A 57,671-nucleotide genomic window follows, 5' to 3' on the forward strand; every position below is an offset into this window, starting at 1 on the left:
AAAGTCCTCGCTATGAGGACTGAGAAGAAAAATTTTCAATTCATGAGTCGTCTTTAGACGACTTTCGCTATTAGACAAACAGTTCGACAGTCCGACAGTCCGACAGGGGTTGAAACCCCTGTCTCAAAGCGAAAGTCCTCGCTATGAGGACTGAGAAGAAAAATTTTCAATTCATGAGTCGTCTTTAGACGACTTTCGCTATTAGACAGGGAATTCATTCCCTGGCGGACTAGCTGGATGGTGAGAGGAATGGCGGACTGACAGCTTTCTCCTGAAACAAGCCTAAAGAACAAATAATCATCGGTTCCCGTTTGTCTTCGTCTTCATTAACTATACACAAACGGTCATCCATCCGCAAACCCACGACTAATTCAGCTAATTGTCGATCGCCAATCCCGCTTTTTAACTGCCGATTTAACGTGTCAATTGCCGACTGGCGCAGGGGATAGCGGTAAATTTCATCGATTGCTTTTGACAATTCATCGGATGCAAATATTGTACCATTCATTTCCTTAAAGTAACTCTTCAAACGTTCGTATGTTCGGAACCGGGCCCCGGAAGGCCTGCCCAATTGTCCGCCCGCAGTTAACTCTTCTTCTGCTATCAACTCTGCACCTTTTGTGACTAATTCGTGATGCTGTTTGTCTCTGGGAATTGCTGGTGTCGCTTCCTCGCAGGCTGCAATTCTGAGGATGCCGAGTTGCGATTGACTAACGCTATTGCCATCGCGATCGACCCAAATTAATGAATCATTTCCCTCGGCGGTTTTCATGTACAATAAAACTCCTTCTGGTTGCAAGGGTGCGGGAGTATGATTGCGAGTTGAATAAACTACATTTGGCATTGACTCAATGGTTTTTTTCAAAATTGGGTTGTTGTCCGTGGCATTTTTCCAAATTTGAAAAGCTTCGGATGTTAAGTCAACTTCGGCATCTTCTTCGCCATCTAAAATTCCTGATTTTTCATTGTAAATATCGAGAATGACTTGAGGTGAGTCATCCTCAAAAAATGTTTCATCAGTTCCCACAACTTCGGCATTTTCTTGCAAGCGTCGGCGCAGTCTTTCGCGCAGGTTGATAATGCGATCGACTCCTTCGTCTGGCAAAAACGAATAGCACAAAATGCGATCGGCTTTTTGACCGATTCTGTCCACTCTTCCCGCCCGCTGAATTAACCGAATAATTGCCCAAGGTAAGTCATAATTAACGATAATCGCACTGTCTTGTAAGTTGTGACCTTCACTCAGGATATCGGTGGCAATTAAGATTCGCAATTCTCGTTCTGGGGAGATTTTGTCACGCTTACCGTTGCTAGTCGGACTAAACCGAAATGTGAGTTCGGTGGGGTCTTTTGATTTACCTGTCACCGATGCGGCGCCCGCAATATTTAGCTTAGTTAAATTATCAGTTATATAGCGGACTGTATCGGCAAACTGAGTAAAAATTAATACTTTCTCATGGGGGTGAGTTTCTGTGAGCAATTTCACCAAAGCAGCTAACTTTTCATCGGGTTGAGAATGCCATTTACCGCAAGTTTGCAAGACTTCTATCAGACAGCGGGCATCTTCTAGCAAATCCCGTCTTAACTTCTTGGTATCAAAAAAGTCTGATTTGAGCCATTTAAACCTGCGTTGATAGCGCGTTTTATATTCTTGATAAACTACTTCGGCCCGCTGTTTAAAACTCTTTTCGCTTGACAGCAATTCTGCTTCAATATCTAAATTTTCGCCCGCATCATCTTCGATTTCTTCGCTTTCAAAACTGCTAACCACCACAGAATCGGCATCTTCATCGCTGTTGCGGGTATCCAACAATTCTGCATCCTGGGTGCCGATCGGAATATCGAAGTTTTGGTCGATCGCATATAAGTAGATAAAATTCCGCAGGATGTGGCGCTCGATCGACTGAATAAAGGCACTACCGCTGCTTTCTAGCCGTTTAAACAGGTTTGTCCGCGAAAATCCCATTAATCGGCGACCCCCACGGAATAAGGCATTTAACTGCCGCTGTTCTGCTTCAGTCGGCTGTTGTTTGGGTTTTTTGGCGATGTAATTTCCCAGCCCGTAACGCGGCAGATTTAGGGCATTGATGACTTCGACAATTTCCTCAAAGTCAAGCTGGGAGTTGGTTGCGGAGGTTTCCGAGGAAAACTTAATGGTTTTTGGAAGGCGATCGGGAAAATAGGATCGCGTGCGATCTACAAATTCTAAATATTTGCGCTTCTTCTCTGCGTCAGTTTCCGCATAATTTTCTTTGATAAACGAGCGAGTGCGCCTCACCATGTAGTGCTTCATCAAATCTCGCCAATCATCAGGATGTTCGCTTTTTTCAAAAGCAGCCAAAGAGCGCACGGAACATTGATGCCGCTTAATAAATTCTAACTCTCCTTGACTGCCTCCGCCCAATTGATTGAGCAAAGCTTCGGGCCGCAATCCTAAATTTTGGTCTTCAGGAATAAACAGCCGCAACTGAGAAGATAAATCTAAATAGGTTTTGTTGTAGGGAGTTGCTGAAAGCAAAATACATTTACTTTCGTTGATTGCAATATATTCTTGAATCGCTCGATATCGCTTGCCTTCGCGGTTTCTGAGGTTGTGACTTTCATCAATTAACACAACTCGATAGCGGCGCAATTCTGGCAATTCTTGCTGTACCAGACTGATGGATAAGACTTTTGCCAGCAGGCGATATTTGTCTGCATACTCTTGCCACATTTTTACCAAGTTTTTGGGACAAATAATCAGGGTGTCAAAGAAACAGTCTTCTTGTAAAATTTTGGCGATCGCAGTTCCGACTAAAGTTTTACCCAACCCTACAACGTCGCCAATAATCACGCCTCCCCGTCTGGTAATGTGACGGGCGGCTAACTTAACGGCTTCTTCTTGAAATTTAAATAAACCCTTAAAATCGCGGGGAATCTGAAACTCAGCAATACCTGCGATCGCCTCGCGGGACAAATGATAGACTATGTTGAGATAGATGTGATAAGGTGGAATTAGTTCGGATCTCGCCCAACTGCGATCGATAATTTCTGCAAGTTCTTTAGAAATATCAACACAGCCGTATTCTTCCCAGCGATCGTCAAACCATTTTTGCAACTTATTACAAGCATCTGAATCTAAAATATCAATATTCAATTCCCCTTGTTTTGACAATCCCGATAAAGTCAGATTGCTGCTGCCCAAAAAACCGACGATCGGAGTGTTGGGATCGTGACGGTGAACGAGATAAAGCTTAGCGTGTAGGTGATAAGCTAAGAATAATTTAACAACAACTTTTCCAGTTTTAATCTGATAGCTTAACCTGCGTAATCCCTGCTCATCAATATCACTGGGAGCCCCTATCGTCAACTGGTGGCGGAATTCCTCAGCCATCCGTTTTTTGAGACGAATAATGGCATTATTGTCAATCCCCCCGTGATGGGAAATCAGGCTAAAACTAGCATTCAATTCATCGGCCGGCAAACTTTGCATTCCCACCAAAAGGCGACAGCAGGCTCCTTGGTTTCCCACATAAGCTTCGATTAAATCGCCAATTCTCCGCCATCCCCGAAGATTGAAATAGCCCACACAAAAATCTGCCCGATAGGAGAGTTTAATGGTGTCTCGCAATGCTGGTAGCAGCCGCAGTTCAATGTTGTCAAAAATGCGTGGCACTTGGTTTCCTCTGTGATGATTATTAGATCCCCGACTTCTTTAGGACTTACGAAAAAAACCCGGTTTCTTCCAAAAATTGTCGATTATTTCTACAAATATTCACGCAGAAACCGGGTTTTTTGCCCCCGCGCCCTTCCCAAATTGAGATGCACTCCAATTCACAATTCCGGTTCAATTCCAGCCGATCGCAATTGAGCGCGCAATTGCTCTAATTGGTCTTCGGCGCGATCGGCTCTTTCAGCCCCGGTTAACAACAGATTCCCTTGACTATCCCACCAGCGCAGCCAAGGTAACTCAACATTTTGATACCTTCCTTGCCAAATTCCCAATTCCACTCCTAACGGTGCGATCGGATAATGACCGCGATCGTTTGCAGCAACTAATTGATACCTATCTTCGATCAGGTGATAGACTTCAACGCTAGCCTTAGTTACTTCATAAATTCCGTAAAATGCCGGATGGATGACATTTTCATAAATCCAGAATTTACCCGGCTTAGTTTCCTGTTGACCCGATCGCAATAAAGGCGTTCTGTCCCGTTCTTCCGCACCATTCCCCGATACAAACTCTAACACAATTAACGGTGCTACAAATTCTTGCCACATCACATAAGAACGGCGCAATTGACCGTCAATAGTTGGCGGGACATTAGGCACATAAAACCAGTCTGGCGCTTCTGCACCCTTTTCTAACGGGTCAGTTAATCGCCAGTAAATGCCGCTATCTTGACCGATACAATAGTTACCGTCAGCGTGGATTCTCTGCAAAACGGGAGTAATTGAATCTGTTAACAGAATGCTTTGGGGATGTTCTTGAAAGTTTTTCACAAAAGTGCCGTCGGATTCTGGTAGTTGAGTATGATCCGGCCAGCCTGTGGGATTGTTTTCTACATCTAAGGTGAATTTCATAGTTTTATTGCGATTGCAGGCATTGTTGGAGCGAGATTGTGATTGTAGGCGAACTCGATACATCTAATACCAAATTCATAAAATAGCGCTACATATCTACCCCCCCCAACCCCCCCCTTATTAAGGGGGGGAGTAAAACTTTCTATGTAGCATAACTTTATGAAATTGGTATAACTCAGACCTCTATCTCCCAATCTTCCAGACGCAAACCCTCAACACGGCTGAACTCGCGGGTATTGTGAGTTACAAGAATTAGGTTGTTGGCGAGAGCAATAGAGGCAATCAAAAGGTCATTAGGGCCGATAGGTGTCCCAGATGCAGCTAATTGAGTGCGAATTTGACCGTAAATTAGGGCAGACTGGTCATCAAAAGGCAAACTTACAAACTCATTGAAAAAACGTTCTAGTCTAGCTAGATTGCTATCTTGACGAGAACTTTTAAAAGCACCCCAGTAAAGTTCTGCTTTAACTACAGAGCATATTGCTACATCACCTGACCGAATCATTGCTAGTCGGCGAGATACCGATGAGTTGCGGTCTGGATTTAACAAACGGATGCAAGTATTGGTGTCTAAAAGATAAATCACAGCAATTCTTCCCGGATTTCATATTCCAACTGATCGGGACGAACAAGCGGTTCTCCCTCCCAACTTCCTATTACCGTTTCAAAAAAACCGGGCGACCAGCCTAAATCTTCCGGTGTTTTAGCTTCAGTTGCCGGTGTTATGCGCTGGAAAACTACAATAACTTCTAAATCTGTATCTTTTATCCCAACCGGGACTTGCAAATGCAACATCCCGTCTGATCCGACGCGCGATCGCACTTTAATACTTTGCATAACTCTTGCCTCCTTAAGTTTGTAGTGAAATTCAATCTTGTCAGGAATTACTCATCTATGCCCAAGAAACCGGGTTTTTTACCGAATCTGTGGGTGAGTGCGAAAGATTTTCGTAAAAAAACCCGGTTTCTGACCACCCGTGCGTAATTCCTACTTGTAATAACCTCAATCTTCATCCCACTTATCTTTAACTTCTTTGCCTTTTATCTTGAGAAACTCAACTGACTGCAATACTTCTAATCCGGTCATTCAGGCTACCTCTATGTTAATGATAGCTATAACTTTTGCTCTCCATTCTAACTGATATCTTGCACCATTCTCAATTAGCTATTTATGAACAGGCTTTCCGGCCTGTTCCACAAGAACATTGAATTTTTGTGGAACAGGCCGGAAAGCCTGTTCTTGAGAATGGTGCAAGATATGAGTTCTAATCAATTTGCTCCTCGGTTGCTGCGCCAAACCGTATGGAAAAAAGGTCGATCGCACCCAGCCAACCCCAGCAACCTGAACCGCAGGTGAGGCAATCCCCCCGCAGCCCCCGCTTCTCGACGCGGTACAATAAATGCAATCATACTTAACGCTTATATTGAAAAAGTTACACACAACGCCACAGGAGACAACTGACGCATGGGTAAAGTAGTTGGCATTGACCTCGGAACAACAAACTCAGTAGTAGCCGTCATGGAAGGCGGCAAACCGGTTGTGATTGCCAATGCAGAAGGGATGCGGACAACTCCCTCGGTAGTCGCTTTCACAAAGGAAGGAGAACGCCTGGTGGGACAGATGGCCAGACGCCAGACTGTTCTCAATCCGCAAAACACCTTTTACGCCGTCAAGCGGTACATCGGACGCAAATATACCGAACTGACTCCAGAATCAAAGCGCGTCCCTTACACAACTCGCCGCGACGAAAACGGGAACATCAAAATCAAGTGTCCCCGCCTGAAAAAAGATTTTGCCCCAGAGGAAATTTCGGCGATGGTTTTGCGGAAACTGGCCGATGAAGCCAGCCGCTATCTGGGACAAGAGGTGACGGGGGCTGTAATTACTGTTCCCGCTTATTTCAACGACTCGCAGCGACAGGCGACGCGGGATGCTGGACGAATTGCCGGACTTGAAGTCAAACGGATTTTAAATGAGCCGACAGCGGCTTCTTTAGCTTACGGTTTGGAGAGGCGAGAAAGTCAAACTATTTTAGTGTTTGATTTGGGCGGCGGTACTTTTGATGTCTCTATCTTAGACGTGGGAGACGGAGTATTTGAAGTTAAAGCAACTAGCGGCGATACTCAATTAGGTGGCAATGATTTTGACTCCAAAATTGTTGATTGGTTGGCAGAACAATTCTTAGAAAAAGAAGGCATCGATCTGCGGAAAAATCGCCAAGCTTTGCAGCGCTTGATCGAAGCGGCAGAAAAAGCCAAGATTGAGCTGTCGGGAGTCGGTGTCACCGAGATTAATTTGCCGTTTATCGATGCGAACGAAGACGGGCCTTTGCATCTGGAAACGCGACTAACTCGTGGTCAATTTGAGGGGCTGTGCACAGATTTGGTGCAGCGGCTACGGCGTCCAGTCAAACAAGCTTTGGCTGATGCAAGTTTGAGTCCTTCTCGCATTGATGAAGTTGTGCTAGTCGGCGGTTCGACTCGCATTCCTTTGGTGCAGGAAGTTGTTCGCAACTTGATTGATAAAGAGCCGAATCAAAATGTCAATCCCGATGAAGTTGTGGCGGTGGGTGCGGCAATTCAGGCGGGTATTTTGGGTGGCGATGTCCGCGATGTGCTGCTGTTGGATGTGACGCCGCTGTCGCTGGGTTTGGAAACGATCGGCGGGGTGATGAAAAAACTGATTCCGAGGAATACTACTATTCCCGTCAGGCGATCGGACATTTTTTCGACTGCTGAAAACAACCAAACTGTGGTAGAAATTCACGTCATCCAAGGGGAACGGGAATTAGGCAGAGATAATAAGTCTTTGGGACGGTTTAAACTAACTGGAATTCCGCCGGCACCGCGAGGGATTCCGCAGGTGCAAGTAGCTTTTGATATTGATGCTAACGGGATGCTGTTGGTGACTGCTTTGGACAAAACTACCGGCAGGGAACAAAGCATTACTGTGCAAGGTGCTTCGACGCTGAGTCAGCAGGAAGTGAATCAAATGATTCGCGATGCGGAACAGTTTGCTCAAGCTGATAAGTTGCAGCGGGAAAGGGTAGAAAAACGCAATCGCGCTGAAGCTTTAGCTTATCAAGCCGAGCGGCAGTTGCGGGAAGTTGCGCTCGATCGCGGAATGCAGTTTGCTCAAAGAAGCCGCCAGCGAATTGAAACTTTAATTCGGGAATTGCGAGACAGTTTGGAACGCAATGATGAGCGGGGAGTTGACCAAGTTGGTTCGGATTTGCAGGATGCTCTTTACGATTTGAGCCGGGAAGTTTCGGCGTTTGCGATGGATGACGATGATGATGATTTCTTTGAGTCTGTGAAGCGGACTTTTACGGGCGACGGTACGAAGCGGCGCAGCGATGATAGCAGCTATTATACCAATGCTAAACCGTACAGGCGATCGACTGTCGATCCAATTCCCGATCGCCCCTACGATCGTATGGGCGATCGTATGGGCGATCGTATGGGCGATCGAATGGGCGATCGAATGGGCGATCGTAGAAGCAGTGCTAATCGCCCCACTCGCCCTTATCAAAATCAAAGCGACGATTGGGATGATGACGACGATTGGCTCTAATTAGTGGTTAGTCATTAGTCCCTAGTCATTAGTCCCTAGTTTGAAGCAGGGAAGCAGCATGACTAATGACTAATGACTAATAATTAATAACTCATGACTAATAACTAATGACTAATGACTAACTATGCAGAATTTTCGCAATTACTATCTAATTTTGGGAGTACCCAAAGATGCCACGGCTGATGAGATAAAAAAAGCCTATCGACGGCTAGCCAGACAGTTGCACCCTGACGTAAATCCAGGGGATAAATCTGCTGAAGATAAGTTTAAGGATATTAATGAAGCTTATGATATTCTTTCCGATATCGAGAAGCGCGCTCAATACGATCAGTTTAGTAAATTCTGGAAACAAAAGGGATTTCAAGGAAAGCAAGGGGTGCGACTTCCCAATTTCAAAACTTGGGGAAACACTAAAACTACCCGGAAAAAACCGACCGAAGATGTCGATTTTAGTGATTACTCGGATTTTAATAAATTTCTCGATCAAGTGCTCGGAAGACGCCGGGAAGTGAGGATGGCGACAGCGAATGATACACAGGGAGTAGCCTCCTCTGAACCGTGGAATACGGCTTCTAAGAAAACGAGTTATGTGGCTAATTCTCGCCCACCTAGAAGGGATTTTGACGATCGCGAAATGCGACGGGAAACAGTCGATCGCGAAATGCGACGAGAAACAGTCGATCGCGAAATGCGACGAGAAACAGTCGATCGCGAAATGCGGCGGGAAACAGTCGATCGCGAAATGCGACGAGAAACAGTCGATCGCGAAACGAGAAGGGACATTGAGGCCAGGCTAACTCTGCCTTTGGAAAGGGCTTATTCGGGCGGTACCGAGCGAATTCGTCTGGAAGATGGGCGAGCGATCGAGGTGACTCTGCCTCCTGCTATGGTATCAGGCCAGCGGATTCGCTTGCGAAATCAAGGTATGGGCGGCGGAGATTTATATTTGAAAATCACGGTTTCTCCCCATCCATTTTTTCGCTTGGAAATGTCGGATATTTGCTGCGAATTGCCACTGACTCCCAGCGAAGCGGTGTTGGGGGGAGATATTGAAGTACCGACGCTAGACGGCTTGGTAAAGATGAAATTGCCGCCGGGAGTAACCTCTGGAAAGCGGTTGCGGCTGGCTAACAAAGGCTATCCAACAGGAAATGGCGATCGGGGCGATCAGTTGGTAGAAATTCAGGTGTTAATTCCCAAAGAAATTAGTGAAGAGGAACGAGAATTGTACGAGAAGTTGCGACAGGTTGAGTCTTTTAAACCGCGTCAGGATTTATCGGTTTAATATAGAGTACGCAATGCGCCAGTTTAATTTTGTAGGGGCGCAATAATGCGCGCCTTACTACTAATCGTGTACGAAAAATTAGGAGATGCTTGGCTAAATTTTACGGACATATCAGATTTAGCCACTTGGCTGTAAATAGACGATATCAAATGCGTGGGTATAGCAATTATTCATCTCTCTCTTGTCTTCCTCTGTGGCCTCTGCGGCCTCTGCGGTTTAATAATTCCGAAACAACCGTAAACGATAGGATTTGTCGCCAGAATAGCAGATCGCACTTTCAGCCATCCTGGATCGCATAAGTAAAATTACTGTTGTGATTATTCCTGAACTAGCAGAGAATTAACAATAAGGTAATTTTCCCAAAATCAGGAGCAGTCTGCCGCCATGACTCAAATGCCCCCTCAATGCAACAATCTGCAAGAGCAAGTTGACTCCTTACTGCAACTGCTGCGTCAGGAATCTTCTTTGCGACAACAAGATATCACGGCGGTACAAGCTTCTCTGAAAAAGGCAATTTCTCCTGAGTTTGAAATTGTGTTTGCTGGCGCTTTCAGTGCGGGAAAATCCATGCTAATTAATGCTTTGCTGGAGCGAGAATTGCTCTACAGTGCTGAAGGACACGCGACAGGTACGGAATGTTATATCGCCTTTGCTGAGCCGGAAAAAGAGCGCGTTGTTCTCACTTTTTTGAGCGAGTTTGAGATTAGCCAGCAAGCTTCTGTGCTGTGCCATCAGTTAGGTTTAGCTACTGAACTTAATATTAATCAAACAGATGTAGTGTCGCTGTTGTCTCAGGGATGTAACATAATTATTGAAACGGAAGGCGGCGAAAATAAATCCGAGTTAGCCAAAAAAGCTAAGGCTTTGATGCTGCTGTTAGAAGGTTTTGAGGCAAATCGCGATCGCATCCAAACTCTCGAAAACGCTACCTACTCGATGGAACAGTTTAACTTTTCCAATCTCAAGGAAGCTGCTAGTTATGCCCGTCGCGGTAGTAACAGTGCTGTACTCAAGCGAGTTGAATATTACTGTTATCATCCGCTGCTGCAAGATGGCAATATTATTATCGATACGCCGGGAATTGATGCACCCGTGCAACGGGATGCAGAATTGACTTATGATAAGATTGAAAGCCCCGATACTTCGGCGGTTGTCTGCGTTTTGAAAGCAGCTTCGTCTGGGGAAATGACGACGGAAGAAACCGAGTTGATGGAAAAAACACGGGGAAATCCGGGAATTCGCGATCGACTGTTTTACATTTTCAACCGCATTGACGAAACTTGGTACAACACGCAACTGCGGCAGCGCTTAGAAAATCTGATTAATTCCGACTTTCGCGATACTGCGAGAGTTTATAAAACTAGCGGATTGTTGGGGTTTTACGGGAGTTTGATTCGAGGGACAACAGGGCGCGATCGCTTTGGTTTAAATACAATCTTTGCCACCAGTCAAGGGCGAGTTTCTGGAGATGATAAATTAGATTCAGAATTGCTCGGTAATAGTGAAGAGACTCCGCAATTTGTTAGTGAATTTAATCGCTACTGTGCGAATTCCGGCAAGCTATCTCCGAGCAAATTTCGCATTTCAGTTAATAGTTACGAAACACCAAATGAAAACTACGTGCGGATTCTTGCAGAGCAAGGACAACCATTAATTACTCAATTAATTCAAGATAGCGGTATCGAAAATTTTCGCACAGCCATCACCCGTTACCTCACAGAAGAAAAACGCCCGCAACTGTTCAAAAATCTCGCTGACGACTTAGAAGACTTGTGCATTCAACTGCGGAAACACTACCAAACAATTCAGCGGAATTTGGACAGCCAGCCCCGCGAAATTGAAGCGATGAAAGCACAAGAACTTTTGCGACTAAATCAAGAATTGCAGCAAGTCGGACAGGATTTTCGGGAACATATCGCCGAAGAAGTCAATGAAATGATTATGAACAGATGCGATATTTTCGATACAGACTTTCGGCAACTGCAATCTCGGATGATCCGCCGCTTGGATGAATTGTTAGACGGATTTTCTGTTGAGGCGGCTTACGGACGCACTTTACGCAATCATCCCCGCAATGCTACAGCACCTTTAATTGCTGTTTTAGTTGAAGCACTTTATTATTTAGCGAATCAGTTGGAAGATATTTTAGTAGAGGCTACTAAGTCACTGGTTGATAATTATTTCCAGTATTTGAAAGACAGCGTTCGCAAGTCTGAATACTATCGATTACTCTATCGGTTGTTGGGGAATGATGGGGGCATTGAACAGCAGTTAGAGGAGTTATCAAAGCGGGTTTCTGATGCTTTGGTAAATGCGGCTGGGGTGGAGTGCGATCGCTACGTGCGAGAAAGTCCCCGTTTTTACGACGAAGGCACATTTTCGATTTATCAATTCCGGGAAACATTGCAGCAAACTTCTCAAGGTTTCGACTGCGAAAACATGGTGGACGCCCAACCTGCAATTCGGCAATTATTGCGGCTAGATTTTGAGCCAAAAGTATCTAGAACTATTCGGCAAACTTTCCGCCAAACTGTCAACCAAACCCTGAAAGAGCATTTGTTGCCGCTGGCGCAAAAGCAAGCTGATGATATTTTGCAGAAATACAGTCAAGCCCGCGATTATTTGGAGCAAACTTTGGCACAGGAAGCGGAGGAAAAGATTGCTGGAAACCTGCGGCGGCAAGCTGAGAATGAAGAAAAGATCAAAGAGTACGATCGGGCGGTTTCTGGGATTAATAGTTGTTTGCAGGCGATGAAGCTGCACGAGCATTTGTTGCCTGTAATTGGGCAAAATGATAGCGTTGCGGTGGATGGTGAATGATTGCAATTTTGGTGCTCGGAATTACGGCGATTGGAAATCGCGGCTACACAGACAAAACCCGCCTTCGCGGGTTGAAAACATTCTTAGTCGGCGTCCTGCGGACATCGTTTGTATAGCCGCGAATTCTATTCGCCGCGATTCTTGCCAAAAATGAGGCGATACCCGATAATCGTTAATAGAGTCTTTTGAAAAAATAAACCATCAATATGCAAGAACATATTTTTCTAGAAAATTACGGAAATGATGATGTTTTTTCCTTTGAATCTAAGATATTTAAAGTAGGTAGGCTTAGAGCAGAAATGAGCCAGTCATTTTTGCCTCGGCTAGAATCTGCACTTCAGGAGTTATGTAAGACTCCAGGATTACAAATAAATACCAGTAAATATAATCCGCAGAGTAGATATAGCTTCCAACAACAATGGTTTCGTGACGGGATAGACTGTGAAGCCTTAAAAATAGGGGCTAAAGGTTGGCAAAAAGGTAAAGTTAAAATCAGAGTCATTGTAGAATTTTGCCCCGACGAACCAGAAGTCGAAGAAACACCAGAAAACAACGAATCAGAAACTAGCAAACCCGAATCCCCCCTCGATGATTTGCGTCGCCAACTTCTCAATCAAGAAAACTCACCCAGCTAGTCCATCAAACATCCCCGTTCATTCGCGTTCATCTGCGGTTAAAAATCATCATGTCTAAAACCCCCAGAATCCCCATTCCTCCAGAAGTCAGAAAATATGTATTCGATCGCAATAAATACCAATGCCAAAGCTGCGGCCAAACCAAACTAGAAACCCAACTGACGATCGATCATATCATCCCCCTAGCGCGCGGCGGCAGCAACGACATCAGCAACTTGCAAACCCTCTGCGGCACCTGCAACCAAAAGAAAACCGACAAACTAGACCCGCGCTTCAGGCGACACTTTGACCTTTGATTTTGATATTTAACAGTATAATAAAATCAGCATTATTCATCTCTCTCTTCTCTTCCTCTGCGTCCTCTGTGCCCTCTGCGGTTAAAAAATCCTACCATCTATAATACCGATAAGGATCATCCCCCTTCTCAAAATCCGTTCTGTAATCCCAGTGATAAAACTCGCGACTCGAACCGTTAAACACAGATTCATCCGCCTTAAAACTCGCCCCTAAATTAGCCAAAATCTGAGCATTTGCCCTGGTTTGCCGCCAGCGAGTAAAACGCAAATAAGTCTTAGTATCAGCATTCAAACTGTCAGGTTCAATCTGAGAAAAAATCGCCACACCCTTGCCAACTTTTACCCGACTTAACAAACCGTCAGCACCGACTTCTCCCCCAGACTTAATCAACCAAGTATCATAAAAAGAGCGCGATCGCAAATCTGAAGCACTAACCCCCTTCACCTCATCCCAACTCGGAACCGCCAGCGAACCCCCAAAATCCTGCGCTTGCTGCAAACCCACGCCCAAACCCGCAGCAGGCACTTGACGCGGCAAGAAAAACGCCTTCCCGCCAGCATTCAAATAACCGCGCAAAGCTGCATCTTTCAGATTCACTTCTCTCCCCACAATCACCAAACCAACATCATTAGAAAGCGAACTAGCGCGCTGATAAATTACCCCCAAACTGTCCAACTTTTGGGCATCCTCATCTCCCCCAATTAAAACCACTTGATCCGGCTTTCCAAGTACCGGAGAATTCATCCCGTAACTCACAATTTGTTGCACTAGCTGCGCCGCCCCAGCATCTACAGAATAATGATCTTCCAAATCCAACTCGTTTAAAATCAGCCGCCCTTTTCCGTAATCCAATTCCATCAGCGGCGAATAAGCTAAATCAAACTCAGATTCCAAAATTGGGCGCCAACCGCTGCGGTGCGGTTTCTCAATTGAAGCGCTGCTGACACCGCCACGATTTCCCCAACGCCAGCCGTACCAAGGTTTATTTGCCGGACTCAAATTAGGGCCAGTTTGGATCGTATCTGGATAAGCTTCAAGCAACGTGCTTTCCCCCACCCAATCCCGCAAATCTTCACTGTCTAAACCGCTAATTGCGGGATGGTTGCTGTCAACTGGATAAGCGCGGCGGCTGACGTGGGCAGCAACTCGGAAACCTGTATTTTCCAGCCATTCCCTGCGTTGAGGAAACACAATTGCTTTGCCGCCGTTTCGCACAAAACTTTCTAAACTTCCCGGCCAATTTTCCCCGCTAGAAAATGCTTCCCTACCGATAATTAATAGCGATGAAACTTGCGAACCATTCCACGGTACAAGCTGATAACCTAATTGTTTTAACATGGCCGATGTTTTGCCCGCTGGGTCGAAAATTGTCACCGCATCTTTGATGTTGGATTGTTTGGGAAAAACGCGGAAAGCAAATGTATCAGAATGCGATCGATCGCCCACCCGTGCCGTCAAGCGAATCTCGCCGTCAGCCTTGCTAGGAATGGTATTTGGCAATTTTACGTCAATTGGGAAAAATAGCGTTCCTGCCGCCTCAATCCGGCCTTTTTCCTCGCCTTTTTTTACTTCTTTTCCCCCCACCAAAACCTGCCAATTAAACGCAAATTCTTGCGGCGTCCGCCTATCGTTAATTAACACTACTTGCTTTGCCAGTTTTTCGCCCACAAACAAATTGTGATCTTTCGCAGTAAAAACCGGACTAGCACCAGCAATCCAAGCCAAAGTCGAGCTATTATTATTCATAATCGCCTCGCCCCCAGGATGAACAGTATAAGCTTCGGGCTGCAAATAATTCAAAAGATTATTCGAGACTTGCTTCAAATAAACTCCCCGGCGACCCGGTTGAAATCCCCCAATATCCACCTTTTTTCTGCCAGCTTCGGAAACTTCCCAACCATGTCCGTCATTCCAAGGAATCATCCCCCCAGACATTCCAAAAGTCCGCCAACTCCGCCAAGTATTTGTACTGAATAACTGCTGCAACTTTTGAAAAGCGGGTGCAAAATCCAACTCTTTTTTAATATGCCAGTTTTGATACTCCTGACCATTGATAAACTGCTCGCGAATTTTAGATTTATAAGCGGCAGTTTCCAACTCGTAAGCCTGCTTGCCAAAATAAATTGCCGCAAACTCAGTCATCCAAGGTTCGCTGACAATTGCCTGACCAAAACCTTTGCGGGCCCGCATCATCGTTGCGTGCAGAGGAGTCCCAAACTCGACTGCCATGTAGGGCCTTTCCCCGGTTTTGCTCCACTCAGAAATCCACTCTTCTCGTTCTTGCAAGGGAATCAGATTTAAATAAGAATTCAGCGCATAAACATCGCCGAAGTGTGCGCCTTGGTGTACCATCACAGGTCTGGTGGGGTCAGCGGATTTAATCGCAGCTATAGCGTCATTACCTAGGGGAGTGTTGACCCGCAAACGCTGGTTTTCCGAGGGACTGAGAGTTCCTTCTACTTTGCTTTTGCCGATGCGACGGGGATTTAAATCGTCAGCGTTGCCGAAAAAATTAGGACTTGTCGCCCACATTAATACTGATGGATGATTGCGGTAGCGGCGCATTTCAATCACCATTCGGTCTTTCCAGCGGTTTTTCCACAGGGGGTTCTTCCACTTGCCGTTCCAAGCGATAGGACTAATGTCTAAAGCGGGAGCCATAATGGGAAAACCTTTGAGGTCTGCTCTTTCGGAAAATAACTCTCGGAAGTGCCATCTACCCCGTTCGTCGTGATTCCAAGGCCACATTTCTGTTATGTTAAAACCTGCTTTTACGTAGCCATCAATTAGGCTATCAGCAACTTCTACTGTGCCGCCTTGCCAAGTATCGGAGTGCAAGTTTGGTCGCAGCCGAAATTCAGTTCCGTTTAAGAAAAATTTGCGCCCTTCTATCCAAAATTCGCGGAAGCCAAAAGGTTGGTCGTATTGCGTGTCAATGCCGCGGCCTTTTACTTCTAATTGTAGGGTGTAAAGGTTTGGTTGCCCGACATCCCAAAGACGGGGATTTGGCCAATTCCACTGAACTTGGACGGTTTGAATAGGTTTAGCTTGAACCTTGGCCGTGCCAGTAAATTTTTGTTCTATTTTGCCTTTTTCGTCCAGCATTTGCGCTATTATTTCTACTTGACCGCTTTGGGCAACGTCTTTGAGTTCAATATCTAATTTAACTTGCTTTTTTCGGGTGGAAGTTTGGACGAATACGTCCCTAATTAACGGGCCTGGGGGAAGGCTCAGAAGCCTTACCTCGCCGATGATTCCCCGCGATTCCAATTTGGATTTTTCTGTGTAGATTTCTGTGGGGCCCATGATGACGGCTTTTTCCTTTTCATCGGATACTGCCACGACTAAAATAGATAGGGTGTTTTGACCTGGTTTTGCTGCTTTGGTAATTTCAATAGTGCCGTAGGGCCAGGGGATTTGACCGCAGTTAATGCCGTTGGCAAAGATGACTGCATCGGTGCTGACTCTGGCTAAGTCGAGAAAAATTCGGCGGTTTGTCCAGTCGCCGGGAATGTCTATTTTTCTCTGATACCAAGCTTTTGATAGTTGTTTACTGTTGAAGTTTTCCCAATCTTTGCCGCTGCCGCGAGTGATGATTCCAGGTACGGATTGGTTGTTTTCTTTTTGCCAGTCTCCGGGTACTTGGATGGATCCCCAATTTGGCGAGACGGGGGGGTTTTGGGGGTTGCCAACTGCGGGGACAAATTGCCAATTTCCGTTGAGATAGATTTGGGATCGTTTGTTGTCGATCGCCCCGACGGCCGCGGTGGTAAGATTGGGGAAGCCGATCGACATCGGTGAGCTGCTGGCGAAGTTGGGATTTTGAAGCGCGTAACCGACGAATCCAAAGAGGGTGGCGGCTGCGAAAAATAATCCGATAATTTTGGCCAGCTTGTGATTCACTCGCTTATTGCTCCCAGAAATTAGATAATCTAATTTGTCTCTGGATCTATGATAGCAGTTGCTTCAGCAGCAATCCCGCAGCCAATCTGTCTCTGGGAAGATGGCACAGAGCCGACAAATGTGGTTTTGTATAGAAAAAATAAATACTTAGTTTTAACTAAGTTTTAACAAGGTTGTTTCATCGACATAAGCAATAGTGCTATCGGCTAAACACTAAACAACACTGGACAAGCCGTGCATTTGGTGAGAGATAGCCAGTCTCAGCAAATAGCTACGTTACTCCGGTCAAGACACCAAAAAGTGCTTTCCAGCTTTTTGCTCTGTCGTTCAACTTTAAACATCTGTATTTAGCTAAGGAAGTGAGTTGAGCCAAACAAGCCGGAGTAACTTTGACGAGGAAAAAATTACCTGAGCAATCAGAGTTTTAAATAAGATGTCCAACTTTGTCTTTGTTATTGACACCAACAAACGCCCCCTTAATCCTGTTCATCCAGGGTTAGCTCGTTTACTTCTTACCCAAAGAAAAGCTGCCGTTTTTCGTCACTTTCCTTTTACGATCATCTTAAAAACTGTATCAGCAGAAATAACTCAGCCTATCCAGTTAAAAATAGACCCGGGATCTAAAACTACTGGCCTAGCATTACTCTCGAATGATGCGGTTATCTGGGGTGCTGAATTAACCCATCGTGGGCAAGCGATCAAAGATTCATTGGAATCCCGCAGAGCCATTCGTCGTAATCGGCGGCATCGTAAAACTCGTTATCGTCAACCACGATTTCTCAATAGAACCCGTAAAAAAGGCTGGTTAGCTCCGACGCTAGATCATCGAGTGAAAACTACTCTAACTTGGGTGAATAGGCTCATAAAGTGGGCGCCTATTACGGGTATTTCTCAGGAGTTAGTACGGTTTGATACGCAAGCTTTGATGAACCCGGAAATCAGTGGTACAGAGTATCAAAGAGGCGAGTTAGCAGGGTTTGAAGTCAAGGAATATTTGTTAGCAAAATGGGGAAGGAAATGCGCTTACTGTGGAGTAGAAAATACTCGGTTAGAAATTGAGCATATTTTGGCGTCGAGCAAAGGGGGGACAAATCGGGTTAGCAACCTTACCTTGGCTTGCCATGATTGCAACCAGAAAAAAGGAAATGACCCAATTGAGAAATTCCTAAGTAAGAAACCTGATGTTCTCAGGCGGATTTTAGCCGCTTCAAAATTACCATTAAAAGATGCTGCTGCGGTTAACTCTACCCGATGGTCATTGTATCAAAGGCTTAAAGAAACTGGATTGCCAGTCTCCCTTGGGACTGGTGGCCGAACCAAATTCAATCGCGTCAAATTAGGTGTTCAAAAGCGTCACTACTTAGACGCTGCTTGTGTTGGCGTGGTGGAAAAGTTGTCGATAAAAATTACCAAGCCCTTACTGATAACTGCAAAAGGATGGGGAACTCGCCGAATGTGCACGACTAACAAATATGGGTTTCCCATCAGACATCGTACTAGACAGAAAGCTTTTTTTGGCTTTCAAACTGGCGATATAATTCGTGCTATTTTGCCTACTGGGAAATTTGCCGGAACTCATGTTGGGCGCTTAAGTGTTCGCGCAACGGGGGTGTTTGAAATGGTTACACAGGTGGGCAAGGTTAGCCCCGTTAGGGCTAAATATTGCCTTGGGGTTCATAGAGTCGATGGATACAGTTATGCCGCATAATCCACTTTTGTCCACTGAATAAGCGATTAGATTTGATCCGATCGCGCCATCGCTACAGGTCAACCAAAATGAGTCGGTTTCAGGTCTTGCCCTTACCCATTAAATCTTACAGTATTGCTACATTTAGTGCCGGCACGGCTTTACTGCTGACAACTCTGTTACTTTTTTTCTTCGAGGAAGTTCCTGCAATCTTACTTTTTGCCGCTGCGGTTATCGCTTGGTATGCTGGCTTAAAGTTCGCAGAACCAGAAATAGAAATTGAACGTAATATTATTTCCAAAGTAATTGACACGACGGCTTGCTTAATTGTAGTCCTAGACAACCAAGGACGGATTGTGCGCTTTAACCAAGCTTGCGAAAAAACAACAGGCTACTCGACAGCAGAAGTGCTCAATAAATGTGTTTGGGATGTGTTCTTGATCTCCGAAGAAGTAGAGCCAGTAAAAACAATTTTTAGACAATTAAAAGTTGAAAATTTTAACAGCGAGTATCAAAATTATTGGCGCACAAAGAATGGGGATAAGCGCTTAATTTCTTGGTGTAACACTGTAACTTTAGATGGCGATGGTTTGGTAGAATATGTGATAGGAACTGGCATCGATATTACTGACCGCCAAAAAGCGGAAATAGCCCTAGCATTATCCTACACTAACCTAGAAACTCGCGTCAAAGAACGCACAGCAGAACTGACAGTAGCTAAAGAAGCGCTGCAAGCTCAAGAAGAACGATTTCGCTGTTTAAGTTCCTGTTCGCCTGTCGGCATTTTTATGGCCGATTCCCAGGGGCGCTACACCTATGCAAACCCACGCTGTCAGGCTATTTGCGGCTTGAGTTTGACAGAACTTTTAGGAGACGGTTGGGAGAAGTGCATTCACCCGGAAGACAGCGATCGCGTATTGAGCCGATGGCTGGATTATACTCGGCAAGGTGGGGAATATGCGATCGAGTATCGCCTGCAAACACCAGAGGGGATTGTGCGCTGGATTAACGTTTGTTCCTCGCCGATGTTTTCCGACTCCGGCGAACTCATCGGATACGTGGGTACGGTGAGAGATGTCACGGAAAGACAACAAGCGCAAGCAGCTTTGGCAAATAGCGAACAGCAACTGAGAACACTGCTAGAAAATACGCCAGATATAATTATCCGCACTGACAAAGAGCTGCGTTATATTTATGTCAATCAAGCCGTTGAAAGAAGCCAAGGAAAACCAATTTCATTCTTCCTTGGTAAAACCAGTCAAGAAATAGGAATACCGCCGGAACAGTGCCAGATGTGGGATGAAACCCTGCACAAAGTGTTAGAAACAGGTCAAGAAGAAATTGTAGAATTTCAGGCTTTCTCAATCAACGGCATCCGAAGTTATCAATCCCGCGTAGTTCCAGAATTTGACAAAAATGGCGTACCAGAATCAGCCTTAATTGTCGCCCGCGATATCACAGAAATAAAACTTGCGGAAACTCAAAGATTGCAGTTAACAATTGAGCAAACAGCAAGGGAAAAAGCGGAAATAGAACAGCAGCGGTCGGCATTTTTAGCAGAAGTCAGCAAAATGCTGGCTGATGCGTTTGACGGGGAAACGGTGCTGCAAAAGGTAGCCGAATTAGCAATAAATTCGATCGCGGATGGGTGCTGCATTCATTTGACCGAAACGGGGTCAAAAGTGCGTCTAGTCGCTGTGGCTCACGCAGAACCCTCCACAGTTGAGACTATTAATAACTTCAGCATCCGCAGTTCGATCGCCGAAAATGCTGTTAACGGCTATCCGCTGGTAATCCGCTGCGGCAAATCCGAACTAATTGCCGAAGTGGATGAGGAGATTTTAGCAGCAGGAGCCGAAAATGCAGCAGAATTGGAAATATTGCGATCGCTCAATATCGGATCTCACGCTTGCGTACCGCTGAGAGCTCGCGGGCGGGTAATGGGTTCCATCACTTGCTTTACCTCAAAGTTTGGCCGCCGCTACAGTGCAGAAGACATGGCAATGCTAGAAGATTTAGCATACCGCGTGGCGATCGCCCTAGACAACGCCAGACTTTACGCAGAAGCGCAACAAGCACTATCTCAAACATCGCAATCCTTTGCCTTAATTGACGCGCTGTTAGAAGCATCTCCCCTAGCCATTTGCTTTCTGGATCGCGAAATGCGCTTCATCCGTATCAATAAAGTCTTAGCAGAACTCCACGGTTTGCCCGCCGAACAGCATATCGGCCAAGATTTCCGGCAATTGTTGCCAGAATCCGCCGCCAAATTTGCCCCGATTATTCAGCAAGTTTTAGACACCGGTCAGCCTGTTTTAAACATAGAATTTAGCGGCGAACCTGATGGAAAACCAGGATATTTCGGCTACTGGGTAGCCAACTACTACCCAGTGAAAAATGAAATGGGAGAAATAATCGGAGTTGGCCTAATTATCACAGATATTACCGCAGCAAAACAAACAGAATTAGCTTTGCGGGAAAGCGAAATGCGCTTCCGCAGTGTGGTAGAATCTAACATGATAGGCATCGGTTTCTGGGATGGCAACGGGGAAGTTACTGACGCTAACGACGCCTTGCTGGAAATGATCGGATATACGAGGGAAGACTTAGTTTCGGGACAGATCCGCTGGTTAGAACTAACGGCGCCAGAATATCTAGAACTCGATCGCATTGCCCTCGCGCAAGTCGAAGCATCAGGAAGTTGCGCGCCTTTTGAAAAAGAATACATCCGCAAAGACGGCACGCGGTTCCCAGTTTTAGTCGGCGGCGGAAACTTCCAAGGATGCACAGACAAAGGAGCATTCTTCGTACTAGATATCACCGATCGCAAACAAGCCCAAAATCAACTTCGAGAAAACGAAATACGCATTCGCCGCCAACTAGCAGAACTAGACTTAGTTTACAAAACCACACCAGTCGGGCTGTGCTTTGTCGATACAAATTTGCGCTACATCCGCCTGAACGAATGCCTCGCTGCGATCAACGGCCGATCGATCCCAGAACACATCGGGCGCACCGTTAGAGAAGTAATTCCCGAAATGGCAGATATTGTAGAGCGAATTTACCGCCAAGTGCTGGCGACACAAACCCCCGTGCTCGACTTGGAAATTAAGGCAGAAACCAAGCAACAGCCAGGAGTTTTGCGGGATTGGCAAATCAGCTTTTACCCCGTGAGCGATCAATCAGGAACACTCCTGGGAGTCAGCACCGTGATTGCCGAAATTACCGATCGCAACCAAGCAAAACGGGTAATGCAGCAAAGCGAAGCCATATTCCGGCGGCTGTTCGAGTCAAATATTTTCGGAGTTGCGATCGGCGATTTTAGCGGCCGCATCGCCTACGCCAACCAATCCCTGCTCAACATGATCGGCTACACCCGCTCAGACTTGCTCTCCGGTAAAATACGGTGGGACAGAATGACCCCCCCCGAATACCTGCATCTCGACGCCTTAGCGGCCGGGGAACTGCGGGTTCAGGGAGTCGCAACTCCTTTCAAGAAAGAGTATATCCGCAAAGATGGCAGTCGCGTGCCGATTCTGATGGGCGGAACCACTCTGTGCGCGGACAACCGCGAACCAGAGACGATCGTCGCATTCTACATCGACTTGACCGAAATCTCGCGGGTGGAAGCAGAACTCAAAAAGAATCAACAACGGCTGCAAATCGCTCAGCAAGCAGGCAAAATCGGAAGTTTTGAATTGAACATCCAAACCAACGAGGTCGCCTGTACGCCGGAGTTAGAGGCTTTGTACGGGCTGCCTGCAGGCGGTATCGACAGCTATCAAACTTGGGTGGAAATGGTGCATCCAGACGATCGCACTTTGACTCAACAGCAGGTGCAAGCTGCGACAGCTTCCGGGGAGGAATTAAACATAGAGTTCCGCATTTGCCGCCCGGACAAAAGCGTGGGCTGGATTGCTTGCAGGGCTAAGGTGTTTCAGGACGATCGCGGTTTGCCTTGGCGGATGATCGGGGTGAACGTCGATATCAGCGATCGCAAAGAAGCAGAAGCAGCGCGATCGCACATCCATCAAACTTTAGAAGCCTTGATTCAGGCTTGTCCCCTAGCAATTACCGTTTTGGACTGCGACGACGGCACTGTGAAAATGTGGAACCCAGCCGCCGAGAGGATTTTTGGCTGGAATGAATCAGAAGCGGTAGGTCAATTTGTGCCCTGCGTTCCCGCAGACAAGCGGGAGGAATTCACGGCTAATTTGAAAAGAATTCGCGCTGGAAAGGCGATCGCGGGCATGGAAACCTACCGCCAAAGGAAAGACGGCAGCTCGATCGACATCAGTTTGTGGGCAACTCCAGTCCGCGACAGCAACGGCAATATCAACTGTATGTCGATCGTCGCCGACATCAGCGATCGCAAGCAAGTCGAGGCCGGGCGCGCTCAGTTGCTCGAGCGCGAACAAGCCGCGCGGGCGGAAGCAGAAGCTATCAGCCGCCGGAAAGACGAGTTTCTAGACTCTCTTTCCCACGAATTGCGAACGCCTTTAAATGTGATTCAGGGGTGGGCACAGATCCTGCGCGCCCACCCCAACAACCAAGATAAATTAGCTTCGGGTTTGGAAGCCATTGAGCGTCAGTCGAAGGTGCAGATCCAGCTAGTGGAAGATTTGCTCGATGTTTCCCGGATTATTCAAGGCAAACTGGTTCTGAAACCCGGCTGGTTCTACATGGTAAGGACGATCGAGGCGGCTAATAATTCAGTTCGTTTGGCAGCCGATGCCAAGTCTGTCACCGTTTCGTTAGAACTTGACCCCGCAGTCAGCTTGATGTGGGGCGACGCCCAGAGGTTGCAGCAGGTAGTGTGGAATTTGCTGACTAACGCCGTCAAGTTTACGCCTTCGGGGGGAAATGTGCAAGTGCGCTTGTCTGCGGTGGCTGTTAGCGATTCTTCATCACCCAATTACGTGCAAATTACTGTCAGCGATACCGGAAAGGGCATTCCTGCTGAGTTTCTGCCCTACGTGTTCGATCGCTTCCGACAAGCAGACGCCTCGAAAACTAGGGCTGACAGCGGTTTGGGACTGGGATTGGCGATCGTCGAGCACTTGGTGCAACTCCACGGGGGCACTGTGACTGCGGAAAGTCCCGGTAAAGACAAGGGTGCGACATTTACGGTGACACTGCCACTCAAACAGCCTCGGAGTAAGAAGGGGCAGTTGAGAGGAGTCGCCGCCGGATATTTTAGTCCGTGATATCGCTATGCTGGTTGAGGACGGCTACTCGCCGATCCGCACAGTGCGATCGTCCGCATCCGACAAAATCAAGCGCTTGCCGGCCGTGGCGCTGACAGCTTATGCTAGCGAACAAGACCGCGATCGGGCGATCGCCGCTGGTTACAACGAACACTTAACAAAGCCGATCGAACCCGCTCTCTTCGCCACCGTTTTAGCTGACATCTTGCAACAATATCAATAAGAGGATTTTTCGTGGGGTTGGGCGGGTTTATAGAACCTATTTGCAAGCTTTAAGGCTGTTGGCGAACCCGCCCCTACGGCTAATTGAGAATGGTGCAAGATATCAGTTTTAGCCAAGTTAACAAATTTGCATTAGGGCGATCGGGTGCGACGAACACACAAATAATATCATTTCCGTTTGATTCCGATTTGTATGATGTTAAATCTTGTAGGGGCGGGTTCACCAATAATAATTGCCCATAATCTACAATCTCATAAACCCGTCCCCGCTGGCTATCTGAGATGTTGCACCGGCCGTCAATAAAGGGTTTTTGGGTAGGTTGGGGTGGGTTTATTTAACCTGTCTGCAACTTTTCAAGCTATTGGCTCACGGGCCCCTACAGGTTCCACAGGAATGGTGCGACATCATAGATGCTACCGGACATAATATAACCTGTACATTTTGATTCGGATTTGTATGATATTAAATCTTGTAGTTATGTAGGGTGCGGATCTGCTCATGTTTAATGAAACTTGCAGATTGACTGGTGGCGACGCACCGATGCTTACGACAAGATTGTGTGTACCGCATATACATGGAATATGCTGTAATTGCCCAAAACCCACAATCTCGTAAACCCGCCCCCGCGCCACCATCAATCCCAATCTACGTCTTTTAAGATATAGCCTTTCTCAAAAAAAGTGAGGTATGCCCTATGCCCATGAGTACCTCCTATGAGAACTCAAAAGGCTATACTTCAACCACTAGAATAAATCCCTCTTTCTTGCAGTTGCTGCATAAAAAACTCTTCCAAACTAGGCTTAGCCAAATTCATCCCAATTAACTGCCCTCCCGTACCGCTCAGACTAGAAATAAACTCCTTCGGATCGCCCTGCAAATGACCGTACCACAAATCATTATCAACTTCCATATCCGGTATCCATTTTTGCAGGATATTCAAGTGGCCTCCCCTACCTTCAACCCGGTAAGTTTCAGTATTACCCAAAAGTTCATCGATCGCACCCATGCAGATTAATTCACCCTTAGCCAAAATTGCCACTCGATCGCAAATCTTCTCCACATCCGACAATATATGCGAATTAAAAAAAATTGTTTTTCCTTGATTTTTCAGCGATAAAATTATCTCCCGCATCTGATAGCGTCCCATCGGATCTAAACCAGACATCGGCTCATCTAAAAATACCACATCTGGATTGTTAATCAAAGCTTGAGCCATGCCGATCCGTTGCAGCATTCCCTTAGAATACTGGCGCAACTGTTTTTTAATTGCCGCCGATTGAGATAGCCCAACTAAGTCTAGCAAATTGGGAATTCGCTGTCGCTGAATCGAGGAGGGAATTTGAAATAACCCCGCCGCAAATTGCAAGAATTCCCAACCCGTGAGATAATCGTAAAAATAGGGATTTTCTGGCAAATAGCCGACTCGCTGCTTCACAGTGCGATCGCCCAAAGGCCTCCCCAACAGCAGCGCCCGGCCAGAAGTGGGCCGCACTATACCCAGCAAAGTTTTCAGCAGCGTAGTTTTCCCCGCTCCATTTTGCCCTAACAACCCAAAAGTTTCCCCCTCAGAGATAGTCAGAGTGCAATTTTTGAGCGATTCAATTTTTTCATTCATCCAGAAGCCAGTACGGTAGAACTTCCCCAGATTAAATGTTTCCACCACTGGGGTAGCTCTGGGCATCTCGATGGAAGTTGGCGCATCTACAAGAGGTTCCATTTTTGTCAGAGAAATAACTAGCACCTGATTATATTCTATTGCATAAGTTAAGTAATAATTGCTATTTTTAATGTTAAACTAATATTAGCTGTAGTTAAAATTTTCTCAATTATGGAACGTTCAAAACTTGTTGCTATTATCACTGGAGTGATTTCTATAGTTTTAGCAGTTGCCTACCTGCTCCTTGTTACCCTCCTTGACTTCCGAGGCGAAATGGTGCCCGCACCTCAAAGTCAGTTGCCAGTCTCCATGCCACTTCAGCAATTAGGCACTGTTAACCAGACTTTGCGAGTACATTAGTTATTGGTTATTAATCATTGCAATAACAACTAACAACCAACAACTGCTAACTGCCAACTAACTAATACACATGAATTGCTTTCATCATGTGATATGCAACCAGCAACTGCGTCAAAGCTAGCGGGTAACTTTGCAAAACTTCGCCAGTTGTGCCGATCAGTTTGCCAATTTCCGGGTTGCCTTGGGCGGAACAAAATCCCCGCAGGTGGGGCAACTCGCCGCACAACATCATTTCCAGTTCGTTTACTTGCTCGCTGGTAGCGTGGGAGTCTACTTCCAAAACGTCAACAGGTTTGCCCATATCCCGATCGAGTCCCAAGCGAATTGCAGGTTTAAAACTCTCGCTGCCTCGACCTAAAATTTCAGTAAAATCAGGGTGAGGAATTGTCGGTCTGAGCACTAAACGGACGCTCAAATTTGATTCATTTTCCGCTTCGGGCGGGTAAAAACTAACTACAACGTCGGCCGATTTGCGCTGAGGACGAATAAAGTCTTCAGAGTCTGGTTCCCGTTTTTTTATTTCTGCAAGCACCTGTTCTTCAGTATAACCGCGCTTCATGACATCGCGCTTAACTTTCCACTGAGTTCGCAACTCTTCGGGAGGAGCAAGATACACTTTTACGTCGTAAGAATCGCGGATTGTTCGGGTTGCGTAACCCAGCAAACCTTCAACTATGACAAATTTGCTGGGCTTGATATATTCCGGCGGGTCAAATGTACCTGTCGTGTGGTTGTAGATGGGTTTGAGAATTGCTTGTCCGGTACGCAGCAGGCTAAGGTGCTGCTGCATGATATCGAGATAATTGCAGTCGGGATGCAATGCTGTGATTCCGATTTCGGTCCGCTGCTTTCTGTCGTAGCGATGATAGTCGTCAGTGCAAATCACAGTGACATTTTCTGGTCCCAATACTTGGGCAATTCCCCGCGTCAGGGTGGTTTTGCCCGCTGCGCTGTCTCCGACAATACCGAGAATAATTGGTCGATCGCTCATTGTTTTTACCCGGACGCACAATAGCAAATTTTGTTGTCAATCTTCAATCTTATCAAAATTGTGTTCCATCCGATCGCTCGGTTTGACTTGCTCCCCCCGGAGTCTCCCCCCTGTGTAAAATTATTGTAAAATTTCTTAATAAAATTCAACAAAGCATACTCAGGGAACATCTCATTGAACGATCGTAATTACCCAATTCTCAATTCCCTGTTTGCCCAATTCCCTGTTTTGCCCATTACCAGTCATCGTTTCGTTTGTTGCTGTAAGTTTCCCAATCGTCTTGTTGTGGTGGCTGATACAAAGGTTCTGCTTCCAATTCGGCTGACATTTCTAATTCAGGTTCCGATTCCTGCTGATAAATGTTCAAAGGTTCGACAACGCGGGCGATCGCATCTTTGACAAATGCTTTGACAAACTCGTCCTTCCTATTTAACTGAAACTGCCTTTGTACAACTTCGGCGATGCCACCATCGCCCCAATCTTGGTCATGGCGGAAATATTCAATAAAACTTTTACCAGCAATTCTAGTTAAATAAGCCGCACTAACTGCTTGAATTGCTTTGCCAAGTACAAACCCCGCTACGCTTAATTGCAGCGCCCTTGACACTACTTGAATTACCCCTTCAACTATTCCCAAACTTGCTAGGGTTTTTGCTAGAGACAATGCCAATTCTTTCGCGCGATCGATATTTAATTCGCAGCCGTAAATCTTAGCAATTTCTACTACCATTTGAGCGTTAACTGCTGCTGTCGCTAACAAATCCACAACTGGCAAAGGCGTTACGGCAATTACTCCGGCTCCGATCCACTGAAATCGCTCTACTGCCTTATCAGCTTGCCGCCTTCTTTGAGCATCAATTAACTTGCGCGCTTGGTCTCCCAAGTGCTGAGATTGCAGCAAAATATTGTCCGCAATTAAGTCTTCGCCTTCGGCTCGCAAAATCGCAGCGACGCGCCGAATTAATGGCATAATATCCGGGTCTGGCTGAAAAATTGTGCCGTCTTCTAGGACAACTTTTTGCGGATTGGCGCTAATTGCTACTACATCCATTGCTGATACAAAACCTTTGACTCGCTGCCGCAGTTGATCGAGAATTTCATCTCTGTCGGTGTCGGGATAAAGGTCAACTTTATTAAAAACCACGATCGACCTTTTGCCAATTTCCGCCAAAGTCCGCAGCGGTTCGTACTCGGATTTGCGTAAATCACCGTCCAAAACAAATAAGATCAAATCTGCCCTCGCCGCCAACTGCCTCGCCAATTCCTCTCTGTAAGTCCCCGCAACTCCCGCTTCCAAGATGCCTGGAGTATCAGTAATTGCTAATTCTCGATCGATTCCTTTCAATTTCAGAGTGTAAGTTTCCCCAACTTCGGTAGTTCCCATCGGCGCACCCACCTGTCCCGCCATCCGCCCCACCAACGCATTCACAGCGGAAGTTTTGCCCGCAGAACCGGTGCCGAAAACAACTACTCGAACGCTGCCCCTAGCCATGCTAGCTTCAATTTCGCGGGCTCTCAACAGCAAAGCTTGCCGCGCTACTTCATCTTGAATGCGATCGACTTGTTGCCGAATTGCTTTAAGATTTTCCGAAGCAGCTTCACTTTTCACAACAGGAATCTTCGGAGTAATCGGCCGTTTTCCCTTAACTTTCTGGGGGCGTTGCAGCAGCCTAAAATAGTAAACCAGCGCAAAAATTAGGGTTCCCAAAAGTACAATTATCAGGAAAATCAGCAAATTAGCCAGCAGCGGAGAAGCAGACAACGCAACTTGACTGTAAAGCCCTGTTAAGGAACTCACCAGCCCAATAATCAGCCCCAGGGCGAGGCAGAAAGCAGCAATTAAGGTTAACAGGCGCGGCAAAGGCATGAGGGGAGTGGCAAATAAAAGGGTTATACTTTGATTTTTACATTACGCCGATCGTCATCAGTCATGGCAAATCTAAAATCTAAAATCTAAAATCTAAAATGGCCGAGCGCCCGATGGTACTGCGCGAACCCGCAAATCCCGATTCTGTCGCACTGCGGGCGCGATTTGCGGGGTTTTAGTGGTAGCGGGTGCAGATAAAGTGCGATCGCGCCCGCAGTCTGCAATTGTAGCTTGCACGAGAACTTAGGCTCGCGAATTAAATAACTTACAATTTTAATTGTTATTGTGGGATGGGCTCTTATAGCCCGTCATGAGTGGACGGGCTATAAGAGCCCATCCCACTTTCAAGAGTGGAAGTTATTTACAGCACTTTCCAGGTAAGTGAAGTACAGAGAAACCGGGTTTCTTGAATAAAACCGGTTTCTGGCGAGAAATCCAGAAGAAACCCGGTTTCTGGGGTGTACTTTATAAACCTGGAATCCGCTGTAATTCTCATTCCTTACTAAGTCGGTGGCAAAATTCGCCAGTATGTAACAAAAGATTAATTAGGGTGATTCGAGTTAAATTTAATAGGTTTTGTAAGGTTGTGTATGGTTTTTTCTTTACCTTCTACCCCATGAATTACCGCAGAAGCAAGCTCTAATTCCGAGTCAAATATTTCTCCTGCTAGTTCCTCTTTTTTGATCTGTTGCCGCTCCCTGCAAAGCAAATTTATTCCTTCTCAATCTCCATAACGATGCCACCGGACTTGATAGAAAAACTCATGCTAATTGCGGACAATTGGCAGAGTGAGATGTACCGTTGTTTCCTTTTGATAGATACTGGTAATTGAGAACTCTCCTCCTGCCAGTTCGACAATTTTCCTGACAATTTTTAAGCCGATACCGGTGCCCTGTTGCTCATACCTCTTGCGCTCAAACTGCATGAAGGCACCTATTTTAGCAATTTGCTCTTCTGTCATGCCCCGCCCGGAGTCATGTACAGATAAATGTAGCATCTCCCCTAGGACTTGACTACTAACTTTAATAGTTGTCTCTGGTGAGGAGAATTTCAGTGCATTATCAATTAATTCATGGAGAATAGTTGATAGATATCGGTCTGATAGAGCTATATCCGCTTCCTCAAGAGTGAACAACATATCGTTGCTACGGTTGACCTTCTGAGCCTGGTATGTCAACTCGGTTTCAATGGCGGAAGCTACAAATTGAGTCCGGGCAGATTCCATCTTGTGCTGTTGACTTGCGGATAGTTCTAATCCTAAATAAATCAGGAATTTTTTCGTTAATTTTTCTAGGCGACGGGCCGAGTCATGTGCCCAGCCTAATATCTCACGGATTTGGGCGATATCCATGTTTTCGATATCGTCCTTGAGCAACCCGATCGTGCCTAAGATGCCATTGAGGGGCGTATTTAGTTCGTGGGATAGAGTAGAAGCTAAGTTGCCACGCAGCTCATTGAGGGTGCTGTCCAAGACATTGAGCGTATTTTCTTGGATGTGGTATAAGTTCTGGATATTATCATACTGTTCCTTGATTCTGAGCATTGAATGCACGCGAGCACGCAGTTCAATAGCATTTACAGGTTTACTGATGAAGTCGTCAGCACCGGCAGTGAGACAATGGGCAAGGTCTGATTTTGAATTTAATGCTGTCACCATAATGATGGGAACGGCTTGCCATTTTGACATGGCTTTGATTTGCCGACAAATCTCGATGCCGTCTATTCCCGGCATCATCACATCCAGCAAAATAAGATCCGGATCAAATATGTCGAGGGATGCGATCGCTTCTTGCCCGCTGGCAGCATAATGCAATTGATAATCCTGCTCTGATAACAGGGTTTCAATCACATCAAAGTTATCCGGCTCATCATCAACAATTAAGATAGAAAATTGAGACATAATTGCCACCATTTCAATAAAGTAAAAATTTTATAATTTCATCTGATACTCGTCAGCTATGCGGCCAAAGTGATTTCAAAAATTGCTCCTTGTGGTTGGTTGTTTCTGACACAAATTTCGCCCCCATGTGCCTCAACGACCATTTTGCAGAAAGCTAAACCCAACCCTATTTGAGAGACATTAGACATCAGATTTCCAATCTCGTATTTCTCAAAAATTTTTTGTCGCAATGTATCAGGAACACCTGGGCCAGAGTCGATAACCTGAATTTTTGCCTTGCCAGATGTGAGGAATTCTACAGTCACTATGATTTGACTATTGGGTGGGGAAAACTTAATGGCATTCGAGAGGAGATTGTCCAGCATTCGATGTATCATCGTGGCATCAGCCGAGACTTTTATACTGTTTTGTCCTGGCAATTGAGCGACTATAAACTGATTTTTTTTAGCAGCGATTCCTTCAAAGTTTGAGATAGCAGATTCAATAAGGTCGCACAGATAAATATCAGTGTAATTGAGACGATTTTTACCGGATTCGAGTAAATAGATTTGCAATAAATCATCAATTAATAGCTGTATTGCTTGTGCTGACGAGTAAATTCGTTCCAGTTGCATTTGTTGTTGTTCTTTAGGATACTCTAAGCTTTTTAGGATTTCCAAGCCAAGCAAGATGCCAGCCAGGGGATTGCGTAAATCGTGGACTACCATTTTAACCATATCTTCGCGCAATTTGAGTAAGCTTTGCAGGTCGTCATACTGGTGCTTAATTCGCAGCATACAGTGAACTCTGGCACGTAGTTCAATAGCATTTACAGGTTTACTAATGAAGTCGTCAGCGCCCGCAGTGAGACAATGGGCAAGGTCGGATTTTGAGTTTAATGCTGTCACCATAATGATGGGAACGGCTTGCCATTTTGACATGGCTTTGATTTTCCGACAAACTTCGATGCCATCTATTCCTGGCATCATGACATCCAGCAAAATAAGATCCGGATCAAATATGTCGAGGGATGCGATCGCCTCTTGCCCGCTGGCAGCGTAATGCAATTGATAATCCTGCTCGTTCAAGAGAGTTTCAATCACATCAAAATTATCGGGTTCGTCGTCAACGATCAAAACAGATGGTACATTCATGAATTATCTTACCAGGGAATTTAAAAGGTGTTGAATAGTGCTTGCCAATTGCTTCAGCTTAACGGGTTTGGTGAGGTAATCATTGGCTCCGGCAGCAAGACAACGATCGCGATCGGCAGTCATGGCTAAGGCAGTTAAGGCAAGGATCGGCACATCGACTAACCTAGGATCGAGGCGAATCTGCTGCATAGCTTCTAGGCCATCCATACCAGGCATTTGAATGTCCATCAAAATTAGATTGGGGTTTTGTGACTTGGCCAGGGCGATCGCCTCCTCTCCATTCTTCGCCAAGAGAATGCGATAGCCTTTAGCTCTCAAGTAGCTCGACACCGTACTGATATTGGCTTCATTGTCTTCCGCCACCAAGATTAAGGGAGAGCCTCCCTGTTCGGGCCCGCTGGGTTCGATGGGGGGTTCTGTCTGGGATTCCAGGGCAACAGAGGATGGCGCACCTGTAGGGGCAGTGCCCCCGTGCCTGCCCTCGAATTCGATGCCCCCGTGCCTGCCCTCGAATTCAGTGCCCCCGTGCCTGCCCTCGAATTCAGTGCCCCCGTGCCTGCCCTCGAATTCGATCGTGAAGCAACTTCCTACACCCACAGTGCTGGTGAGCAACACCTGCCCGCCGTGGAGTTCGACAATACGTTTCACCAGGGCAAGCCCCAAGCCAGTGCCTGCATATTGACGATTCAGCGCGCCATCGATTTGGATAAAGGGCTGAAACAGTTTGTTGATATGTTCTGGGGCAATACCAATACCTGTATCGATGACGGAAATTTGCAGAGTTTCTTTGACCAAAAAATGGGGTGAGGAATCGGCAGAATCTGGGTCGGCCCGGGGCTGTTGACGGCTGACTTCTAGGGTGATGCGTCCTCCGTTAGGAGTGAATTTTACCGCGTTGTTGAGCAGGTTGATCAAGACTTGGCGCATCCGCCGTTCATCAATCAATAAGTCGGGCAGATTGAGTGGCACTTTAATCTCTAGCTGGATGCGTTTTTGCAGGGCTTGTTGTTTGATAAATGCCAGACTGGATTGACACAGATGATTGATTGAAACTGGGGTGCAATCGAGTTCCATTTGACCCGATTCAATTTTGGCGACATCCAAAATGTCGTTAATTAACTCTAGTAAGTGAGAGCTACTGCGATCGATGGTTTGTAAAGCTTTGATTTGTTGTTCATTGACGATACCAAAGACTTGCTCTTGTAGCCCCTCGCTCATGCCCAAAATGGCGTTGAGGGGGGTGCGGAGTTCGTGGCTCATGTTGGCGAGGAATTCGTCTTTGAGGCGGGTAGCACGGGCCAGTTCTTGGTTAGAGACTGCCAGTTGTTCGTTGCGCTCGGTGAGTTGCTGCTGGGCTTGTTGCCGTTCGGTGAGTTCTTGCTGCAACTGCTCAAATAGGCTAGCTTGTTGAACCGCGATCGCCAACTGGTTAGCAATTTGTTGCAGGAGTTGCGCTTCAGACTCTTGCCAGACTCGCTTTTCTCGGCAAGCATGGACGACTAAAACCCCCCAGAGCTTGTTGGTTGGGCCAGGGGCAACCCCTCTATGGCTTTGGCTGCTTCGGACTTCTTGCAGGATAGGTGCAACCATTTTGGACTTGACTTCACCAACGCTTGCGTATTCCACCAAGCAATTAGTCCCCATATCGGTCATTATATCCGGGACGATACGGGGCTTGCCCTGGGAATAGTGGTTGAGGATTTCTTGAGACCACAGTTGGTCGTCCCAGTGATGGTTTTTGAGCGCGGGAAACTCGGTCAACACAGATTCTTCAACTATTTGACTTCTGCCATTGCATAGCCGGATTACGATGATTCGATCGCCTTGCAAGATTTCTTTGACTTGCTGTGTCACAGTCGCCAAAATTTCCTTAATATCCAACGATTCGCGAATTTGCTGGGCGATTTCTCCCAAAGTTCGCTGCCGTTGCAGTTGTAAAGCGATCGCCTTTTGTGTTTCCTTGCGGATAGCCAGCTCTGATTGCACCTGTTCGTAGAGGTAAGATTGCTGAATTGCGATCGCTAATTGGTTAGCAATTTGTTTAAGTAAATTGATTTCCCAGTCTTGCCATTGGCGCGGAATATCGCATTGATGAACAATCAGCAACCCCCAGAGGGTTTGATTCAGAATAATTGGAACTACGAGTTTAGCTCTGACCTGGATTTCTGCGAGGAATTCAACCAAGCAGGGTAAGATTGACTCATTTTCATCTTCCCTATCGTTGAGGGCATAAACTTTTCCTTGGATATAGCGATCGTAGTTCTCTTCGGGGAAAACCTCTTCTGGGAAGAGGATATCCAGAAGCTTAAGCCTATTTGGCGAAACTGATTCAGCAATGGCAGCCCCCGTCCCTTCAGGAAAAACCCGATAAACCAGCGTTCTGTCTGATTGCAATAGCTGATGGATTTCCTCAACAGTGCTATTGAGAATCTCGTCCAGATTCAGAGACGATCGCATCCGTTTAGTAATCGCTCCCAGCAAACGTTCCTGTTTTGCTTGTTGTTGCAATCTCAGTTCGGCTTCTTTGCGATGGGTGATATCCTGAAACGTGCCTACCAGACCAATAATATTACCTGAGCAGTCTCGCAGGGGAGCCTTGTGGGTTTCGAGAAATATTGGTTTACCATTGGGTAGGGTTAGCGTTTCTTCGATCCCTAATATAGCTTCACCCGTTTCGATTAACCGCCGATCCATCGCACAATACTCGTTCGCCTCGACTTCTTTCTGGCAAATATCTAAATCTCTTTTACCTATACTTTCGGTCGTAGATGGCAAGCCTAGAGTTTTGGCAAACTGCTGATTGCATCCTAAAAAAACCGACTCTCGATTCTTCCAAAACACCGAAAGCGGGATGGTATCGAGTACCGTTTGCAGAAACTGCTGAGATTCTTGCAAAGCCTTCTGGGCCTGTTTGCGATCACTGATATCTACTAATACACAAATAGTTTGATCCTCTGAGCCTGGAAGAAGTGCGGCTCCGATCAGCACAGAAATCCGGCTGCCATCCTTACGGTAGTATTCCTTTTCCAAGGAATCGATCGCGCCCTCCTGCATCAGGCGCTCCATCGCTACAACATCAGCGTGGGCATATTCGGGCGGCGTCATGGCATCCCAATGAATCATCCCAGCATTTAGTTCCTCCCTAGTGTAGCCAACCATCTCTAAGAAGCGATCGTTGGCATCGATTATGTTCCCCTGAAAATCGGCAAACATCATGCCGCTCACACTGGACTCAAACACACGGCGGAAGCGGATTTCACTGCTTTCCCTGGCGAGTTCAGCTTGTTTGCGATCGCGGATATCCGATATAATTCCCTGGATACTAATCAATTCCCCTTCAGCATTGATAACAGGTCGGGCGCTGCTTCTCACCCAGACATAATTGCCATCTCGGTGGCGATGTCGGAACTCATAATCACTTGACTTTTTACCAAGTTTGACATTCTCCCGATAATCAGTAACCACCAAAGGACGATCGTCTAGATGCACCAGATATATAAACGGCTTACCAATCCATTCACTCTCGTCCCAGCCAAACATGGTCTTGAATTGCGGTGACAAATAAGTGAGCATCCCATCGGGTTCACATGACCAGATCAAATCATTAGCCCCTTCTACCAGCCGCCGGAATTTAGCTTCACTCTCTGCTAATTGGGCTTCGATTTGTTTGCGATCGCTGATATCGCGGCATACACAAATCAATAATCCATCCTCTGTGAGGGTGAGGGATAGCCCTTCGGCAAAGGTAGAGCCATCTTTGCGGGTGGCGATCGCCTCTCCCTCCCAAGCGCGATCGCGCCCCAGCACCGGCAAGACTTCCCGCTCAAACCGTTCTAACTCGTGTTGGGAATACAAAAGTTTCCAAGATTTGCCCACCAGTTCTTGGGGATGTTCGTAGCCAAACAATTCTAGATGGGCTTGATTCAAATAGAGGTAGGTATCTCCTTGCATAATCGCAATGCCGTCGATCGCCGCCTCAATTGCTGCCAGTTGTCGTTTTAGGGTTTCTTCGGTTTGTTTGACATCGCTAATATCTGCAAAATAGCCAACAATCTCGATTGGCGTGCCTTCTTCATCTCGCAGCAGACGCAGCTCATCCCGTAGCCAAACGTAGTGACCATCGCGATGCAAAAATCGATATTCATGCTGATGAGTGTTGTGTTCAAATAGAGCCGATAAATGTGTAAAAACTCTAGGGGCATCTTCTGGGTGAATATGGTTAGCCCAGAAGCCACATTCCGATAAAAATTCTTCTGGTTTGTAGCCCAAAATGGCTTCGATATTTTTGCTCATGAAGGTTGCTCCATAGTCGCCATAGGGCTTACAGCTATAGATCATGGCGGGGCTCGATGCCAGAAGAAATTCGAGGCGTTCTTTCAAAAGGCGATTTTCTAGCTCTGTCTGTTGGCGATCGGTAATGTCTTGGATCAGGCCAAGCACATAGAGATGTTCATCATCCATCAATAGGATAGAAGTGGAAAAGGAGATAGTGCGGCACTGTCCATCTGGGCGCCGGATTTCCCTTTCCACGGCGATTAAGTTGCCCCCTTGTCGTATCTTTTTCAGGTCGGCAATCGTCTGTTTTTGAGATTCTTGATTATTCAGGTACAAGCTGTGATACCACCCCAGACGGTTAATTTCTTCTAAGGTGTAACCCGTAATTGTTTGCATTTGCTGATTCCAGACTGTGAAGCGGACAAATGGAAACTCCTCAACTTCATAGAAAACGCACAGCCCTTCAGTCATGTTTTCTACAATTTGTTGACGGAAAGTATTTTCCTGCCGAAGCGTTGCTTCGGCAAACTTGCGATCGGTAATGTCGAAGCGAATGGCTAGATACTGAAAAGGTCGCCCGCCTTCGTCCAAAAAGGGGACAATGGTGCTAGCAACCCAGTACAGGCTACCGTTTTTTGCCTGGTTGCAAATTTCACCGCGCCAAACATGACCGCTAGTAATGGTCTGCCACAGGTCTTGGAAAAATGCAGGGGGATGATAGCCAGAGTTGACTAGGCGATGGGTTTTTCCCATGAGTTCATCGCGGGAGTAGCCAGAGATTGCACAGAAGGGATCGTTGACGTAGGAGATCACCCCTTGGCGATCGGTGATGACCACAATTGCAGACTGATCCAAGGCCTGTTTAAAGGCTGATAATTCTTGAATTAACTGCTGTCGTTGGAGTTCAGCCTGTTTGCCTCTGCTAATATCAAAGTTGACCCCAATCATGCTCTGGGGATTGCCTTGGGCATCTGGCACGACGACACCATAGGCTTTAATAAAGTGGAGGCTACCATCGGGATGCAACACTCGAAACTCGGTATCAAATTCTGCTTGTCCTAAGAGGGCTTGTTGGAGCAATGTTTCGGTGGCGGTGCGGTCTTCGGGATGTAGTCGGTTTGCCCAAATGTCGTAAGGCAGAGGGGAATGAGATTGTTTTGTGACACCGTACAGTTCGTACATCCGCTCATCCCAAAAGACGGTGTTTTGTACAAGATCGAAGTCCCAACAACCGATCGCCCCTGATTTGAGCGCCAAAGCGAGGCGATCCGATACTGTCTGTAGTTCTGCTTCTGCACGTTTGCGATCGCTAATATCTTTGGCGATGCCTAAAAAGCCGATAATTTGTTGATTGACATCCTTGAGGGTGCTGATGGATAGCGACACAGGAAATCGAGAACCATCTTTACGGATATAGCTCCACTCTTCTTCGCTGACAATACCTTGGCGTACTTTGGCAACAAAAAGCTCAAAGCCGGGAGGAATATTTTGCCCTAGTTCAGCAGAGAGTGATGATGCCCGGTCAATTACCTCATTTGCATCGTGGATGAGTGCGGGCGTAGCTTTGCCGACCACTTCTGCTGCACTGTAACCCAGCATCCTTTCGGCTGCGGCATTAAAGGTCTGGATGATGCCAGTTGGGTCTACGGAGATGATGGAGTAATCAGCACAATCGAGGATGGCGCGTTGCAGGCTGTTGACTTGCCAAAGCTCTTGGGTGCGTTCTTCAACTTTTGCTTCTAGCTGTTGGTTTAGTTGGTAGAGTTGTCGCTCAGCCTGTTTGCGAGCCGTAACGTCTCGAATCATAAACAAGGCTTCATCTTCGCCACTCTTGACAACTCTGACCTCTTCATATTTCAGGCGTGGGCCAATGTGCACCTGCTGTTCATAAACTTGCAGTTCTCCTGTCCGTAAGGCTTGTTCTAGGTGGTGTAGATGTCGCGTCGCAATTTCTCCTGAGATCATATCCACCATCGCCACACCTGGGGTATCGAAATCTGTACCGCCGAGAAAGTCGAGCTGACGATTGGCTGTCACGCTCCCCCGATAAATACCATCGGCACCGATGCGAAACATGAAGTCGGGAACTGCTGCTAATATGGCTCGGCTGTGGGCTTCGCTCTGGATCAGGGCGGTTTCGGCAAGTTTGCGATCGCTAATGTCTGTAGTAGTTCCTACATAGCCGACTACTTGCCCGTCTGCATCCAGTTCGGGAACGGACTGCCCATATACCCAAGCCACAGCACCGTCGGGACGTTGAAAGCGGTATTCGAGTTGGAAAGAGCGATTTCCTTGAATGAATTGCTCCCATTCGGCGATGACCCGATCGCGATCGTCGGGGTGTAGCCCTTGTTGCCATCCTTCCCCGAAAGCGGTTTTTGGGGTGAGTCCGCTGATCTGAAACCAGCGATCGTTAACATAGATGCACTTACCCCTAGCATCGGCGCGGAAAATCCCCACTGGTACGGCTTCCACTAGGCTGGCGTAGCGTTCTTCGCTTTCTTGCAGGCGGACTTCAGTTCGTTTGCGATCGCTAATGTCGGTAATGGTGCCTATATAGCCGATCCGATGTCCATTGGCATCGAGTTCGGCGACGCACTGCCCATAAACCCACGTTACTTCACCGTCGGGACGTTGAAAGCGATATTCGAGTTCAAAAGAGTCGTTACCTTGAATGAATTGTTCCCATTGGGCAATGACCCAATCGCGATCGTCGGGGTGCACTCCTTGTTGCCATCCCTGTCCGATAGTGGCTCCTGTTGTGAGTCCGCTGATCTGAAAGTAGCGATCGTTGACATAGGTACATAGCCCCTCGGCATCGGTGCGAAAAATCCCCACCGGAGCGGCGGCGGCAAGGGAGGCGTAGCGTTGTTCGCTCTCGATCAGGGTGGCTTCGATCCGCTCTCGCTTTACCAGTTCATTCTGCAATTTTTGGTGGATCGTGGCTTGCCCAATGGCGATCGCCAGATGCGCTGATAAGGCTTGTATCAGTTCAACTTCTTCCGGTTGCCAGTCGCGGGGGTGCTGGCTTTCGCTGGCATTGAGCAAGCCCCATAACTCATCGCCACACAGTAGCGGCACCAAAATTTTGGCTTTTGTCTGGAGGCGGATCAGCATCTGCCGATGACAGTCTGATATGTTGGCTGTGGAGATATCTGGTACGACGCGAACATATCCCTGACGATAAATCTCAGGATTGTCTTGCTTATAGCAGGTCTCATTGACCCGTTGGCCCAACAGAGACAGGGACGAGTCGGTGGATTCCGCCACGACAATGATTTCCCGATCGGCTTCAAACCGCCAAATATTGACGCGATCGCAGCCGAGCACTTGCCGCACCTGCTGCACAGTCGTATCCAAAATCGTTTGCAGGCTTAGGGACGAGCGAATTTGGGTAGCCAAGTCTGCGACTAATTTCTCTCGTTGTACCTTGGTGTTGAGAGCGGCTGTCCGAGCTTCCACCTGTTGCTGGAGCTCAAGGTTGCGATTTGCCAGCAGCGCTACCTTTTGGGCCTCTAGCCGCACCACCTTCTCTTCCCACTTCTGGACCAGCTTGTATAGCTCCAGCGGGTTGAGGGCTTGCAGCAAACTGGTCTGGGTGACAATACCCAGTAACTCCCCTTGTTCCCCTGTCACCGCCAACCGACGGATCGATCGCTGCTCCACGATCTGCTGCACAGTCCAGAGCGACTCCTCTGGCTTGACCTTAAAAATCGGTGCACTCATCACCGCCTCAGCCCGACAGGTTTCCAGCTTCAACCCCAATGTCTGAAATTGCACAATATCCCGCTCGGTGATAATCCCCACTGGAATTTGTAGCGGTTCAGTAGAGATTCTGCCTGGGTGCACAATCATCACGGAACTGACGCGATGCTCTGCCATAAGTTGGACGATCGCCAGTAGGGAACTATCTGGCGCAGCACAAATCACTTCGCGGGTCATCACTTCTGCTACGATACGCAACCGCAGCAGGTCGATCGGTCGAGATATTTGGCGCAGAGTTTCGTGAGTGACTAGGCCCACTAGGCGATCGAGTTCGTCCACGATGGGCAAATGGCGAATGTGGTGCTGTTGGAGCAGATTAATCGCCAAAAATAAATCGGTGAAGGCGGACTCGCGGAGGGTGACGACGGGGTGTGCCATCACCTCCCGGAGCGCCAAATTCTCCAAGGAACGCTGCTGGGCACTCAGCCGCACCACGTCTCGCTCGGTCAGTACGCCGACCAATTGCTCGTTTTCCACTACCAACACGCAACTCGATCGCGCCTCCTTGTGGAGGTCGTCGAGTTGACCCTCGGCCGTTCTAGGGGTGTTGCAGAGCGATCGCACGCCACTCATTTGGGCGATCGCATCCATCACCGTCGTATCCGGCGAAACCACCAAGGGCTCTCGCACGATCGCAGTCCTGAGTTCTATGGGAGTGAGAGCAGTAGTACGAATGAACATGAGTTTATAGGGTTTTTTTGCTGATTATTTTTTTAACCATTTCGCCTTAAACACATGAGCTGATAGCGTAGCCCGGGGTCAGCCATAGTAACGAGAAGAGTTACGTAGCTGCACGACATTCTCTAAATATTATATTTACTTACAGTTCGCTTTTGCCGGAAATGACTTAGGGAATTTCTGCCACGCTAAGCTAACGCTTTTGCATCCTTTTCATGAGATGATAAAAACAGGAATTGCCCTCAACCCTTTACTGGATTAAGTGAAATCTCGGAGAAGGCGCTGTAACGATCAAATTTGTTGACTCTTGACGATTACTGGGAATTCTACAGTATACAGATCGCTATTCCCCCAAGTGAGAAGTTGTGATGCGTTTAATTACTTTCATCTGGGGCTTTTCTGATATTAAGCGTAAAACACTACCAGCCATATCTCGTGGAGTGGGATTAAGCCATGAACAAACACTCTTATTTCCTAAGCGAATTACTTGAAAATTAGAACGCTGGAGAGAGGCTAGGTTAAACCTTTTGGACGCTCAGCATAATCCTACAAAACAATGGCTTAATACACCGATTAAGGCAAGTCCAACAGTTAGGGTCAAAGTGGGAGAAGCAGGGGTCATATATCTTCTTATTGCCAGAAGATTGTTCCCAAATGAACCCAATTAAATGGAAGTGGCAACATCTTAAAAAAGATGAATTAGCGGCACAAATGTTTGAAGCGGAGTTATATAGCAATCCTAAATGATTCATGTAAATTTGTAGGTAGTGCCTTTCTTTGCCTACCCCCTATCTATCGGGGCAACCGGGCGTGGGATTGCCCCTACAATAATTACGCGAATGATTTAGGGTTGCTATATCTCGCCTAGGCCGTAATTCATGGAGTAGAAGTTAGAGGAGAAACGAGTTTCAAAAAAGAAGGCAAGTGCAGGCCCGTGCTCCCAACTCTGAGGCCATAATTCATTCCAAATCTAAAATCTAAAATCTAAAATCTAAAATGGTATGAGATTGCTTCTTGAAGGGCTGTCGCTACGCCAATAGATGAGTTATATTGCAATCCTCGCATCAGTTGTAAAAATATGTAGGGGGTAGTGCCTTTCTTTGCCTACCCCAGCCTGCATCGGGGCAACCGGGCGTGGGGAGAACCCTACAAGAATTACACAAATCATTTATGATTGCTATAAGACCCAAATCAAAACTATTTTCGGTAATCTTGAAAAACAGGAGTTGCTATAATTTAAAGTTGAAAAACAACTGTACGGAGCGAAAATTATGGGACTATTTGACCAAATTTTGAGCGCGATCGACAATCCCAACCAACAAGCAAGTCCCAATCAGTTGGGCAACATTCTCGGTGCGGTAGAGCAGTTGAGCGGCAACCAGGGCATCGATGCGGGTACGACTCAGTTGGCGATGTCGGTTTTGGGCGGATACGTGCGATCGGCATTGCAAAACGTGCGATCGCAGTCAGGAGACGCACAAGCTCAACAAGTTGTCAACCAATTTAGCGGTACAAATCCCAATCCCCAAGCAGTACAGAGTTTGTTCGGAGCCGGCCAACTCACGCAGATAGTGACGGATATAGCCCAAAGAACTGGTTTGAATAACACCACAGTGCAGGCGATGATACCTGTTTTGGTGCCGCTCATACTGAATTTGCTACAAACCGGCGGCAACGCCCAAAATCCAGCCCAGGGCGGAAATCCCGTTTTGAATACGTTTTTAGATACAGATGGAGATGGCGACGTAGATATTACTGACGCAATGTCGATGGCTAGCCGCTTTTTGAATCAACGCCGTTAATTTGGGATTTTGTAACCGCAGATATCAGCGGATGGACACAGAGGAACGCAGATAGGATTTTATCTGCGTTCCTCTGCGTTTATCTGGCTTCATCTGCGGTTAAAAAAAATTCCTAGTTTAACCCAAACCCAAATCAGTCACAGCACCGACACTGCTAGAAGAAACCAACTTAGCATATTTAGCCAAAACGCCCCTAGTATAGCGAGGTTTAGGAGGCTGCCAAAGAGCGCGCCGCTGCTCCAATTCTGCATCAGAAACATTGAGCTGCAACAAGCGATTGTTAGCATCAATCGTAATCGAATCGCCCTCTTTTACCAGAGCAATTGTGCCTCCTACTTGTGCTTCTGGTGCAACGTGACCGACCACCATGCCGTAAGTTCCGCCCGAGAAGCGGCCGTCAGTAATTAACCCGACAGAATCGCCTAAACCTGCGCCAATAATTGCCGAAGTTGGTGCTAACATTTCGCGCATTCCCGGCCCGCCTTTGGGCCCTTCGTAGCGGATGATAATCACATCTCCGGCTTGAATTTTGCCTGCTAAAATTGCATCCAAACAATTTTCTTCAGATTCAAATACCCGCGCCGGGCCGGTAATTTGCGGTTTTTTAACGCCAGTAATTTTAGCAACGGCTCCTTCTGTTGCCAGATTTCCCCTGAGAATTGCTAAATGTCCTTGGGCGTAAAGCGGGTTGTTCCAAGGGCGGATGACATCTTGGTCGGCGCGGGGTTCGGCTGGAATATCTGCTAACACTTCGGCAACAGTTTGACCGGTAATTGTCAGGGCGTCGCCGTGCAGCAAACCCTGTTCTAGCAGCATTTTCATTACTTGAGGAATGCCGCCGGCTGTGTGCAAATCGGTTGCTACGTATTTGCCGCTGGGTTTGAGGTCGCACAGCACTGGTACTTTTGCTCGAATAGTTTCAAAATCGTCGAGGGACAGTTCAACGCCGATCGCATTGGAAATGGCTAATAAATGCAGCACAGCGTTGGTTGAACCGCCGACTGCCATGATGACGGCGATCGCATTTTCAAAGGCCTTGCGTGTCAAAATTTGGCTCGGTAACAACTGTTTGCGGACAGCTTCCACCAGCACTTTTGCAGATTCGGCAGCGCTGTCAGCTTTTTCGGCATCCTCAGCAGCCATTGTCGAAGAATAAGGCAAACTCATGCCCATCACTTCAAAAGCGCTCGACATGGTATTTGCTGTGAACATTCCGCCACAGGAACCCGCACCCGGACAAGCTTTTTGTTCGACTGCATTGAGTTCTGTTTCGTCAATTTTGCCCGCGCTGAATTGGCCGACTGCTTCAAAAGCGCTGACAACGGTTAAATCGCGTCCGTTGTGGTGTCCTGGTTTGATCGTGCCGCCGTAAACAAAAATAGCAGGAATGTTCATGCGGGCGATCGCAATCATCGCCCCCGGCATATTTTTATCGCAACCGCCGACAGCCAGCACCCCGTCCATACTTTGGCCGTTGCAAACTGTTTCGATGGAATCCGCAATCACATCTCTCGACACCAGAGAATATTTCATCCCTTCTGTTCCCATCGAGATTCCGTCGCTGATAGTAATCGTACCGAACATCTGCGGCATCGCCCCAGCTTCCTTTGCACCCGCAATAGCCCGCAAAGCGAGGTCGTTTAATCCCATGTTGCAGGGCGTAATCGTGCTGTACCCGTTGGCAATCCCCACAATCGGCTTGGTGAAATCGCCGTCACCAAAACCGACTGCCCGCAGCATTGCTCGGTTGGGCGCGCGCTGCACGCCTCCAGTCACAGCTTGGCTTCTCAAATTTTCAGGCATTTTAAAATTTCCTTTGTCAGTTAGTTGTCGGTTGTTCTGTTGTCTGTTGTCTGTTTTTCTTTGCCGCTGGCTGTTGACTGCCCAGTGCCGAGAGTTTTACGCTATTTTTAATTTTCTCAGAAGCGTTCATATTTGTCAGGCCTTTTAAGAGGCAGTGGCACCGCAGTGCCCGGAAAGCAATGCAAAGATTCTACAGATACTACAGCGTGCAGAGTGAATACCGTGGTTATCTGGGATGATGTGGTAACACCCATCACTCTAACGTTTAAAAAAAATTGCGAGGCGAATGACATGGAGGCCGATCGAATTCTGAGGCAATATGCGGCCGGAGAAAGAAATTTTCGAGAGATTAACCTCGTCGGGGCAGACTTAAAAGGGGTAAACCTCAGCGAGGCTAACTTTACCCGATCGAATTTCCAAGACGCAAACCTCAAAGGCGCTAACCTGACGGGAGCGAACTTGCGCGAGGTGAAATTGGCAGGGGTGGACTTGACGGAAGCCAACCTCAGCGAAGCAAATCTCATCGGTACCGATTTGAGCCGTGCCAATCTCAGCGGGGCTAACCTGATGGGAGCCAACCTGCGCGGCTCAATGGCCAGAGAAGTCAACATGACTAAGGCTAATTTGACGGAAGCTAATTTGACCGAAGCCAACTTTACCGAAGCGAATTTGTTTGCGGCCAACTTAACCGAGGCTAGCATGATTCGCATTAATTTGATGAAGGCAAATTTGAGTTGGTCAACTCTCAAAGCGGTAAACCTGACAAATGCCATCCTCAGCGAGTCGCTTTTAGAAAGAGCTAACCTAAATCAGGCAATTCTCAGCGGGGCGATGGTGAGCGGGGCAAACTTGGCTGGTGCAGACTTGCGCCAAGTAACGATGGTTGGAGCTAATCTCACCGACGCTAATCTGAGCAATGCTAATTTGAGAGTTGCTAATGTGAGTTGGTCAACGTTGGCAAGAGCTAATTTGAGCGGTGCTAATTTGTACCGTGCCAAGCTGTGCTGGTCTAATTTTAGCGGGGCTGTTTTGGTGGAAGCGGTTTTGATTGATGCTAATCTCAATCGAACTAACTTCCGCGATGCAGATTTGAGGCGGGCAATTATGCCCGATGGCACGACTAATGATTCTTAAAATTTGATTGTTGACTGTTGACTGTTGATTGTTGATTGTTGATTGTTGACTAATGACTAATGACTAATGACTACTGACTACTGACTACTGACTAATGACTAATGACTAATGACTACTGACTACTGACTACTGACTAATGACTAATGACTACTGACTAATGACTAATGACTATCACTGAATTATTGATGTTGGGTGCGGCGGGAATTTTTGCCGGAATTCTAGCTGGATTTTTGGGTATCGGCGGCGGTACGGTGCTCGTGCCTTTGCTGGTGGCTCTCAATTACGCTCCGGTGCAAGCGGTTGCTACTAGCGGTTTGTCGATCGTGATTACAGCTATTTCTGGCAGCATCCAGAATTGGCGCATGGGCTACCTCAACTTGAGTCAAGTCGCAGGCATCGGATTTCCCGCCGTCATCACCGCACAAATCGGTGCTTATTTGGCGGGGATATTTCCGCCTTACTTGCTGTTACTTACTTTTGGGTTGTTGCTGTGGTTGAATATTTATTTGATTGAAGTTCGCAAGCACCTGACAGCTAAGAAGAAAGCGGAACTAGAACAAGGGGAACTGGGAGGACAAGCGGGACAAGGAGAAAATGCTCAATTACCAATTACTAATCACGAATTACCCAATAATTCCAATATTTTATTCCATCCAACTTTTGCTAAAATTGCTACCGGCAGTGCGGCGGGTTTATTAGCGGGTTTGTTCGGCGTAGGCGGCGGCGTAATTATGGTTCCCCTGCAAATTTTGCTGTTAGGAGAAAGCATTAAAACCGCAATTCAAACCAGCTTGGGCGTCATCGTCATCACGGCAATTTCGGCGACGGCGGGACACGCGGCGCGCGGGAATGTTTTGTGGGTTGTGGGGTTAATTCTTGGCGGCGGCGGTTTGTTGGGCGCGCAGGTGAGCACGCGGTTTTTGCCGAGATTGCCCGATCGTATTGTTAGTTTAGCTTTTCGATCGCTCTTAGCCGTGTTATCGATTTATGTTTTCTGGCAAGCTTGGCAAAAATTTAGTAACGGGTAATTGGTAATTGGTAAGGTGCGCGGCCCGGCGCACCCTACGAAATAATGCGGGAAGGTGCCCGCGCTGCACCCTACGAAAAACGATAAGTAAGACTAATTTGCTGATAGTTTCTTCACGGCGCGAGTCAGACGCTGCAAATAAGGCTTGACAATTTCTTGATTTTGTCGCTGCAATTCGGAAACTTGCTGCTGCAAATGCTGAATCTCGGTTTGCAACATCCCTGTGTCTATTGTGGGTCGATCGAGCAAGTCCTGCAATTGCTGGAGAGAACCTTGGATTGTATCAAAGTCTACTTCGTTCGATCGCTCCTGTAACTGAGCCGTAATAGTTTTAACTTCAGTTAACTGTTCGCCCATCAATAAAAATCGGACGTTGACATTTTCCCAATCATGCTCTCTCAGGGCACTATTTTCCAAAATGCGGAGTTTTTGCTGCAAATCGGACAGGGTGGTGTAGAGTTCCTGAGAATCAGCCGGCAGCGCCTGGGCTTGGCGTTCGAGGGAGGCTACGGCAGCTTGTACCTCGGCGATGACGCCGGATTCCAAGCCCAGGAGTTTTTGCTGCAAATCGGAGACAGCGGTGTAGAGTTCCGCAGGTTCTCCAGGTAGTATCTGAACTTGTTGCGATCGACGTTCTACTGCGGCCTGTACGTCCGTAATCGCAGAATTTGCCTTTTGTTGCATTTGTTGCTCGAAACGCTGGCGATTGGCGAGATTTATCGATAGTGCTGCGGTTAAGGGGGCGGCAGCGTAGACAATTTGGCCCGACAATCCTGCAGCAATCGTGCCAATAGCGGAACCAGCAACAGAGGCGTATTCTACCAATTCTAGCCAGTCCGGCTGGTTCGGGGCACTTCTCAAAGCTGGGAATGATGCTTTTTCAATCTTCTGCATAGCCTTTTAGTGGTAGTCGGATAGATGGCAATACCGACATGATAAAAGCGATCGGCAAATAAATCAGGGCTATTGGTCAAAATTTCCTGATTGTGGTATTTTCATTGACCGAAAGCATCCAGGATACCCGCCACGTGATTCATCCGTCCAGAAATAAAAAACCTGTATCCGATAAAGGAGCCCCCGAATTTATCTCGCGCAAGTCAATGCTTCAATTCTAAAATCTAAAATCTAAAATCTAAAATCTAAAATCGATTGACCTTCTGCCTTCAAAACGGTCAATCTCAGGTAAAATTCAGGATTAAGTCGATCGCTCAAAACACTTAACCGATAACCGTTAACCGCCGTCTGTCAGGAGTATACAGAAAATGGGTCTTAAGATTATTGAAAGCTACGATAGCAGTTTTGTCCTCGAACCCGATGCTAAAACAGCACTGTTCGGTTTATTAACCGGTGAAAGCTTTCTCCAACAAATAGCGCTACAATTGCAATGCTCGCGCATTGAGTTTGCCGAGTTACTGTTTCAGCCAGTCCCTTACAGCAGCGAGACGCCGAAGGGAATGCCTGCGGAATTTGAAAAGTATCATCAATCGAGCGATTTTGCGATCGTCAACGTCCCGCCTAATTTCATGTTCCAAGCCAAAATATTTAAACCCAGCCGCCTCTGTGCAATCTATCGAGTTTTTAAGAATTAGGTAAAAGCTGGTTCATCTGTGGTTTAATCTAAAATCTAAAATCTAAAATCTAAAATCGGATGACAGAAGACATTCAATCTCTCGCCAGCTTAGAATTCATTCCATACATAGACTCCGAGGGGAAATTGCCCGATTTTGTCCAGGGAAAAATCGGCGTTTACGCAATTTTTGACAGCGATAAAGTCCTGCAATTTGTCGGCTATTCTCGCGACATTTACCTCAGCCTCAAACAGCATTTGGTACGCCAAACCCAATATTGCTACTGGCTGAAAGTCCAAACTATTGACAAGCCCAGCCGCACGATTCTAGAAAGCATTAGAGAAAGTTGGATTGCCGAAAACGGTTCCCAACCCCAAGGTAACGGTGCCGATGCTGCCAAGTGGAACGAGCCCATCGACACCAAAACTGTAATGACTGCCCAAGAAACGGCAAATTATGAAGGTATCTTCGCCGATGAAATTGCCAAAGATAAATTGTTGAAAAATGTCGCGCGGCGCGTGGAAAATGAAATTTTTGCGCTGCTGAAAGCTCGCGGCGTAACAGAAGAAATCCGGTTTAATCCCAAGCTCAAAACTAGCGGATTGCTGGATTTAAAGTAAATACCGCTCACCCGGCAGTCCGCCAGGGAATGAATTCCCTGTCTAATAGCGAAAGTCCTCTAAAAGAGGACTAAGCTGTTACGAATCTAGATTGTATTTTTGGGCGGGCGGGACGCCCAACACCTACTCCCCACAAGACTTGGATTTTTTTGACAGACAATTTAAAGGCCCAACAGCTTAATAAATTATTCAGTCCTCTTTTAGAGGACTTTCACTTTGAGGCAGGGGTTTCAACCCCTGACGGACTGACGGAATATCGGTTTTACCTTAAACAGATGCTCGTGTACAATCTATCTCATATATTCTCTGGGTCGGTTAAATTTTAAAATGTTGAAATGTATTAAAATTTAACAGATATCGGAATCTGCAAAATTAACTCGGTTCCTCGGCCCGGAGCAGAAATACAACTGATTTGACCTCGATGTTTTTCCACTACAATATCGTGACTGATTGCCAACCCTAATCCAGTACCGCGGCCTACAGGCTTCGTAGTAAAAAATGGGTCAAATATCTGGTGGCGCACTTCCTCACTCATCCCACAACCGTTATCGGCAATGTGAATAATAACGGATTTATAGTTGTGAGTGGCTAATATTGAATCTTGATTGTGCAGCGCAGCTTCTGACTCAAAACCTACTGAAGTGCTGATGGTAATTTTTCGGGGAGACGATTGATTTTCCAGGGCATCAATAGCATTACTTAGCAGGTTCATGAACACCTGATTTAACTCACTGGCATAACAGGTGACTCTTGGCAGTTGGCTGTAGTTTTTAATGACCTCTATCTCCCCAGCTTTGTGTGTTCCCTTTAGTCGATGTTGCAAAATAACTAAAGTATTGTCTATGCTTTCATGAATATCCACTGGCTTGTACTTTTGTTCGCCAAGGCGGGTGAATTTCCGCAAAGACATCACAATTTCGCTAATCCGAGAAGCACCCTCTGTCATCGAATTCAGCAGTTTTGGATAATCCTCTGCGATGAATTCGGGTTGAATCTCATCCAATTCGCCGATAATTTCTGCAACGGGGTGGGGGTAGTAATGTCGGTACAATTCGACGAGGCGAAGCAAATCTCGCGCATACTCCGCCGCTAGAGAAATATTGCCGTAGATAAAGCTGACGGGATTGTTGATTTCGTGAGCAATTCCTGCCGCTAGCTGACCTAAAGAAGCCATTTTTTCCTTCTGTATTAACTGAGCTTGAGTTTTCTTTAGTTCAGTTACGGTTTGTTCGAGTTGCTGGGCGTAGGATTGTGTTTGCTGGAACAACTGGCGCTGTACGAGTTGATTGGAAACGCGGGCGAGAACTTCTTGTTCGTGAAACGGTTTTGTGATATAATCTATACCGCCAACTTCAAAGGCTTTGACTTTATCTAATACTTCATTCAAAGCACTGATAAAAATAACTGGAATGTCCTTGGTTGTGGGAGAAGCTTTCAATGCTTGGCAGACTTGGTAGCCGTCCATACCGGGCATCATGATGTCGAGCAAAATCAAGTCAGGAGGAGTTAATTCGATCGACCGCAGCGCTAGTTTGCCGTCGGGTGCGGTGCGTGTTTTGTACCCTTGCTGCGAGAGTATTTGAGCTAAAAGTTGCAAATTAGCCGGAATATCATCAACAATTAAAATATTCCCTTTTAAGACGGGAGTTGGTTCGTAATTCATATCTAGTTTGGTAAAATAACCTTTATAGGTTTGTAGTGAGTACGATCGTCCGAGCGGGTTTTATGAGGACGATCGTACTCACTACGAACCGGGTATAATATCAATTCTCTTTCGTTTCGGGATGGATGAGAGCTAGTATTTGATTGAACTGAAACTCGTTAGCCAATGTGGCTAGGGCGCTAGCTAAAGCGTCATTACGATCGCGAATTTGCTCAATTTGGATCAGAATTAACTCTAAATCGCACTCAATTGTGGCTTTCTCTAAAGCTGCCAGCCAATCTGCGGGTAAAGCTGCCAGAGTCTCTGGAGTCGGAGCCTCGATTTGAGTTGAATCGGGAACACTCTCCGGTTCATCGTAAATGTAACGCACTCCCAGATGTTTGTGCAGGGTGGCAAAAATTTCTGTATCTCCGAAGGGTTTGTGGATAAAGTCATCGCAATCATCTGATACAGTAACCGTTTGCGCTTCCTCGGCGTTACCGGCACTCACGGCAATAATTGCCGTAGCTTGACCTTTAACGGTGGCTTTAATGCGTTTGGTAGCTTCATGTCCATCCATCACGGGCATCCACATATCCATAAAAATTAAGTGTGGCTCAAAACTCGACCACATTTCAATAGCTTCCATGCCATTGCTGGCTTCTTCGAGTTCAAAGTTAAAGCCAGCGAGGAGTTCGATCAGCAGTTGGCGGTTGTCTGATCGATCGTCCACAATCAAAATACGATAGCGTGGCTGGTTGCGTTCCAGGGCTATCACCCGACGCGGTTCGTGTACGGGTTGAGTCGCAGGCGCATCAACGGCGCTGACGGGGATATCAAACGCGAAGGTGGTGCCGCGTCCAACTTCACTGCGTACAGTAATCACGCCGCCCATCAGCTTGATAAACTGTTGGCTGATAGCCAGCCCCAAGCCTGTTCCTTGCTGAGATTTGGTTCCTGTTTTGGTTTGCACAAAGGGTTGAAAGAGCTTATCTAACTCATCAGCAGCTATGCCGGAGCCCGTGTCTTCTATTTCAAAATGTAATTTGTAATTACTGATGGGTAATTGCTGATTTTCACTGTCTATAAATGCACTTACTCTTAACCTAATTACTCCTTGTATGGTAAATTTAATGGCGTTAGAAAGCAGATTAATTAAAACTTGACGCAATTTCATTTGATCTGTTTGCACGTATTCGGGAATTTCGCTAGAGCAGTCAATGATTAACTGCAATTGTTGCTCCCTTGCCTGGAGTTTAAACATCTCTTCCAGATCGTTCAACAGGCTGCTTAATTGAAAGTCTGTTGGATTGATTGTAATCCGTCCCGCCTCTATTTTGGCTAAATCTAATATTTGATTGATCAGAGCTAGCAAGTGTTCTCCGCTGCGGTTGATAATGCGGATATTTTCCTGTTGTTCGCGAGTGAGGTTGGTAGAGCGCTGCATCAATTGCGAGAATCCCAGAATTGCGTTTAGCGGGGTGCGGAGTTCGTGGCTCATATTTGCCAGAAAAGTGCTTTTGGCAAGGTTGGCGGCTTCTGCGGCCCAGGCGGCTTGTTGAAGCTGTACTGCTTGCTGTTGAGTGGCTTCGAGCAATTGAGCTTGTTGTAAGGCGACGCCTAGTTGAGTGCTAATTTGCAGCGCTATATTGATTTCTGCTTCGCGCCAAGTGCGGGGTGCAGAATTTTGATAGCTGGCGAGCAAACCCCAAAGTTGACTGCCACAAAATATGGGGAAAATAACGTAGGCTCTAGCTTGAAATTGTTTTAAAAGTTCTAGGTAACAAGGACTCAACCCAGCGCTGTATATGTCTTCAATTATGCGGTAAGGAACGCCTCTAGCATACATACCACCTTGATTTCTTTGTAGATAGGTATCCAGCACTGGTTCACTGGAGGCTTGCATAGTTTTCACGGTACAGCGAGAGTGTTCGACGAGAGTGTTTGGCACATTACCATCGTCGGGTTTTTGCATCAGAGATATCCAGCCTGGAGCCATTGACTCGGCAACAAATTCGCCACTCCAATCAGGATTAAAGCGATAGATACCGACACGATCGCATTTTAGGGTTTGTCGCAGTTCAGAGGTTGTGGTTTTGAATATTGTGTCAATATCTAAGGATTGACGGATGCGATCGATGCTGCGGGCGATGGCTTGTTCTCCCTGGGCGCTTTCTCGCAAAGCTGACTCGGCTTGTTTGCGATCGCTAATATCCAAGACAGTGCCGAACAAACGGAGCAACTGCCGTTTTTCATCATAAACAGGTTTCCCTCGGACTTCAATGTAAGTGAGCGAGCCATCTCTTCGGATTAGCCGCAGATCGATTTCAAAGCTTTGTCCCTTCATCGCTTGATCGCGCACCATTGTCAGATAGCGCGATCGATCTTCTGGATGAAAACGCTCGATTAATTGTTCGTTTGGCAGCGGTTTTTGAGTAGAATCGAGCTCATAAATGCGATAGAGTTCTTCACTCCAAGTAGTTGTTGCTGTGGCAATATCGTATTCCCAACTGCCAATACGGGCAATTTTTTGGGCTTCCAGCAGTCGGGATTCGGCTAACTGGCGATCGCTAATGTCGCGCGCTACCCAAACCGCAGAGCTATCGGAAAGTGGCGAAATTTTAGCAGCAAACCAAACTTCTTGGTTATTAATCGGCAGACTGTAATCAAAACTTATAGTTTGTTGGGTTTCCAATGCCTGTCGAACTTGAGCAAAATAAATCTCCTTCCTTGCCTCATTAAAAAAATGTTCGATGATGGAGTCGATCTGATTCGTATTATAGTTGTATTGAAAAATTCCCTTAGTTGGTATAATTTGGATGGTTTCTTCTTGAATCTCAAAAATTAATACAATATCTGTAATCGACTCAAATATTTTCACAATTTGCTCAGTAGAAGTGGAAAGTTTTTGTTCGAGCAATTTGCGCTCAGCAATTTCATATTGTAATAGTTCGTTAGCACGACCTAAAGCAGCGGTACGTTCGGCAACTTCGGCGGCTAAAGTGTGATTGTAGTCAGTTAATATTTTTTCAGATTGTTTGCGCTGTGCGATGTTATAAAAAGCATTGATGGCATAAACAATATTTCCGCCTTCGTCAAAAATTGGTGTGGCGCGCACCTCAAAAGGAATAAATTGCCCATCTCGATGAAGTTCTACATCTTCAACGAATACTGTTTCACCGCGCAGTGCTCGGAATGCGGGCAGTTCTTCCGTTGGATACGGCTGGTTTTGGCGGTAGATTTGATAAACTTCTACTGCTTTTTCTAAAGTTGCATCGGGAATAGTTTCTACGCCGAGCCAATGCTTGGCAGTTTGGTTGAAGTACACGACTTTACCCGAAGAATCGTGGATAGATACTCCCGCAGGTATGGCTTCGATAAATTGCTTGAGTTGGCTCTCTCTTTGCGCTAAAGCTTCATTTAAAAAATTTTGGTCTGTAAAAGCCTGTTGCAGTTGCGCTGCCATAAAATTGAAGGAATTGGCGAGATATCCGACTTCATCCAAGCGTGTAATTTCTAAAGGTTGATCCCATTTTCCTGTGGCAACATTTTTGGCGGCGGTATTCAAACGCATAATTGGCTTTGTTACCCAACGGGAAGTCAAAAATCCGATCGCGATCGCCAGCGGCAGTGTACCGATCAATAACCACAATGTATGGCGCGTATTTGCTTGAATGCGAGCCATGAAATCAGACTCTGGCACTACTACCACAATCAACCAATCCAAACCACGGAAATCTCGATAGGGAGTGACGCGGACAAACTGCCTATGGCCCTCGATCGCTAAGGTCAATTTCTGAGTTGTTTGCAGCGCGCGGAAGTTGCCAAATCGGTTGGCGAGTTGTCTAGCAATATCTCGCGTGCGGGCATCCTTGCTGTTGGTGGCTAGCAATGGCGTCGGTTGTTTTTTTGTTGTTGGCGTCACCAAGGGTGTTTCTAGTGTGGATGTGGCAATCAGATTTCCCGATCGATCCATAATAAAAGTTTGTCCTGACGCCGAGAATTGCAGCCTAGGCAGAAAGGTATTGATTGCCGAGGGCCCATTATTATCCGTGAGGCGATCGCGGGTACGTTCTCCTACTTGTTCGATTAACTGATGTGCTACATCCTCGATTGATTCCTGACCACTTTTGAAAGAAAGAAAGCTCACTAGCCCAACTACACTTACCGTTTGCAAAACAAACGGAACAATCAGAACCGTTCGCAGGGGAAGCTTGCTAAAAAATTTGGCGGTTAGGCGGTTGAAGTGATAAATGGGCATGGGTATGAACCAATTGCGCTGATAATAGTATTTTAACTGCTGTAGCGTACCTTTTCCCGCAATTGGCGCGCCCTACAGGCTCTGAAATGTTCCTCCGGTTTTAATATAGCCAACTACCAGCGAAGATTGGACGTGGATGGAAAAATTTGCTTCTGTCAGTTCTGTTTCTAGCTGTTGGGACTTTGATTCATTTTTACTTACACAAACTGTGATAAGTTTTCTAATTTCTTTGTGTCTCTCGGCAATCGTGTCGTTAATTAAAAGCTCTATAAATGGCTTATTGGTGGGCAGTTCTCTGCCCATCGTTTGAATTTTAACTTCTGTTTGATTTCCATCTAAATCTGTCAAAGTCAAGCTAGAGTAGCTTTCGGGAAGTTTATTAATAGTTTGATGCGGGTGCTGCAAATGCAACCATTTAACAACTGCTGCCTCTGTTACGGCTACAGATTCATGCAGCCGATCGACAAAAGCATAGAAAGCCTCATTATCTTCTCGATGAGCAAGTACGTAAGCTCGCAATTCTTTTCTGCTCATAGTTTGAAAATTAGGTCGGTTCATCAGAGTATCTCCATGGCCCGTTAGGATAAATCTCTATTTCGATAGTTTCACCAGCCAAAATGTAGAGGTTATATTATGTCCGGTACCATCTGAGATGTTGCACCATTCGTGTGAAGTAGGGGCGGGTTCACCAATAGCTTTAAAAGTTGCAGACAGGTTAAATAAACCCGCCCCAACCCACCCAAAAACTTATTGACTGCAGGTGCAACATCTCAGGTAGCATGGGAATTGTCGCCAGCGAGGGCGGGTTTATGAGATTGTAGATTATGGGCAATTATTATTGGTGAACCCGCCCCTACAAAGTTATGTTTTTTACTTCCGTTAACAATGGCAACGGTAGATTTGCACATACTAACTCAGCACAATTCCACTGCCGCAAATACTCATAGACTTCAGAAATGATCGCATTTGCTGCATCTAAATCTTGTGCTTGAGAAGCATGATAGTGCGCTCTGATTAGGGGCTTAATATCCTCGATTTCTTGCCATTCCGATTTTGGTTTGAGGGGAATGCTGATATAATAACTATAGGCTTGGCTGTGGGCGGTACGGAGATTTTCAGGGTTTTGATTTAGCAGGTACTCGCCCTTTTCTCGGACTAGGGGATGCAAGTGATAGGATTTGAGGTGGCGATCGTAATATAGCAATTGTCTGCGTTTGAGTGCCTGAATAATATTTTCTTTAAGCTCATACTTGCTAACTTCTGGCATTTGAGCGCTAATTCCGGCAAAAGATAGCGGATATTCTGAGGTTTGATAGACAGAAATTCGGCTGAGACAAGTTTGCTAGCCGTCGCCCAGACGCGCTATCATTTCATCGATCGCACTTTCAATATCTCGAATCAGCAACCAGTCTCTCTGGTGCAGAAAAATCCCGACATTTCCCTGAAACTCGGTATCATCTCGAATCAAGGCTGCGACGAGTTGTAAGGCTTTGGGATGTCCAGAATAGCGATCGCACATTTCGGCGAATTCCTCTGGATTTGCAGTCAGATTAAAAGATTGCAATAGGGCAACTGCCGCATCTCGATCCAATCCGTTTAGCTGGATTTCGCGGGTGACTGTTGACGGCAATTCGGCTAAGCTTTCGCGACTGGTGAAAATAATTTTGCTTTGATGTTCTGTTTCTAATAGTTGTTTGAATAACCAAGCATATTCTGCACAATCTTCGGCGAAATAACCAGCGGCTTTGGCATCTCCTGTTTTCAAAAGTGTGTCGGCGCGATCGAAAATGAGCAAGCAAGGTTTTTCTCTGAGGATTTTGAGCAGATTTTCGGTTTTTTTGCCGCAGTCATTTTGAGGATTGACGGCTGCGGTAATGTCGCCGTTGGAGAGGGTGAATAGCAGGGAGTCAATTGTGCGATCGAAGGGGGGTGCTTTGCCTGTTGCAGATTGCAAGGATTGCCAAGCGGCGCAGGTGAAGGGGGTTTTTTCTGTGTGGAGTTGGCGAATTAGTTGGCTGACGAGGCTGGTTTTTCCGATTCCCGGTAATCCGACAATTGAGATGGCGATGGGAACCCCCCCAGCCCAGGGCGGGCACGGGGGCAGGGGCGGGCACGGGGGCACCGCCCCTACAGTGTGGGGTTCAACAATTAGGGTTTTTAAGATATCGAGTTCTTTTGTGCGCTGTACCCAATTTCTGACGGGGGGTAAGTTTTCTGGGAGGGGGAAAGTGCGATCGTTTTCACTGTCTTGGGGGATATCTGCGATCGGGGCGACAAAGAGTGGTTCTGTTTTGATATTTTTGTAGCCTTCAGCAATGTATTCCCAGTTGTGTATTTCTACCGCTTTGCAAATATTGATAAAGTTCTCTCGTCTAATTTCTATTTTCGCCCAAAACCGCTTTAAGGTAGCTGTTGAAACTAAAGCGGCAACACACCAGGCATCCTCAGTTTTATTCCATCCGAGATTGCGTCGCACCATATCAATAATTTTCAATCCTTCTTCGGATGCTCTGAGCAAACCTGCCATTGTTACTCCGATACCACAACTTTACCCTAATTCGATTATAGCTCACATCGGAGAGCCAAAAAATGAGCCAAATGATCCAAATGAGCTAAATGAGCCTTTTTTGTTGAGCCAAATGCTGAGCCTTTGAGCCGACACAGCGTAGAGATTATGGATTATTGTCATAGGATGAGCTTGGCTGGCGGCTACAGATCGGGGTGAAGCCAAGGTAAGTAAGCATTTGCCTTGCGGTTAGGTATCGGTTTTTAAATTCTTGGGTAAAAAGTTGTTATTTATACTTTTTCCCCTGTAAGGGATGAGTGAAAGACCGATCCAATTTAGTTATTAATTTTTTCAAAAGCTTAGTTCAATATTGACATTCACAAGGAGTTTGAATCATGGTACAGGCTAGTTTTGGAGAGATTAACTTTAATACATGGGGGAATAACGGTTTCCAGTCACAATCCATTGACCCAAACCAGAATACTTATG

At 46.5% G+C, this 57,671-nt stretch carries 35 protein-coding genes and 1 pseudogene (1 of these 36 cut by a window edge); 15 read left to right on the forward strand and 21 right to left on the reverse strand.

What is annotated here, in order from left to right; all coding sequences use genetic code 11:
• Positions 1-229: 229 nt before the first annotated feature.
• From QT984_RS18020 to QT984_RS18040, 5 genes are all read right to left on the reverse strand, one after another.
• Complete coding sequence (locus QT984_RS18020) at positions 230-3,655, reverse strand: helicase-related protein (RefSeq protein ID WP_333374577.1); 3,426 nt, start codon at positions 3,653-3,655, stop codon at positions 230-232.
• A gap of 158 nt (positions 3,656-3,813) precedes the next feature.
• Positions 3,814-4,563, reverse strand: coding sequence for a Uma2 family endonuclease (locus QT984_RS18025; RefSeq protein WP_333233704.1), 750 nt, complete (start codon positions 4,561-4,563; stop codon positions 3,814-3,816).
• Between the two features lie 175 nt (positions 4,564-4,738).
• Positions 4,739-5,149, reverse strand: a complete 411-nt coding sequence (vapC, locus tag QT984_RS18030; RefSeq protein WP_333056661.1) for a type II toxin-antitoxin system tRNA(fMet)-specific endonuclease VapC — start codon at positions 5,147-5,149, stop codon at positions 4,739-4,741.
• Positions 5,146-5,400, reverse strand: coding sequence for a hypothetical protein (locus QT984_RS18035; RefSeq protein WP_333056660.1), 255 nt, complete (start codon positions 5,398-5,400; stop codon positions 5,146-5,148). Before QT984_RS18035 ends, vapC begins: the two co-directional genes overlap by 4 nt.
• Before the next feature lie 431 nt (positions 5,401-5,831).
• On the reverse strand, positions 5,832-5,972 hold the full coding sequence (locus QT984_RS18040; protein WP_333056659.1) for a hypothetical protein: 141 nt from the start codon (positions 5,970-5,972) through the stop codon (positions 5,832-5,834).
• 55 nt (positions 5,973-6,027) lie between these two features.
• Here QT984_RS18040 and dnaK point away from each other — a divergent pair, with 55 nt between their 5' ends.
• The 5 genes from dnaK (at position 6,028) to QT984_RS18065 (ending at position 13,172) form a co-directional block, all read left to right on the forward strand.
• The gene (dnaK, locus tag QT984_RS18045; protein ID WP_333056658.1) at positions 6,028-8,136 is read left to right on the forward strand and encodes a molecular chaperone DnaK; all 2,109 of its coding nucleotides are present in this window, start codon (positions 6,028-6,030) and stop codon (positions 8,134-8,136) included.
• A 124-nt stretch (positions 8,137-8,260) separates the two neighbouring features.
• Positions 8,261-9,421 carry a J domain-containing protein gene (locus tag QT984_RS18050; protein WP_333374579.1) on the forward strand — a complete coding sequence of 387 codons (1,161 nt, stop codon included), beginning with the start codon at positions 8,261-8,263 and terminating at the stop codon, positions 9,419-9,421.
• Between the two features lie 384 nt (positions 9,422-9,805).
• Positions 9,806-12,241 carry a dynamin-like GTPase family protein gene (locus QT984_RS18055; RefSeq protein WP_333374581.1) on the forward strand — a complete coding sequence of 812 codons (2,436 nt, stop codon included), beginning with the start codon at positions 9,806-9,808 and terminating at the stop codon, positions 12,239-12,241.
• Between the two features lie 206 nt (positions 12,242-12,447).
• Complete coding sequence (locus QT984_RS18060; protein WP_333056655.1) at positions 12,448-12,876, forward strand: KGK domain-containing protein; 429 nt, start codon at positions 12,448-12,450, stop codon at positions 12,874-12,876.
• 50 nt (positions 12,877-12,926) lie between these two features.
• Complete coding sequence (locus QT984_RS18065; protein ID WP_190745880.1) at positions 12,927-13,172, forward strand: HNH endonuclease; 246 nt, start codon at positions 12,927-12,929, stop codon at positions 13,170-13,172.
• Between the two features lie 91 nt (positions 13,173-13,263).
• Here QT984_RS18065 and QT984_RS18070 read toward each other — a convergent pair whose 3' ends face one another.
• Positions 13,264-17,076: a glycoside hydrolase family 2 TIM barrel-domain containing protein gene (locus QT984_RS18070; RefSeq protein WP_333374583.1), complete on the reverse strand. Its 3,813-nt coding sequence runs from the start codon at positions 17,074-17,076 to the stop codon at positions 13,264-13,266.
• 433 nt (positions 17,077-17,509) lie between these two features.
• Between QT984_RS18070 and iscB the strand changes: the two genes are divergently transcribed.
• The 3 genes from iscB to QT984_RS18085 all read left to right on the forward strand — a co-directional run bounded on the left by iscB (position 17,510) and on the right by QT984_RS18085 (position 24,193).
• Positions 17,510-18,784 (forward strand): RNA-guided endonuclease IscB, encoded by a 1,275-nt coding sequence (iscB, locus tag QT984_RS18075; protein WP_333374585.1) that lies wholly within the window; start codon positions 17,510-17,512, stop codon positions 18,782-18,784.
• A 68-nt stretch (positions 18,785-18,852) separates the two neighbouring features.
• The gene (locus QT984_RS18080) at positions 18,853-23,970 is read left to right on the forward strand and encodes a PAS domain S-box protein (RefSeq protein WP_333374587.1); all 5,118 of its coding nucleotides are present in this window, start codon (positions 18,853-18,855) and stop codon (positions 23,968-23,970) included.
• 7 nt (positions 23,971-23,977) lie between these two features.
• Positions 23,978-24,193, forward strand: a complete 216-nt coding sequence (locus tag QT984_RS18085) for a hypothetical protein (protein WP_333056651.1) — start codon at positions 23,978-23,980, stop codon at positions 24,191-24,193.
• Between the two features lie 736 nt (positions 24,194-24,929).
• Here QT984_RS18085 and QT984_RS18090 read toward each other — a convergent pair.
• Positions 24,930-25,910, reverse strand: a complete 981-nt coding sequence (locus QT984_RS18090) for an ABC transporter ATP-binding protein (protein ID WP_333208199.1) — start codon at positions 25,908-25,910, stop codon at positions 24,930-24,932.
• Between the two features lie 111 nt (positions 25,911-26,021).
• On the opposite strand from QT984_RS18090, the gene QT984_RS18095 reads away from it, so the two are divergent.
• A complete protein-coding gene (locus QT984_RS18095) occupies positions 26,022-26,210 on the forward strand; it encodes a hypothetical protein (RefSeq protein WP_333056649.1) in 189 nt (62 codons plus the stop codon).
• Between the two features lie 61 nt (positions 26,211-26,271).
• On the opposite strand, the gene QT984_RS18100 is transcribed toward QT984_RS18095, so the two are convergent.
• The 6 genes from QT984_RS18100 to QT984_RS18125 all read right to left on the reverse strand — a co-directional run bounded on the left by QT984_RS18100 (position 26,272) and on the right by QT984_RS18125 (position 40,822).
• Positions 26,272-27,201 carry a phosphoribulokinase gene (locus QT984_RS18100; RefSeq protein ID WP_333056648.1) on the reverse strand — a complete coding sequence of 310 codons (930 nt, stop codon included), beginning with the start codon at positions 27,199-27,201 and terminating at the stop codon, positions 26,272-26,274.
• A gap of 235 nt (positions 27,202-27,436) precedes the next feature.
• Positions 27,437-29,068: a GTP-binding protein gene (locus tag QT984_RS18105; protein WP_333056646.1), complete on the reverse strand. Its 1,632-nt coding sequence runs from the start codon at positions 29,066-29,068 to the stop codon at positions 27,437-27,439.
• A gap of 93 nt (positions 29,069-29,161) precedes the next feature.
• Positions 29,162-29,305 (reverse strand): hypothetical protein, encoded by a 144-nt coding sequence (locus tag QT984_RS18110; RefSeq protein ID WP_333056645.1) that lies wholly within the window; start codon positions 29,303-29,305, stop codon positions 29,162-29,164.
• Positions 29,306-29,834: 529 nt separating this feature from the next.
• Positions 29,835-30,968, reverse strand: a complete 1,134-nt coding sequence (locus QT984_RS18115) for a hybrid sensor histidine kinase/response regulator (protein ID WP_333056644.1) — start codon at positions 30,966-30,968, stop codon at positions 29,835-29,837.
• Positions 30,969-31,024: 56 nt separating this feature from the next.
• Positions 31,025-32,101 (reverse strand): response regulator, encoded by a 1,077-nt coding sequence (locus tag QT984_RS18120; RefSeq protein ID WP_333056641.1) that lies wholly within the window; start codon positions 32,099-32,101, stop codon positions 31,025-31,027.
• A 3-nt stretch (positions 32,102-32,104) separates the two neighbouring features.
• Positions 32,105-40,822 carry a PAS domain S-box protein gene (locus tag QT984_RS18125; RefSeq protein ID WP_333374590.1) on the reverse strand — a complete coding sequence of 2,906 codons (8,718 nt, stop codon included), beginning with the start codon at positions 40,820-40,822 and terminating at the stop codon, positions 32,105-32,107.
• Positions 40,823-42,090: 1,268 nt separating this feature from the next.
• Between QT984_RS18125 and QT984_RS18130 the strand changes: the two genes are divergently transcribed.
• Positions 42,091-42,621, forward strand: coding sequence for a hypothetical protein (locus tag QT984_RS18130; RefSeq protein WP_333056636.1), 531 nt, complete (start codon positions 42,091-42,093; stop codon positions 42,619-42,621).
• A 117-nt stretch (positions 42,622-42,738) separates the two neighbouring features.
• Here the strand turns inward: QT984_RS18130 and ilvD are convergent, their stop codons facing one another.
• Positions 42,739-44,424 (reverse strand): dihydroxy-acid dehydratase, encoded by a 1,686-nt coding sequence (gene ilvD, locus QT984_RS18135; protein ID WP_333056635.1) that lies wholly within the window; start codon positions 44,422-44,424, stop codon positions 42,739-42,741.
• A gap of 291 nt (positions 44,425-44,715) precedes the next feature.
• On the opposite strand from ilvD, the gene QT984_RS18140 reads away from it, so the two are divergent.
• Complete coding sequence (locus QT984_RS18140) at positions 44,716-45,558, forward strand: pentapeptide repeat-containing protein (RefSeq protein WP_333056685.1); 843 nt, start codon at positions 44,716-44,718, stop codon at positions 45,556-45,558.
• A 164-nt stretch (positions 45,559-45,722) separates the two neighbouring features.
• Complete coding sequence (locus QT984_RS18145) at positions 45,723-46,586, forward strand: sulfite exporter TauE/SafE family protein (RefSeq protein WP_333056634.1); 864 nt, start codon at positions 45,723-45,725, stop codon at positions 46,584-46,586.
• A gap of 92 nt (positions 46,587-46,678) precedes the next feature.
• Here QT984_RS18145 and QT984_RS18150 read toward each other — a convergent pair whose 3' ends face one another.
• A complete protein-coding gene (locus QT984_RS18150; protein WP_333056633.1) occupies positions 46,679-47,479 on the reverse strand; it encodes a hypothetical protein in 801 nt (266 codons plus the stop codon).
• A gap of 368 nt (positions 47,480-47,847) precedes the next feature.
• On the opposite strand from QT984_RS18150, the gene QT984_RS18155 reads away from it, so the two are divergent.
• On the forward strand, positions 47,848-48,174 hold the full coding sequence (locus QT984_RS18155) for a hypothetical protein (RefSeq protein WP_333056631.1): 327 nt from the start codon (positions 47,848-47,850) through the stop codon (positions 48,172-48,174).
• Positions 48,175-48,233: 59 nt separating this feature from the next.
• Entirely contained in the window at positions 48,234-48,773 is a 540-nt protein-coding gene (locus tag QT984_RS18160) for a GIY-YIG nuclease family protein (RefSeq protein WP_333374592.1), read from the forward strand.
• A 340-nt stretch (positions 48,774-49,113) separates the two neighbouring features.
• On the opposite strand, the gene QT984_RS18165 is transcribed toward QT984_RS18160, so the two are convergent.
• The 6 genes and pseudogenes from QT984_RS18165 to QT984_RS18185 all read right to left on the reverse strand — a co-directional run bounded on the left by QT984_RS18165 (position 49,114) and on the right by QT984_RS18185 (position 57,203).
• Positions 49,114-50,436 carry a response regulator gene (locus QT984_RS18165; protein ID WP_333208195.1) on the reverse strand — a complete coding sequence of 441 codons (1,323 nt, stop codon included), beginning with the start codon at positions 50,434-50,436 and terminating at the stop codon, positions 49,114-49,116.
• Between the two features lie 100 nt (positions 50,437-50,536).
• Complete coding sequence (locus QT984_RS18170) at positions 50,537-54,676, reverse strand: ATP-binding protein (protein ID WP_333374594.1); 4,140 nt, start codon at positions 54,674-54,676, stop codon at positions 50,537-50,539.
• 72 nt (positions 54,677-54,748) lie between these two features.
• A complete protein-coding gene (locus tag QT984_RS18175; RefSeq protein WP_333057501.1) occupies positions 54,749-55,234 on the reverse strand; it encodes a DUF6887 family protein in 486 nt (161 codons plus the stop codon).
• Positions 55,221-55,301: pseudogene (locus QT984_RS29830) on the reverse strand (DUF6888 family protein); the annotation flags it as partial. The gene QT984_RS18175 and the pseudogene QT984_RS29830, both read right to left, overlap by 14 nt.
• A gap of 228 nt (positions 55,302-55,529) precedes the next feature.
• On the reverse strand, positions 55,530-55,943 hold the full coding sequence (locus QT984_RS18180; RefSeq protein ID WP_333208192.1) for a hypothetical protein: 414 nt from the start codon (positions 55,941-55,943) through the stop codon (positions 55,530-55,532).
• A gap of 75 nt (positions 55,944-56,018) precedes the next feature.
• Complete coding sequence (locus tag QT984_RS18185) at positions 56,019-57,203, reverse strand: NACHT domain-containing protein (protein ID WP_333057503.1); 1,185 nt, start codon at positions 57,201-57,203, stop codon at positions 56,019-56,021.
• Positions 57,204-57,577: 374 nt separating this feature from the next.
• On the opposite strand from QT984_RS18185, the gene QT984_RS18190 reads away from it, so the two are divergent.
• Positions 57,578-57,671 carry the start of a choice-of-anchor K domain-containing protein gene (locus tag QT984_RS18190; protein WP_333374596.1) on the forward strand. 2,084 nt of this gene lie beyond the right edge of the window, so the window shows 94 of its 2,178 coding nt (coding positions 1-94); it begins with the start codon at positions 57,578-57,580; the stop codon falls past the right edge of the window.

It is taken from the genome of Microcoleus sp. Z1_B2 (assembly GCF_036700325.1).
In the GTDB taxonomy this organism is placed as follows: Bacteria; Cyanobacteriota; Cyanobacteriia; order Cyanobacteriales; family Microcoleaceae; genus Microcoleus.

Bases quoted from the DNA above. Each gene is read 5' to 3' on its own strand.
- QT984_RS18025 (WP_333233704.1), bottom strand. From the start codon at position 4,563: ATGAAATTCACCTTAGATGTAGAAAACAATCCCACAGGCTGGCCGGAT.
- QT984_RS18035 (WP_333056660.1), bottom strand. From the start codon at position 5,400: ATGCAAAGTATTAAAGTGCGATCGCGCGTCGGATCAGACGGGATGTTG.
- QT984_RS18040 (WP_333056659.1), bottom strand. From the start codon at position 5,972: ATGATTGCATTTATTGTACCGCGTCGAGAAGCGGGGGCTGCGGGGGGA.
- dnaK (WP_333056658.1), top strand. From the start codon at position 6,028: ATGGGTAAAGTAGTTGGCATTGACCTCGGAACAACAAACTCAGTAGTA.
- QT984_RS18050 (WP_333374579.1), top strand. From the start codon at position 8,261: ATGCAGAATTTTCGCAATTACTATCTAATTTTGGGAGTACCCAAAGAT.
- QT984_RS18055 (WP_333374581.1), top strand. From the start codon at position 9,806: ATGACTCAAATGCCCCCTCAATGCAACAATCTGCAAGAGCAAGTTGAC.
- QT984_RS18060 (WP_333056655.1), top strand. From the start codon at position 12,448: ATGCAAGAACATATTTTTCTAGAAAATTACGGAAATGATGATGTTTTT.
- QT984_RS18065 (WP_190745880.1), top strand. From the start codon at position 12,927: ATGTCTAAAACCCCCAGAATCCCCATTCCTCCAGAAGTCAGAAAATAT.
- iscB (WP_333374585.1), top strand. From the start codon at position 17,510: ATGTCCAACTTTGTCTTTGTTATTGACACCAACAAACGCCCCCTTAAT.
- QT984_RS18080 (WP_333374587.1), top strand. From the start codon at position 18,853: ATGAGTCGGTTTCAGGTCTTGCCCTTACCCATTAAATCTTACAGTATT.
- QT984_RS18085 (WP_333056651.1), top strand. From the start codon at position 23,978: ATGCTGGTTGAGGACGGCTACTCGCCGATCCGCACAGTGCGATCGTCC.
- QT984_RS18090 (WP_333208199.1), bottom strand. From the start codon at position 25,910: ATGGAACCTCTTGTAGATGCGCCAACTTCCATCGAGATGCCCAGAGCT.
- QT984_RS18095 (WP_333056649.1), top strand. From the start codon at position 26,022: ATGGAACGTTCAAAACTTGTTGCTATTATCACTGGAGTGATTTCTATA.
- QT984_RS18100 (WP_333056648.1), bottom strand. From the start codon at position 27,201: ATGAGCGATCGACCAATTATTCTCGGTATTGTCGGAGACAGCGCAGCG.
- QT984_RS18105 (WP_333056646.1), bottom strand. From the start codon at position 29,068: ATGCCTTTGCCGCGCCTGTTAACCTTAATTGCTGCTTTCTGCCTCGCC.
- QT984_RS18115 (WP_333056644.1), bottom strand. From the start codon at position 30,968: ATGTCTCAATTTTCTATCTTAATTGTTGATGATGAGCCGGATAACTTT.
- QT984_RS18120 (WP_333056641.1), bottom strand. From the start codon at position 32,101: ATGAATGTACCATCTGTTTTGATCGTTGACGACGAACCCGATAATTTT.
- QT984_RS18125 (WP_333374590.1), bottom strand. From the start codon at position 40,822: ATGTTCATTCGTACTACTGCTCTCACTCCCATAGAACTCAGGACTGCG.
- QT984_RS18130 (WP_333056636.1), top strand. From the start codon at position 42,091: ATGGGACTATTTGACCAAATTTTGAGCGCGATCGACAATCCCAACCAA.
- ilvD (WP_333056635.1), bottom strand. From the start codon at position 44,424: ATGCCTGAAAATTTGAGAAGCCAAGCTGTGACTGGAGGCGTGCAGCGC.
- QT984_RS18140 (WP_333056685.1), top strand. From the start codon at position 44,716: ATGGAGGCCGATCGAATTCTGAGGCAATATGCGGCCGGAGAAAGAAAT.
- QT984_RS18145 (WP_333056634.1), top strand. From the start codon at position 45,723: ATGACTATCACTGAATTATTGATGTTGGGTGCGGCGGGAATTTTTGCC.
- QT984_RS18150 (WP_333056633.1), bottom strand. From the start codon at position 47,479: ATGCAGAAGATTGAAAAAGCATCATTCCCAGCTTTGAGAAGTGCCCCG.
- QT984_RS18155 (WP_333056631.1), top strand. From the start codon at position 47,848: ATGGGTCTTAAGATTATTGAAAGCTACGATAGCAGTTTTGTCCTCGAA.
- QT984_RS18160 (WP_333374592.1), top strand. From the start codon at position 48,234: ATGACAGAAGACATTCAATCTCTCGCCAGCTTAGAATTCATTCCATAC.
- QT984_RS18165 (WP_333208195.1), bottom strand. From the start codon at position 50,436: ATGAATTACGAACCAACTCCCGTCTTAAAAGGGAATATTTTAATTGTT.
- QT984_RS18170 (WP_333374594.1), bottom strand. From the start codon at position 54,676: ATGCCCATTTATCACTTCAACCGCCTAACCGCCAAATTTTTTAGCAAG.
- QT984_RS18175 (WP_333057501.1), bottom strand. From the start codon at position 55,234: ATGAACCGACCTAATTTTCAAACTATGAGCAGAAAAGAATTGCGAGCT.
- QT984_RS18180 (WP_333208192.1), bottom strand. From the start codon at position 55,943: ATGCCAGAAGTTAGCAAGTATGAGCTTAAAGAAAATATTATTCAGGCA.
- QT984_RS18185 (WP_333057503.1), bottom strand. From the start codon at position 57,203: ATGGCAGGTTTGCTCAGAGCATCCGAAGAAGGATTGAAAATTATTGAT.